Source organism: Trinickia sp. (assembly GCF_036503415.1).
Taxonomy (GTDB): Bacteria; Pseudomonadota; Gammaproteobacteria; order Burkholderiales; family Burkholderiaceae; genus Trinickia.
Window position 1 is genome coordinate 1 of record NZ_DASXWY010000071.1, and the last position, 52,562, is coordinate 52,562.

Below are 52,562 nucleotides of genomic sequence, written 5' to 3' on the forward strand. Positions count from 1 at the left end.
CATCAAGCCGCACAAGCACTTCACCGGCGAGATCTACGTATTGTCGAAAGACGAAGGTGGACGTCACACCCCGTTCTTCAACAACTACCGTCCGCAGTTCTACTTCCGCACCACCGACGTCACCGGCTCGATCGAACTGCCGAAAGACAAAGAGATGGTCATGCCAGGTGATAACGTCTCGATCACCGTTATGCTGATCAACCCGATTGCGATGGAAGAGGGATTGCGCTTTGCAATTCGCGAAGGCGGCCGTACCGTCGGCGCAGGTGTCGTTGCGAAGATCATCGAGTAAAATCGTCGGCTTCGCGCCAACGCGGTAGGCATTGGCGCGCAGTTGTACGAAGTAGTCGTGTCCGGGGTTGGGCACCAGCTTCCTGGCGGGAGCCCAACCCCTCGTTCTTTACCAATCCGGCGGTGCAAAGCCGCCTCGCTCTTTCCAAGGAATCGTCATGCAGCAGATCCAAAAGCAGAAAATCCGTATTCGCCTCAAGGCGTTCGACTATCGTTTGATCGATCAGTCGGCTGCCGAGATCGTCGAGACGGCGAAGCGGACCGGCGCGATCGTTCGTGGCCCCGTGCCGCTGCCCACCCGCATCCAGCGCTTCGACATCCTGCGCTCGCCGCACGTCAACAAGACGTCGCGCGATCAGTTGGAAATCCGCACGCATCAGCGTCTGATGGACATCGTCGATCCGACGGACAAGACCGTCGACGCGCTGATGAAGCTCGATTTGCCGGCCGGCGTGGACGTCGAAATCAAGCTGCAATAAGGTTTGCGCCGCCATCCTCGTTCGAGGATGGCGGTAAGTCTTTGATTGCTTGCGAAAAACGAAGGGCCTCGCTATAATGCAAGGCTTTTCACGCATTTGCGTAAAAAAGCTGGAACCGTTCAGGTCCCCTGTCGATCCCTGGCAGCCTTTGCTGGCGCGGGATTGCGGGTTGAAAGGCTCTGGCATTTTGTAAATTAGCCCCGGCCAATCGCAGTCGGGAATGGAGAAAACGATGAGCCTTGGACTCGTAGGTCGCAAGGTTGGCATGACCCGTATCTTCACGGCCGAAGGGGATTCGATTCCCGTGACCGTGCTGGACGTGTCCGACAACCGCGTGACGCAGATCAAGACCGTTGAAACGGATGGTTATATCGCCGTTCAAGTGGCTTTCGGTACGCGCCGTGCATCGCGCGTGACGAAGCCGCTGGCAGGTCACCTCGCCAAAGCCGGCGTCGAAGCCGGTGAAATCCTCAAGGAATTCAAAATCGATGCCGCCAAGGCTGCCGAGCTCAGCGCTGGCGCCGTGATCGGTGTCGATATCTTCGAAGTGGGCCAGAAGATCGACGTGCAAGGCGTGTCGATCGGTAAGGGCTACGCCGGTACCATCAAGCGCTACAACTTCGCCTCGGGCCGTGCCTCGCACGGTAACTCGCGTTCGCACAACGTGCCGGGTTCGATCGGTATGGCGCAGGATCCCGGCCGTGTGTTCCCTGGCAAGCGCATGACCGGTCACATGGGTGACGATACGGTCACGGTGCAAAATCTCGAAATCGCTCGCATCGATGCGGATCGCAAGCTGCTGCTCGTCAAGGGCGCCGTTCCCGGCGCGAAGGGTGGCAAGGTTTTCGTGACGCCGGCTGTGAAGGCGCGCGCCGTGAAAGGAGCGAAATAATGGAACTGAAGCTCCTGAATGCGAATGGACAGGAAGGCGCGACGGTCAACGCATCGGACGTCGTGTTCGGCCGTGACTACAACGAAGCCCTGATTCATCAGATCGTCGTCGCTTATCAAGCGAACGCTCGCAGCGGCAACCGCGCGCAGAAAGATCGCGAGCAGGTCAAGCACACGACGAAGAAGCCGTGGCGCCAAAAGGGTACGGGCCGCGCCCGTGCCGGTATGTCGTCGAGCCCGCTGTGGCGTGGCGGTGGTCGGATCTTCCCGAACTCGCCGGAAGAGAACTTCTCGCACAAGGTCAACAAGAAGATGCATCGCGCAGGTCTCTGCTCGATCTTCTCGCAGCTTGCCCGCGAAGGCCGTCTGTCGGTCGTCGAAGACCTCGCTCTCGAAGCGCCGAAGACGAAGCTGTTGGCCGAGAAGTTCAAGGCCATGGGGCTCGAATCCGTGCTCGTGATTACGGACACGGTCGACGAGAACCTGTACCTCGCGTCGCGCAACCTCACCCATGTGGCGGTTGTCGAGCCGCGTTACGCGGACCCGCTCTCGCTGATCTACTTCAAGAAAGTACTGATCACGAAGGCTGCGGTCGCCCAGATCGAGGAGTTGCTGTCATGAGCGAGAATCGCAAGAACGATCATCGTTTGATGCAGGTCCTGCTCGCGCCGGTGATCTCCGAAAAGGCGACGCTGGTGGCCGACAAGAACGAGCAAGTGGTGTTCGAAATCGCGCCGGACGCGACCAAGCAGGAAGTCAAGGCTGCTGTCGAGTTGCTGTTCAAGGTGGAAGTCGATTCGGTCAACGTCCTCAATGTGAAGGGCAAGGCGAAGCGCTTCGGCCGGTTCATGGGTCGCCGCAAGGACGTCAGGAAGGCTTATGTCTGCCTGAAGCCGGGCCAGGAAATCAACTTCGAAGCGGAGGCCAAGTAATCATGGCACTCGTGAAAGTTAAGCCGACCTCGCCCGGACGCCGTGCGATGGTCAAGGTGGTCAACAAGGATCTTCACAAGGGCAAGCCGTTCGCGGCGCTCGTCGATAAGAAGACCTCGACCGCCGGCCGTAACAACAACGGTCACATCACGACGCGTCACAAGGGTGGCGGTCACAAGCAACACTATCGCGTGATCGATTTCCGTCGCACGAAGGACGGGATTCCCGCGAAGGTCGAGCGTATCGAATACGACCCGAACCGTAGCGCGAACATCGCGCTCGTGCTGTACGCCGACGGCGAACGTCGCTACATCATCGCGTCGAAGGGCATGACGGTCGGTCAACAGCTGATGTCCGGCTCCGAAGCGCCGATTCGTGCAGGCAACACGCTGCCGATCCGCAACATCCCGGTCGGTACGACGATCCACTGCATCGAGATGATGCCGGGCAAGGGTGCGCAAATGGCGCGTTCGGCCGGTACCTCGGCGATGCTGCTGGCGCGTGAAGGCACCTACGCGCAGGTCCGTCTGCGTTCGGGTGAAATCCGCCGCGTGCACATCGAGTGTCGCGCGACGATTGGCGAAGTCGGCAACGAAGAGCACAGCCTGCGCCAAATCGGCAAGGCCGGTGCGAACCGCTGGCGCGGTATCCGCCCGACGGTGCGTGGCGTTGCGATGAACCCGGTCGATCACCCGCACGGTGGTGGTGAGGGTCGTACAGCGGCAGGCCGTCATCCGGTGAGCCCGTGGGGCCAGCAGACGAAGGGCTATCGCACCCGCAGCAACAAGCGCACGACGACGATGATCGTCCAGCGCCGTCACAAGCGTTAAGGAGCAGACAATGGCACGTTCTGTAAAAAAAGGTCCGTTCTGCGACGCCCATTTGCTGAAGAAAGTTGAGGCGGCTGCAGCTTCGCGCGACAAGAAGCCGATCAAGACCTGGTCGCGTCGCTCGACGATCCTTCCGGACTTCATCGGCTTGACGATCGCTGTCCACAACGGTCGTCAGCACGTTCCGGTGTACATCTCGGAAAACATGGTCGGCCACAAACTTGGCGAGTTCGCATTGACCCGTACGTTCAAGGGTCACGCGGCCGACAAGAAGGCCAAGAAATAAGGGGCAATCAAGATGGAAGTGAAAGCAATTCATCGCGGTGCCCGCATCTCGGCGCAGAAGACGCGCCTTGTGGCCGACCAGATCCGCGGTTTGCCGGTCGACAAGGCGCTGAACGTTCTGACGTTCTCGCCGAAGAAGGCGGCAGGCATCGTGAAAAAGGTCGTGCTGTCGGCGATCGCGAATGCGGAGCACAACGAAGGCGCCGATATCGACGAGCTCAAGATCAAGAGCATCTACGTCGACAAGGCTGCTTCGCTGAAGCGCTTCACCGCGCGCGCGAAGGGCCGCGGCAACCGCATCGAGAAGCAATCCTGTCACATCACTGTGACGGTCGGGAATTAAGGGGTCATACGATGGGACAGAAAATTCATCCGACTGGCTTCCGTCTGGCCGTCAGCCGCAATTGGGCGTCGCGTTGGTACGCGAACAACAACAATTTCGCGGCGATGCTCCAGGAAGACATCGGTGTTCGTGAGTATTTGAAGAAGAAGCTGAAGAACGCTTCGGTGGGCCGTGTGGTCATCGAGCGTCCGGCGAAGAACGCGCGCATCACGATTTACAGCTCGCGTCCTGGCGTCGTCATCGGCAAGAAGGGCGAGGATATCGAGTTGTTGAAGTCGGAGCTGCAACGCCGCATGGGCGTGCCGGTCCACGTCAACATCGAGGAAATCCGCAAGCCGGAAACCGATGCTCAGTTGATCGCGGATTCGATCACGCAGCAGCTCGAGCGCCGGATCATGTTCCGCCGCGCGATGAAGCGCGCGATGCAAAACGCCATGCGTCTCGGTGCCCAGGGCATCAAGATCATGAGCGCCGGCCGCCTGAACGGTATCGAAATCGCGCGTACCGAGTGGTATCGCGAGGGTCGCGTACCGCTCCATACGCTGCGTGCCGACATCGATTACGCAACCTCGGAAGCGAAGACGACGTACGGCATCATCGGCGTCAAGGTGTGGGTCTATAAGGGCGACACGCTCGGCCGCAACGATGCTCCGGTCGTCGAAGAGCCCGTCGAGGAAAAGCGTCCGCGCCGCAATGCGCGTCCGGGCGAGCGCCGTCCCCGCCGTGACGGCGAAGGTGGCGCGCCCTCGGGTGCCCGCCGCGGCGCACCGCGTCGTGGTGGCGCCGGTGGCGACGGCAAGACTGGAGAATAACGATGCTGCAACCGAAACGCAGGAAGTATCGCAAAGAGCAAAAGGGCCGTAACACCGGTGTCGCGACGCGCGGCAACGCCGTGTCGTTCGGTGAATTCGGCCTGAAGGCTATCGGTCGCGGCCGTTTGACCGCACGCCAAATCGAAGCGGCGCGTCGTGCCATGACGCGCCACATCAAGCGTGGCGGCCGCATTTGGATTCGCATTTTCCCGGACAAGCCGATCTCGCAAAAGCCGGCTGAAGTACGGATGGGTAACGGTAAAGGTAACCCTGAGTACTACGTCGCCGAGATCCAGCCGGGCAAGATGCTGTACGAAATGGATGGCGTAACCGAAGAGCTGGCGCGTGAAGCGTTCCGTCTGGCCGCAGCCAAGCTGCCGCTGAAGACGGCGTTCATCGTTCGCCAACTGGGCGCCTAAGGAGCAAGTGATGAAGGCTTCAGAACTTCACCAGAAAGACAAGGCCGCGCTCAACAAGGAGCTGTCGGACCTGTTGAAAGCGCAATTCGGCCTGCGCATGCAGCTCGCGACGCAGCAGCTCACGAATACGAGCCAGCTGAAGAAGGTTCGTCGCGATATCGCACGCGTGCGGACCGTCCTGACTGAGAAGGCGAACCAGAAATGAACGATAGCGTGAAAACCTCGCTCAAGCGGACGCTGATCGGCAAGGTCGTCAGCAACAAGATGGACAAGACGGTCACCGTGCTGGTCGAGCACCGCGTGAAGCACCCGATCTACGGCAAGTACGTCGTGCGCTCGAAGAAGTACCACGCACACGACGATGCGAACACGTACAACGAGGGCGACCTCGTTGAAATCCAGGAAACGCGTCCGATCTCGAAGACGAAAGCCTGGGCTGTGTCGCGTCTTGTCGAAGCTGCCCGCGTGATCTAAAGCAGCGAAGCAGTACCGCGCTTCGGCGCGGGCGGTCGGACCGGGTCGCGCAAGACATCGGGCCCGAACGCCAGGCCGGCGGGGAGGTGATTGTGAAGGCCTCGCCGCGGCTGCTGCGGAAGTCGTTGAAAGTGCAGCAAATTTAGCTTGCAAGGCCGGGATTGTTTGATATAATCTCGGTCTTCCCTCTTTTTGGGATCCGTTGCGGGCGAGGCGGGATCCAACCGGAAGGGAAGCGACGGGCGCCAGCCTGTTGCGAAGGATTCACTCGATTGCGATGGCGGTTTCCGATGCCGTCGCTGCTGTTCCAACCCAAACAGCCAAGCGGCCTAGTAGTAACAGCGGCGCGGCTGACGGGACCAAGACTGACCGGCTGAACCATGGTGGTGCAGGCGGATTAAGTTGGGAAAGGTAAACCATGATCCAGACCGAATCTCGGCTTGAAGTGGCCGACAACACGGGTGCGCGTGAAGTCATGTGCATCAAGGTGCTCGGCGGCTCGAAGCGTCGTTACGCCAACATCGGCGACATCATCAAGGTGAGCGTCAAAGAGGCAACGCCGCGCGGGCGCGTGAAGAAAGGCGAAATCTACAACGCCGTGGTCGTGCGTACGGCCAAGGGCGTGCGTCGCCAGGACGGCTCGCTGATCAAGTTCGACGGTAACGCCGCCGTGCTTTTGAATAACAAGCTCGAGCCTATCGGCACCCGTATCTTCGGGCCGGTCACGCGTGAGTTGCGTAGCGAACGGTTCATGAAGATCGTTTCGCTCGCGCCGGAAGTGCTGTAAGGAGTCGCGATGAACAAGATTCGCAAGGGTGACGAAGTCGTCGTCATTACCGGCAAGGACAAAGGCAAGCGCGGTGTCGTACTCGCCGTTGGCGGCGACAACGTGACGGTGGAAGGCATCAACCTCGTCAAGAAACACGTGAAGCCGAACCCGATGAAGGGCACGACGGGCGGTGTGGAAGCCAAGACGATGCCGCTGCATATTTCGAATGTCGCGCTCGTCGACGCGAACGGCAAGGCCTCGCGCGTTGGCATCAAGGTCGAGGACGGCAAGAAAGTCCGCTTCCTGAAGACGACCGGTACCGTGCTCGGTGCCTGACGCTGCGGAGTGATAAAAATGGCTCGTTTGCAAGAGTTTTACAAAGAGAAGGTTGTACCCGGCCTCATCGAGAAGTTCGGTTACAAGTCCGTCATGGAAGTGCCGCGCATCACCAAGATCACGCTGAACATGGGTCTGGGCGAAGCCGTCGCTGACAAGAAGATCATCGAGAACGCCGTCGGCGATCTGACGAAGATTGCTGGGCAAAAGCCTGTCGTGACGAAAGCGCGCAAGGCTATCGCTGGCTTCAAGATCCGTCAGGGCTATCCGATCGGCGCGATGGTCACGCTGCGCGGCCGCGCGATGTACGAATTCCTCGATCGTTTCGTCACGGTGGCGCTGCCGCGCGTGCGCGACTTCCGCGGTATCTCGGGTCGCGCGTTCGACGGTCGCGGCAACTACAACATCGGTGTGAAAGAGCAGATCATTTTCCCCGAGATCGACTACGACAAGATCGACGCGCTGCGTGGGCTGAACATCAGCATCACGACGACTGCGAAGACTGACGACGAAGCCAAGGCACTGCTCGCCAGCTTCAAGTTCCCGTTCAGAAATTGAGGTTACCGTGGCTAAACTGGCACTGATCGAACGTGAAAAGAAGCGCGCCCGCCTTGCGGCGAAGTTCGCACCGAAGCGCACCGCGCTGAAGGCGATCATCGACGACCAAAGCAAGTCGGAAGAAGAGCGCTATGCGGCTCGCCTCGAGCTGCAGCAACTGCCCCGCAACGCCAACCCGACGCGCAAACGCAATCGCTGCGCGATCACGGGTCGGCCGCGCGGCACGTTCCGCAAATTCGGACTGGCGCGTAACAAGATTCGTGAAATCGCGTTCCGCGGCGAGATCCCCGGCCTCACCAAGGCGAGCTGGTAATAGGAGAAACATAAATGAGCATGAGTGATCCTATCGCCGATATGCTGACTCGCATCCGCAATGCGCAGATGGTCGAGAAAGTCTCGGTGACGATGCCCTCGTCGAAAGTGAAGGTGGCGATTGCGCAGGTCCTGAAGGACGAAGGCTATATCGAAGACTTCGCTGTGAAGTCGGATGGTGTGAAGTCGAATCTGCATATCGGGCTGAAGTACTACGCGGGCCGTCCGGTGATCGAGCGCCTCGAGCGCGTCTCGAAGCCTGGTCTGCGCGTGTACCGCGGTCGCAACGACATTCCGCAGGTCATGAATGGCCTCGGTGTGGCGATCGTCTCGACGCCCAAGGGTGTGATGACGGACCGCAAGGCGCGCGCCAATGGCGTCGGCGGCGAAGTCATCTGCTACGTCGCTTAACGCCGAAAGAGGAGAAGAAACATGTCTCGAGTAGGTAAAAGCCCGGTCGCGCTCAGCGGCGCCGAAGTGAAGGTCGCCGATGGCTTCATCACGGTGAAGGGCCCGCTCGGCACGATTTCGCAAGCGTTGAACAAGCTCGTGAACATCGTCGTCGACGGCGCGTTCCTGAAGTTCGAGCCGGTCGGCGAAAGCCGTGAAGCCAATGCGATGTCGGGCACGATGCGTGCCATCGTCGCGAACATGGTGCACGGTGTCACCAAAGGTTTCGAGCGTAAGCTGACGCTCGTGGGCGTGGGCTATCGTGCGCAAGCGCAAGGCGACAAGCTGAACCTGTCGCTGGGCTTCTCGCACCCGGTGGTGCACCAGATGCCTCAAGGCGTGAAGGCGGAAACGCCCTCGCAAACGGAAATCGTGATCAAGGGGATCGACAAGCAGCAAGTCGGCCAAGTCGCTGCCGAAGTGCGCGGCTATCGCCCGCCTGAGCCCTACAAGGGCAAGGGTGTGCGCTACGCCGACGAGGTGGTGATCCTCAAAGAAACGAAGAAGAAGTAAGGGTGCGCAATCATGGATAAGACTCAATCTCGCCTGCGCCGCGCTCGTCAGACGCGTATCAAGATCGCCGAACTGCAGGTCGCACGCCTCGCCGTGCACCGCACGAACACGCATATCTACGCGCAAGTGTTTTCGCCCTGCGGCACCAAGGTGCTCGCCAGTGCGTCGACGCTCGAGGCCGAAGTGCGTGCTCAGCTGGCCGACCAGTCGGGCAAGGGTGGCAACGTTGCCGCTGCCACGCTGATCGGCAAGCGCATCGCGGAGAAAGCCAAGGCTGCCGGCATCGAATCCGTCGCCTTCGACCGCTCGGGTTTCCGCTACCACGGCCGCGTGAAGGCGCTGGCTGATGCGGCGCGCGAAGCCGGGCTCAAGTTCTAAGGGAAGAATTCGTCATGGCAAAGATGCAAGCGAAAGTTCAGGCTGACGAACGCGACGACGGCCTTCGCGAAAAGATGATTTCGGTCAATCGCGTGACCAAGGTCGTGAAGGGTGGCCGGATTCTCGGTTTCGCCGCACTGACCGTGGTTGGCGATGGCGATGGCCGCGTCGGCATGGGCAAGGGCAAAGCGAAGGAAGTGCCCGTTGCCGTGCAAAAGGCAATGGAGCAGGCTCGTCGCAACATGTTCAAGGTGCCGCTCAAGAACGGCACGCTGCAGCACGAAGTGCACGGCAAGCATGGCGCATCGAAGGTCCTCCTCGCTCCGGCGAAGGACGGTACCGGCGTGATCGCCGGCGGCCCGATGCGCGCCGTGTTCGACGTGATGGGTGTTCAGAACGTCGTGGCCAAGAGCCACGGTTCGACGAACCCTTACAACCTCGTTCGTGCGACGCTCGACGGTCTGCGCAAGCAGTCGACGCCGGGTGACATTGCGGCCAAGCGCGGCAAGTCGGTCGAAGATATTTTGGGCTAATGCCTGGGTGGTCACCATGTCTGAAAAAACTGTCAAGGTTCAGCTCGTCAAGAGCCTGATTGGGACCCGCGAAACGCACCGTGCCACGGTGCGCGGCCTGGGCCTGCGCCGACTCAACTCGGTTAGCGTTCTGCAAGATACGCCCGCCGTGCGCGGCATGATCAACAAGGTTTCGTACCTTGTTAAGGTCGTCGACTGAGCGCGGACCACGGACTCGAGGAGTTGAATATGGAATTGAATAACCTGAAGCCGGCCGAAGGCGCGAAGCACGCCAAGCGCCGTGTCGGCCGCGGTATCGGCTCGGGCCTCGGCAAGACTGCGGGTCGCGGCCACAAGGGTCAGAAATCGCGTTCGGGCGGCTTTCACAAAGTCGGCTTCGAAGGCGGTCAGATGCCGCTGCAGCGTCGTTTGCCGAAGCGCGGCTTCACCTCGCTGACGAAGGAATTCGTCGGTGAAGTGCGCCTCTCCGACCTGGAAAAGCTGCCCGTCGACGAAATCGATCTGCTCGCGCTCAAGCAAGCTGGTCTCGTCAACGAGCTGACGAAAAGCGCCAAGATCATCGCCACGGGCGAAATCAAGCGCAAGATCGTCGTGAAGGGTCTGGGTGCAACGAAGGGCGCTCGCGCGGCCATCGAAGCAGCCGGCGGCTCGTTTGCCGAGTAATTGGCTTTCGCTCGCGTGAGAAGCCGATTGCCGGTCATGGTATTTGCATCGGAGAAGGTACTTGGCTAACAGCCCGAGTCTTGCAAAAACCGGGAAAAGCGCAGCGAAGTTCGGCGACCTGCGCCGGCGAGCAGTTTTTCTGCTGCTGGCGCTCGTCGTTTATCGAATCGGCGCGCATATTCCGGTGCCGGGCATCGACCCGGATCAGTTGGCGAAGCTGTTCCAAAGCCAATCTGGCGGCATCCTGGGCATGTTCAACATGTTCTCGGGTGGCGCGCTGTCGCGGTTCACGGTGTTCGCGTTGGGGATCATGCCGTACATCTCCTCGTCGATCATCATGCAGCTGCTCGCGATCGTTTCGCCGCAGCTCGAAGCGCTGAAGAAGGAAGGGCAGGCCGGGCAGCGGAAGATCACGCAGTACACGCGGGTCTTCACGGTCTTGCTGGCGACGTTCCAGGCGTTCGGCATCGCCGTTGCGCTCGAAAACCAACCGGGCCTCGTGATCGATCCTGGCATGGTCTTTCGGCTGACGACGGTCGTGACGCTCGTGACGGGCACGATGTTCCTGATGTGGCTCGGTGAGCAGATTACCGAGCGCGGGCTCGGCAACGGCATCTCCATCATCATCTTCGGTGGGATCGCGGCCGGATTTCCGAATGCGATCGGCGGGCTCTTCGAGCTGGTGCGCACGGGTTCGATGAGCATCATTTCCGCGATCATCGTCGTGGCACTGATTGCGGGCGTGACCTATGTCGTCGTGTTCATCGAGCGCGGTCAGCGCAAGATTCTCGTGAACTACGCGAAGCGCCAGGTCGGCAACAAGATTTACGGCGGGCAGTCGTCGCACCTGCCGCTGAAGTTGAACATGTCGGGCGTGATTCCGCCGATCTTCGCATCGTCGATCATCCTGTTCCCGGCCACGATCCTGAACTGGTTCAGTTCGGGTTCGCGCGGCGACTGGTTCAGCCAGACGTTGCACAACGTAGCGGAGGCGCTGAAGCCTGGGCAGCCCGTCTACGTGTTGTTGTATGCGTTGGCGATCGTGTTTTTCTGCTTTTTCTATACCGCGCTGGTGTTCAACAGCAGGGAAACGGCCGACAACCTGAAGAAAAGCGGTGCTTTCGTTCCAGGGATTCGTCCTGGCGATCAGACCGCACGCTATATCGACCGCATCCTCACGCGGCTGACGCTGGCCGGTGCGATTTATATCGTGTTCGTCTGTCTGCTGCCTGAGTTTCTGGTGCTGCGCTGGAACGTGCCGTTTTATTTTGGCGGAACGTCGCTGCTGATCATTGTCGTCGTCACGATGGACTTCATGGCGCAGGTGCAGTCGTACGTTATGTCGCAACAGTATGAATCGCTGCTCAAGAAAGCCAATTTCAAGGGCAGCAACATCCCGATGCGTTGAAAGGACTTATGGCCAAAGACGATGTAATCCAGATGCAGGGCGAGGTGATCGAGAACCTGCCCAATGCGACCTTCCGCGTGAAGCTGGAAAACGGCCATGTCGTATTGGGACATATCTCGGGCAAGATGCGGATGCACTACATCCGTATCCTGCCGGGCGACAAGGTGACGGTTGAGTTGACGCCTTACGATCTGTCGCGTGCGCGGATCGTGTTCCGGGCGAAGTGATTTGAAAAAAGGGTAATATCATGAAAGTGATGGCATCGGTTAAGCGCATTTGCCGCAATTGCAAGATCATCAAGCGCAAAGGCGTTGTGCGCGTGATTTGCAGCTCTGATCCGCGCCACAAACAGCGTCAAGGCTAACGCCGACGCTTTTGCTTGCGCTTTTTGTTTGAGGAAAAACAATGGCTCGTATTGCAGGGGTGAACATCCCGAACCACCAGCATGCCGAAATCGGCCTCACGGCGATCTTCGGTGTCGGCCGCACGCGCTCGCGCCGGATTTGCGAGGCGGCGGGTGTCGACTACTCGAAGAAGGTCAAGGACCTGACGGACGCGGATCTCGAAAAGCTGCGTGACGAAGTCGGCAAGTTTGTCGTCGAGGGCGATCTGCGCCGCGAAGTGACGATGAACATCAAGCGCCTGATGGATCTCGGCTGCTACCGCGGCGTGCGTCATCGCAAGGGGCTGCCCCTGCGTGGCCAGCGTACGCGCACGAATGCCCGTACGCGCAAGGGTCCGCGCCGTGCAGCGCAATCGCTGAAGAAGTAAGCGGGACTGACAGTTACAGGAAAATGTAATGGCTAAGGCTTCGAACAACACCGCGGCGCAACGCGTTCGCAAGAAGGTCAAGAAGAACGTCGCCGAGGGCGTGGTTCACGTTCACGCGTCGTTCAACAACACCATCATCACGATCACCGATCGTCAGGGCAACGCGCTTGCCTGGGCGACCTCGGGTGGCCAAGGTTTCAAGGGCTCGCGCAAGTCCACGCCGTTCGCGGCGCAGGTTGCGGCGGAGTCGGCTGGCCGCGTGGCGATGGAATACGGCGTAAAGAACCTCGAAGTGCGGATCAAGGGTCCCGGCCCGGGTCGCGAGTCGGCAGTGCGTGCACTGCATGGTCTTGGCATCAAGATCACCGCGATCTCGGACGTGACGCCGGTTCCGCACAACGGCTGCCGTCCGCCGAAGCGCCGCCGTATCTAAGGCGAGCGAAAGTACGACGCCTGTTGGCGCTTCATCGCGCCAGCAGGCTGTTTGCATCTCGATATCCTAAGCCCACCGTTCGGACCGACGAGTCCGGACTAGCGCGGAAAGTTTCATGTCCGCGTGATCAAACCCAGAAGGAACGCAAAGTGGCACGCTATACCGGCCCCAAAGCCAAGCTGTCTCGCCGTGAAGGCACCGATCTCTTCCTGAAGAGCGCGCGTCGCTCGCTCGCCGACAAGTGCAAGCTGGACAGCAAGCCCGGCCAGCACGGTCGCACTTCCGGCGCACGTACGTCGGACTATGGCACCCAGCTGCGCGAAAAGCAAAAAGTGAAGCGCATGTACGGTGTGCTCGAGCGCCAATTCCGCCGCTACTTCGCGGAAGCGGATCGCCGCAAGGGCAACACGGGCGAAAACCTGTTGCAATTGCTCGAGTCGCGCCTCGATAACGTCGTCTATCGCATGGGCTTCGGCTCCACGCGCGCGGAAGCGCGCCAGCTCGTGAGCCACAAGGCCATCACGATCAATGGCCAGGTCGCGAACATCCCTTCGCTGCAAGTAAAGGCCGGTGACATCGTCGCGGTGCGCGAGCAGGCCAAGAAGCAGGCTCGCATTCTCGAAGCCGTTTCGCTCGCCGAGCAAGGCGGTCTGCCGAGCTGGGTCGCGGTCGATACCAAGAAGTACGAAGGTACGTTCAAGCAGATGCCCGAGCGCGCCGACATTGGTGGCGATATCAACGAAAGCCTGATCGTCGAATTGTATTCGCGCTAATCGGATTTACGGCCGGGGTACCCCGATTGCGTCAGGCAAGGGGGCGCCTCGGCTGTTCATTTTCAGGTTGTTACCGGTCAGCCTTATCGGTGTAACGAGCCGAGGGTATTGAAAAGGAAAACCTATGCAAACCAGTTTGTTGAAGCCCAAGATCATCGCCGTGGAATCGCTTGGCGAGAACCACGCGAAAGTGGTCATGGAACCGTTTGAACGCGGTTACGGCCACACGTTGGGCAACGCGCTTCGGCGCGTGCTGCTGTCGTCGATGATCGGCTACGCGCCGACCGAAGTGACGATCGCAGGCGTCGTACATGAGTATTCGACGCTCGATGGTGTGCAAGAGGACGTCGTCAATCTGCTGCTGAACTTGAAGGGTGTCGTATTCAAGCTGCACAACCGGGATGAAGTGACGGTCACGCTGCGCAAGGAAGGCGAAGGCCTCGTGACGGCGCGCGATATCGAATTGCCGCACGACTGCGAAGTGATCAATCCCGACCATGTGGTTGCCCACCTCTCGAAGGGCGGCAAGCTCGACGTGCAGATCAAGGTCGAAAAGGGCCGCGGCTATGTGCCCGGCAACGTGCGCCGGTATGGCGAGGAAACGGCGAAGATCATCGGCCGCATCGTGCTCGACGCATCGTTCTCTCCGGTTCGCCGTGTGAGCTATGCGGTCGAGAGCGCGCGTGTCGAGCAACGTACGGACCTCGACAAGCTCGTGATGAACATCGAAACCAACGGCGTGATTTCGCCCGAGGAAGCGATTCGTCAATCGGCTCGCATTCTGGTCGACCAGCTTGCCGTCTTCGCTGCGCTGGAAGGAACGGAAGCTGCGGCCGAAGCGCCGTCGCGTGCGCCGCAGATCGATCCGATCCTGCTGCGTCCGGTGGACGATCTCGAACTGACGGTGCGTTCCGCGAACTGCCTGAAGGCCGAGAACATCTACTACATCGGCGATCTGATTCAGCGTACCGAAAACGAGCTGCTCAAGACCCCGAACCTCGGTCGCAAGTCGCTCAACGAGATCAAGGAAGTGCTCGCGTCGCGCGGTCTCACGCTCGGCATGAAGCTCGAAAACTGGCCGCCGGCCGGTCTCGACAAGTAAGCTGACTGGCAACGACGCGGATTTTCCTTTAAAATCCGCGTCTTGCTTTTTCATACCGGCCCGTGTCCCAGGCTTTTTCTTCCTGAAAGCCGCGACGATAGAAGAGCTGGATCAAAACTTTGAATCAAGGAAACTGAGATGCGTCACCGTCATGGTCTGCGGAAACTGAACCGCACGAGCAGCCACCGTTTGGCAATGCTCCGTAACATGTCCAACTCGCTGATCGAGCACGAAGTCATCAAGACGACGCTGCCGAAAGCGAAAGAACTGCGCAAGGTCGTCGAGCCGCTCATCACGCTCGGCAAGAAGCCTTCGCTCGCCAACCGCCGCCTCGCGTTCAACCGCCTGCGCGACCGCGATTCGGTCGCGAAGCTGTTCGACGTGCTCGGTTCGCGCTTCGCGAACCGCCCCGGCGGCTATCTGCGCATCCTGAAGTTCGGCTTCCGCGTCGGCGACAATGCGCCGATGGCGCTCGTCGAGCTGCTCGACCGTCCGGAACCGGTGGAAGGCGAAGAAGTGCAAGACGCGGAATAAAGCGTCCATCAACGCCGCGAAGCTCTTGCGGCAGCGATAAAAGGGGTCAAGCGCAGCTTGGCCCTTTTTTTATCGTGCGCCCGGTGCGGCGGACGAGTGTGCGGCGCCGATCGGCGGGTGAAGAGCGGCCGATGGTACGATAATGCGAGCATGTATGCCGTTGTTGGAGAGACCGTGTCTGTCGAAATCGTTCTGATGCTGACCACGCTGCCGGACGCCGCATCGGCGCAGGCGCTGGCGGATGCCGTCCTCGATGCGCGGTTGGCTGCGTGCGTTGCCGAATCGGCTCCGCTGCATTCGCGTTATCGCTGGAAGGGGCAGAAGGAATCGGCTCAGGAAATCCAGTTGCTCTTCAAGACCAGCGTCGCGCGTGCGCTCGAGCTCGAGCAATTCATTGCGGAGCACCATCCCTATGAGACGCCCGAGATCGTATCGTGGCCGGCAAGCGCCTCGACGGCTTACGGGCAATGGGTGGTGGCCGAAACTCATCGTCCAATCCATGTTTAGATCGCCCGGCGCGCATGCAGGATCGCTCGCGCGCTTCTTCTTCCTGATCCCGCTCGTGCTGGCCGCTTGCTTGATGGCGAGCTTCGGCACGTCGGCGCGCGCCGATGATTTTCTCGATCCCTCGGCTGCGTTTCGTTTCAGCGCATCGGAGGTACCGGGCGCGGTCGACGTTCGTTTCCAGATTGCCGATGGCTACTACCTGTACCGGGAGCGCTTCGCGTTTGCGGTGAAGACTGGAACCGCGACGCTCGGTGAGCCGCAACTGCCCGCCGGCCATGTCAAATTCGACGAGACCTTCCAAAAGAACGTCGAAACCTATCGGCAAAGCGTCGTCGTTCATGTACCCGTGAAAGCGGCGAGCGGGCCCTTCGAATTGGCTGTGACCTCGCAAGGTTGTGCGGACGCGGGGATCTGCTATCCGCCCGATACGCATGTCTATCGGGTGAGCGGCGCCGCCTTGCAGTCGGGCGCACCGGGCGCGGGCACAACGGTCGCGGGCACAACGGTCGCGCCCGAGGGCACCGCTGGAAACGGCGGGTCGTCTTCCTGGTATGACCGGCTCACGAGCGCGGATTACGCGGGCTCGCTGCTGCAAGGCGGCGGCTTCGCGGCAACGGTCGGCCTCTACTTTCTCGCGGGTCTCGTGCTGAGTCTGCTGCCTTGCTCGTATCCCATGATCCCGATTCTCTCGGCGATCATCATCGGGGAAGGGCACCGCGTCACCCATGCGCGCGGATTCGCGCTGTCGCTGTCATATGTGATCGGCATGGCGCTCGTTTACACGGCGCTCGGTATTGCTGCGGCGCTCGTCGGGCAGAGCCTCGGAGCATGGTTGCAGAATCCGTGGGTCCTCGGCGCCTTTGCGCTGCTGCTGACATTGTTCGCGTTGTCGTTGATCGCGGGCCTCGATATCGCGTTGCCGCAGCGCTGGCATGACCGGATGTCCGAGGCATCGAACCGGCGACCGGGCGGCAAGCTCGCAGCCGTCGCCGCAATGGGCGCCTTGTCGGCCCTGGTCGTCGGTGCGTGCATGACGGCGCCCCTCTTTGCCGTGCTCGCATTCATCGCACACACGGGCAACGCGTTGCTCGGCGGGGCGGCACTTTTTTCGATGGGGATCGGGCTCGGTGTGCCGCTTTTGATCGTCGGCCTGGGGGCCGGCGCACTCCTGCCGCGCGCGGGCGGATGGATGGAGGGCATCAAGGTCTTCTTCGGCGTCGTGTTGCTGGCGGCCGCGCTGTGGATCGTCTGGCCCGTTTTGCCGGCGACGGCGCAGATGCTGCTTGGCGCGCTCTGGCTGCTGTTTGCCGCCGCGACGCTCGGTCTTTTTTCGCCGCATGCGAGCGCAGTCTCGATCTGGCGGCGTCTTGGACGCGGCATCGGAGCCGCATTTGCCATCTGGGCGGCCGCGCTCATCGTCGGGCTTGCCGCGGGATCCACCGATCCATTGCGCCCGCTCGCGGTGCTCGCCGCGCGTGTCGGTGCATCTGCGGCGGCGACCGAGCAGCCGTTGGACCGCTCGTTTCAACCCGTGCGAAGCTCGGCCGAGCTCGATCGATCGATCAAGGCGGCGGGACGCCCGGCGATGCTCGATTTCTACGCGGATTGGTGCGTCAGCTGCAAGGAAATGGAGCGCTTCACCTTCGCCGATCCGAGGGTCCGCGCGCGCCTCGCTCAGTTGCAACTGCTACGCGCCGACGTGACAGCCAACAGCGCCGACGATCAGGCGCTTCTGAAGCGCTTTTCGCTATTCGGGCCGCCGGGGATCATTTTCTTCGACGCGGGCGGCAAGGAAGTTTTGCGTGTCGTCGGCTATGAATCGGCCGACAAATTTCTGCGCAGCCTGGATCGGGCGTTGCCGTCGAGCGGATCGTCAGTCGCGCTGACGATCCGATAGCACAACTCATTTCGGTTAGCGCTGATCCCGCAGCAACCGAGCCGCGTCCAGTGCGAAGTAGGTCAGCACACCGTCGGCGCCTGCGCGCTTGAACGCGAGCAGCGACTCCATCATCACCTTGTCGTGATCGAGCCAGCCGTTTTGTGCAGCGGCTTTCAGCATCGCGTATTCACCGCTCACTTGATAGACATAGGTGGGGAAGCGAAACTCGTCTTTCACCCGCCGCACGATGTCCAGATAGGGCATGCCGGGTTTCACCATCACCATATCGGCGCCTTCCTCGATATCGAGGCGGACTTCGCGCAACGCTTCGTCCGAGTTCGCCGGGTCCATCTGGTACGTCATCTTGTTGCTCTTGCCGAGGTTGGTCGCAGAGCCGACTGCGTCGCGGAACGGCCCGTAGAAGGCCGATGCGTACTTCGCCGCGTAGGCCATGATCCGAGTGTGGATGCGACCCTCGCTTTCGAGCATCTCGCGCAGTGCGCCGATGCGGCCGTCCATCATGTCGGACGGTGCGAGGATGTCCACGCCGGCTTCCGCTTGGGTGCGGGCCTGTTCGACGAGGATTTCAACCGTCTCGTCATTGAGCACGTAACCCGCTTCGTCGAGCACACCGTCTTGGCCGTGGCTCGTATAGGGATCGAGCGCGACATCGGTCAGTACGCCGAGTTCGGGGAAGCGGGCCTTGATTTCCCGCACCGCGCGAGGAACCAATCCTTCGGGATTCGCCGCTTCGCGGCCGTCCGGCGTTTTCAGCGAAGGCTCGATGGCGGGAAAAAGCGACAGCACGGGCACGCCGAGTTCGACGCACCGGTGCGCCACGTCGAGCAACAGATCGACCGATAGGCGTTCGACGCCCGGCATTGACGGCACCGCCTGCCTCACCTTCGAACCTTCGACGATGAATACCGGGTAAATGAGATCGTTGGTCGTCAATACGGTCTCGCGCATGAGGCGGCGCGAGAAGTCGTCGCGTCGCATCCGGCGCGGACGATGATGCGGATAAAAGCTCATGGTGTTTGTCGAGAACCGCTTCGAAGTTCGTCTAAATTCCGGCAAAACCGGCCCCAATCGTTTTTCGGACAGTTTGCAGGGAGCGGGAACCTGCCCGGACGCTACTCTTTGCACGATGGTATATGATAGCGATCGAGTAACGCGCCTGGCGCGGAGCTCCCCGCTTCTCCTCCCTGAGCGGGTGCCTGTCGTTTTTCGATTAGGCTGTTTAACCCGCCGAGGTCCGGCGGGTTTTTTTCTGGTTTTGAGATAGTGCCCGCAAGGCGGGTTTACGAACCTCTTTCGGATGCCGCCAGCCAACCCTCGATGACGACATGAGCGTCTTCGAGCCCTGTCCGTTTGAGCGCCGAAAAAAGTTGCGCAGTGAGTTCACCGCGATAGCCCGCATCGCGATATTCGGCGAGCCCTTTTTGCGTGGCCCGCAGTGCATTGGTGCCCTCTTGGCGCGTCAATTTGTCGCACTTGGTGAGCAGCGTGTGAATCGGCTTGCCCGTCGGCGCGAACCACTCGATCATGCGGCGATCGAGCTCGGTCAGCGGACGCCGCGAATCCATCATGAGGATCATGCCGCGCAACTGGGCGCGGCTTTGCAGGTAGCTGGCGAGCAGCGCCTCCCAATGTGCCTTCGCGGCTCCGGGCACTTCGGCGTAGCCGTAGCCGGGCAGATCCACGAGATAGCCCACGGGTTCGTCGGCCGGCCCGACGCCGAAATAATTGATATGCTGCGTCCGGCCGGGCGTCTTGCTCGCGAAGGCAAGGCGCTTCTGGTTGCAAAGGACGTTGATGGCCGTCGACTTGCCGGCGTTGGAGCGGCCGGCGAACGCAACCTCCGGCGTGACTGTGCCGGGCAGGTCGCGCAGATGGTTGACGGTCGTGAAAAAGCGGGCTTGATGCAGCAAGAAGGCCATGGCGGAAGAGGTGGGCGGTCGAGCGAGACCGAAAAGTGGGGGCAAGCGCCCAGGGTGCAGCCGACTGGCGTCTTGGCGCATAGCGAGGTATTGTACAATACGACGGTTTGGCCGAAGACCGGACGAGGCCGCCAACACGCGCTTCGCACGGCCTTTCGAGCCCGTACGGGCATGACGCCGCAGGCGTTTTTTTGCGGCGGAAATGATGGGCGCCGTCGTTTTTCCGAAACCTCTCGAGGAACTGACCGGGCCGCTGGGCAACCGCTTGCAGCCCCAAGGGGAGATTGCTTGCTTGCGCCGCGAATGGGCTTCGGGACACTCAATTCTCAAAAGACGAAACCGGGTGTGCGAATGAATCGACTGTGCAAGTCTTTGGTGGTCCTTGAAGTCGTGGCGGCAGGTTTGATGGGTGTGGCGACAGGAGCAAGCGCGGCGGAAGCGCTCAAGCCCGATGCCAACAAGGGGCAGGCGATCGCAACGAGCGTGTGCGTAGCGTGCCATGGAGCGGACGGTAACAGTGCCAGCGCGGCGTTTCCGAAGCTGGCCGGGCAGCATGAGCAGTACCTCCTGAAGGAGTTGAGGGACTTCAAGGTCAAGCCGGGCGAAAAAGCCGCGGTGCGGCAAAACCCGGTGATGGCGGGCATCGTCGCATCGCTGTCGGACCAGGATATGGCGAACGTCGCCGCGTATTTCGCCTCGCAAGCGCCGAAGGGCGGCGCGGCGCGCGACGCCGCGACGGTCGCGTTGGGGCAGAAGATTTACCGGGGCGGCATTGCGGACAAGGGCGTGCCCGCTTGCGCGAGTTGCCATGGACCCACCGGGCAGGGCATTCCCGTGCAGTTCCCGCGCGTGTCGGGACAATGGGCCGATTACACGCATGCGCAGCTCACGGCGTTCGAGCAGGGAACGCGCAAGAACGATGTCATGCAGCCGATCGCCTCGCGGCTGACCGACACTGAAATGAAAGCGGTGGCGGACTACATGGCCGGCCTGCATTGACAGGTACGCGCCGCATTACATTTGACGCTCCGCTGTGCGACACGCGCGGCGAGACGCGGCAAGAACAAAAAAAGGGTGGGGGCGTCGTGTCGTCGGCGGCCCTACCCTTTTTTGCTGGCAGTTGGAGTTGGAATGAGCGTCACCACGTCGGGTTATGAATTGAAATCGGAACGGCGCACGCTGCGAAGCGCCGTGGAGCTCGTGAGCTCGATGCGTTTCGCGATCGCACTGCTTGTCGTGCTCGCGATCGCGAGCATCGTCGGCACGGTGCTGACGCAGGATGATCCTTACCCGAACTACGTCAATCAGTTCGGCCCGTTCTGGGCCGATATCTTCCGCGGGCTGAGCCTCTACACGGTCTATAGCGCGTGGTGGTTCATGCTCATTCTGGGCTTTCTGATCGTCTCCATTTCGCTTTGCGTGGTGCGCAACGCACCGAAGATGATTGCCGATGCGAAGAGTTGGAAAGACAGAGTGCGCGAGGGTAGCCTGCGCGCGTTTCATCACAAGGCGGAATACGCGTGCGGCGGTACGCGTGCCGAAGCGGCCGGGCGTCTGGGCGCGTTGCTCGACAGGATCGGCTACAAGTACGTCGTACGCGAGAGCGGCGAAGCCACACTGATTGCGGCGAAGCGAGGCGGGCTCGCGAAGATCGGCTACATCTTTGCGCACATCGCGATCGTGGTGATCTGTATCGGAGGATTGCTCGACAGCAACTTGCCGATCAAATTCCAGATGTGGCTCTTCGGCAAGACGCCGGTCACGAGCAACAGCACCATCAGCGAGATCGGGCCGGAGCATCGACTGTCGACCGGCAATCCCACGTTTCGCGGCTATGCGTGGGTGCCCGAGGGGCAACATGTATCGACCGCGATTCTGAACCAACCCAACGGTTCGCTGATTCAGGACCTGCCGTTCTCGATCCAGCTCGACAAGTTCATCGTCGATTACTACTCGACCGGCATGCCGAAGCTGTTCGCGAGCGACATCGTCATCACCGACCACAAGACCGGTGCACGCGTGCCCGCGCGTATCGAAGTCAACAAGCCGTTCGAGTACGACGGTGTCTCGATCTACCAGTCGAGCTTCCAGGACGGCGGCTCGCAGATGACGATGACGGCGTGGCCGATGGTCGGCGCAACCATCGCGACGGTCCCCGTGCACGGTGCAATCGGGGGCTCGGCCCCGCTTCCTGCGTCGATGCCCGACGCGGCCGGCCAGACGATCGAATTCTCGGACTTTCGGGCGATCAACGTCGAAAACGTCACCAACGGCTCCGGCAAGACGGACGTGCGCGGTGTCGCCGCTCAGCATCCGGTCGAGCGGTTTCTCGAGAACCGGCTGGGCTCAGGTGCAAAGAGCTCGAAGCCGGTCGACTTGCGCAACGTCGGCCCATCGGTGCAGTACAAGGTCCGGGGCAGCGATGGTCAGGCGCGTGAATTCAACAACTACATGCTGCCGGTGGACGTCGACGGCGAGCGGATGTTTCTTGCCGGGGTGCGCCTCGCCCCCGACGATCCGTTCCGCTATTTGCGCATTCCGGCCGATCAGGCGGGCACGGTCAAGGAATGGATGATGCTGCGCGCCGCGCTCGACAATCCTGCGTTGCGAGCCCAGGCAGCCGAACGGTTCGCGCGTCGCGCGGTGGTGGATCAGAACCCGGAACTGCGCCAGCACTTGCAGGAAAGCGCGCAGCGCGTCATGTCACTGTTTGCCGGGGCCGGCGCGGGCGGGGGCAAGACGCCGGCAGGTCAAGCCAACGCGGGCTTCCAGGCGGTCGCGACCTTCATCGATCAGTCCGTGCCGAAAGGCGAGCAGGAAAAGGCTGCATCGCTGTTGCTGCGCATGCTCGAGGGATCGATGTGGGAGCTTTGGCAACTGGCGCGCGAAGGTGCGGGCGAACCCGACGCGAGCCCGGATGCCGCCACGAGCCGCTTCGTGCAAAGCTCCATCAACGCCCTGTCGGACAGCTTCCTGTACGGGTCCCCGGTCTATTTGCAGCTCGATTCGTTCAAGCAGGTGCAGGCGTCGGTGTTCCAGTTGACGCGCGCGCCCGGCAAGAAAGTGGTATATCTTGGCAGCCTGTTGCTCGTGGCGGGCATCTTCTCGATGTTCTTTGTCCGCGAGCGACGGCTCTGGCTTTGGCTCAAGGAAACGTCCACGGGCGTGTCCGTGGTCATGGCGATGTCGACGGCGCGCAAGACGCTCGACTTCGACAAGGAATTCGCGCAAACGCGCGATACGGTGGGCGCCACGCTCGGCGTGGCCGCTCACGATATTGCAAGCGCACCGCCTCGCGGTGCCGACGATCTCACTCGGTAACATCATGGATCTGACCAACGCTTCCCGCTCCCGGCCCGCAAGGGCTCGCCCTGTCGGCAACGTCTTGGACGAGCGTTCGTTTTTGCGACGGCTCACCGCCACCGACTGGTTGTTCGCTGCCGTGCTCGTCGCCGGCGCGGGATTTGGGGTCTCGCGCTACCACGCGTTCATGAACTACTACGACAAGCTCGTCCTTGTCGGCGCGGTGCCGGCGCTCGTCGTATTGGGGTGGCGCTGGAAGCCCGCTCGGCTCTTGATGGCGGGCATCGCATTGTTCGCGCTGTCGTCGATCGCGCTCTATCACGGCGATCTCACACGTGCCGAGGGGGCGTTCCTTCTCAAATATTTTCTGTCGAGCCAGTCCGCCATTCTCTGGATGAGCGCGCTTTTCGTGCTCGCCACGCTGTTCTATTGGATCGGCCTGCTTTCGCGCTCGCCGTCCGGTGCGGCGATCGGCTCGAAGCTCACCTGGTTCGCAGTGCTGATGGGCTTTACCGGAATGATGGTGCGCTGGTACGAGTCTTATCTGATCGGCGCGGATGTCGGGCACATTCCTATTTCGAACCTCTATGAAGTGTTCGTGCTGTTCTGTCTGATCACCGCCCTCTTTTATCTGTATTACGAACAGCATTACGGCACGCGTGCGCTCGGCTCGTTCGTGCTGCTCGTCATCAGCGCCGCGGTCGGATTTCTGATGTGGTATTCGATCGCGCGCGACGCCCAGCAGATTCAGCCGCTCGTGCCCGCGCTGCAAAGCTGGTGGATGAAGATCCACGTGCCGGCGAATTTCATCGGTTATGGCAGCTTCGCGCTGTCCGCCATGGTCGGCGTGGCTTATCTCGCCAAGGAGCGCGGCGTGCTGGCCGATCGGCTCCCTGCGCTCGAGGTGCTCGACGACGTGATGTACAAGTCGATCGCGGTCGGCTTCGCGTTTTTCACGATCGCGACGATTCTCGGCGCACTATGGGCCGCCGAGGCCTGGGGCGGGTACTGGAGTTGGGATCCGAAGGAGACGTGGGCACTCATCGTCTGGCTCAATTACGCCGCCTGGCTCCATATGCGTCTGATGAAAGGGCTGCGCGGTTCGGTTGCCGCCTGGTGGGCGTTGACGGGCCTCATCGTGACGACGTTCGCATTTCTTGGCGTCAATATGTTCCTGTCGGGGCTGCACAGTTACGGCAAACTGTAGGTGTTTAAGCGCGTGTGCCGCTGGGTTCGAAAAAACCGCCGAGTGGCTCACCGGCGGTTTTTTTACGTCCGGCGCGATGCTCCAGCGGGCGCTTCGCGCTCATGCGGCGCAAATCGTCCGTTTATTTCGATGCATCCGGATGCGCCCGCGAACGGTATATAGAAGCGACGGGCCGATCGGACGGACCGATGCTTTCATGGAGCAGTCATCGTGTGGATCAAACGACAGCAACGCATTCTCGTCGCCGGTCAGGATATTTCACCGAGCGAGATCACGCCGCGCGCCGTGTTCGAGAATCGGCGCCGGATCCTGCGGGCCGCGACCGGCATGGCGGCGGCAGGTGTGGCAGGGGCGGGCGGTCTGCTCGGCATGAGTGCCGAGGCGCTTGCCGCCTATACTTCGCCCGACGCCCACGCCCGAAAGCTCGCGGCCGTCACGAACGCAAAGTTCGTCGTCCCGGACAAAGCGACGTCCTTCAAGGACATTACGACCTATAACAATTTCTATGAGTTCGGCACCGACAAGGGCGATCCCTCGCGTAATGCCGGTACGCTGCGACCCCATCCGTGGCGTGTCAGCGTCGAGGGCGAGGTCAAGAACGCCAAGGTGTACGACATCGACGAGCTGCTCAAGCTCGCACCGCTCGAAGAGCGCGTGTACCGCCTCAGGTGTGTGGAAGGGTGGTCGATGGTGATTCCGTGGATCGGCTATCCCCTCGCCGAACTCGTGAAACGGGCGCAGCCTACGGGCAATGCGAAGTACGTGCAATTCATCACGCTTTCGGATGCCTCGCAGATGCCGGGCCTGGCTGATCCGATTCTCGAGTGGCCCTATTCGGAGGGGCTGCGCATGGACGAGGCGATGAACCCGCTCACGCTCCTGACGGTGGGCGTTTACGGGCAAGTGCTGCCGAATCAGAACGGCGCGCCGATACGCGTTGTCGTGCCCTGGAAATATGGATTCAAGAGCGCGAAATCGATCGTCAAGATTCGTTTCGTCGAGAAGCAGCCGCCGACCAGTTGGAACACCTACGCGCCGAAAGAATACGGCTTCTACTCGAACGTGAATCCGACCGTCGATCACCCGCGCTGGAGCCAGGCTACGGAGCGGCGCATCGGCGAGGACGGTTTCTTCACGCCGAAGCGCAAGACGCTGATGTTCAACGGCTACGGCAGTCTCGTCGCGTCGATGTACCAGGGCATGGACCTGCGCAAATATTTCTGATGCTCATCGGGTTGTTGATTCAGCGAACGTAAATGCCACCATCATGACGACCGAGACTCCGACCTTGAACCGCCGCGCCGACGCAACGGCTACGCGCGAACCGCGCCGCGCCGCGGTATCGCCGCGCAAGGGCGAGCCTTGGATCGCGCCCGCGAAAGTGGCAGTGTTCATCGCTGCCTGGTATCCGCTCTTACGGCTCGTGTTCCTGGGATTCACCGACGGGCTCGGAGCCGATCCGATCCGGTTCATCACCTGGTCGACCGGGTTATGGACACTCGTCTTTCTTTGCATCACGCTCGCTGTGACACCGCTGCGCAAGTTATCGGGCATCAATGCGCTGCAGCGATTTCGCCGCATGCTGGGGCTCTATGCGTTCTTTTACGCGACCCTGCACTTCATCACCTATATCTGGTTCGACAAGTGGTTCGATCTTGCCGAGGTGGCGAAGGATATCGGCAAGCGGCCGTTCATCACCGTCGGGTTCGCCGCGTTCGTGCTGTTGATCGTATTGGCAGCGACCTCGCCGCGCGCCGCCGTGCGCAAGCTGGGGCGGCGCTGGCAGACACTGCATCGCGCCGTGTACGTCATCGGCGCACTCGCGATCCTGCACTTTTGGTGGATGAAGGCAGGCAAGCACGATCTGGCGCTGCCGAAGCTCTACGGTGCGATCATGCTCGCGCTGCTGGGCTGGCGGTTGCTCGCGTGGATGCGAGCGCAGTGGGTGGCGCGACACGGTGCGCGTTGAGCGGGCCGCGCGCGTTTCGCGCCCATGCAGTGCGCGTGCCCGTCTTTGCGCGTTCAGCCTTTAACGCGGAAGCACCGTCTCGGAGCTGAAAAGCGCCTGGACGGTCTCGCGTGCGCGAACCAGATACGCATGGCCGGCATCCACCATCACTTCTGCCGCGCGTGGCCGCGTGTTGTAGTTCGAACTCATCACGAAACCATATGCCCCGGCCGAGCGGATCGCGAGCAAATCGCCCGGCGCAACAGCCAGTGCACGGTCGCGCCCGAGCCAGTCGCCGCTTTCGCATACGGGGCCGACGACATCGTAGACGCATGGCGCGTCGCTGCGCAGAACGACGGGCTCGATCGCGTGAAACGCCTGGTACATCGCGGGGCGCGCCAGATCGTTCATCGCGGCATCGACGATCGCGAAGTTCTTTTCGGCGCCTGATTTCAGAAATTCGACCCGCGTGAGCAATACCCCCGCGTTGCCTGTCACCGAGCGGCCGGGCTCGAAGAACACCTCCCGATGCCCGTGTCCGCGCGCATCGATACGATCGAGCAGCGTGCGCACGAAAACGGTCGTATCGGGTGGTGTTTCATCGTCGTACCGGATGCCGAGGCCGCCCCCGACGTCGATATGACGAATCGCAATGCCATCGGCTTCGATCGCGTCGACGAGCTCCAGCAGCTTGTCGAGCGCGTCCAGGTAGGGCGCGATTTCGGTGATCTGCGAACCGATGTGGCAATCGATGCCGATCACTTCGAGGTTCGGCATGGCCGCGGCGCGTCGGTAGGTGGCGACGGCATCGTCGAACGCCACACCGAACTTGTTCGCCTTGAGCCCCGTCGAGATGTACGGATGCGTCTTCGGATCGACATCGGGATTCACGCGCAGCGATACCGGTGCCTTCATGCCGAGTTCGCCCGCCACCGCATCCAGACGATCGAGTTCCGGGATCGATTCGACGTTGAAGCACTTCACGCCGGCCGCGAGCGCCTCGCGGATTTCTCCGACACTTTTGCCGACACCCGAAAAAACGACGTTTGCGGCATCGCCGCCGGCGGCGAGGACGCGGGCCAACTCGCCGCCCGAGACGATGTCGAAGCCTGCGCCGAGCCGCGCGAAGACATTCAGTACGGCCAGATTGCTGTTGGCCTTGACCGCCACATGAATCGCGGCACGACGGCCGACGCAGGCGCGGGCATAGGCTTCGTAAGCCGAGGTCAGCGCGGCGCGCGAATAGACGTAAAGCGGCGTGCCGAACTGCTCGGCGAGCGAGACGGCGCTGACGCCTTCGGCGTGCAACACGCCATCGACGTAATGGAAGGCGGAATCTGACATGCGACGAGTGGGATCGGTGTGTTACTGGTTGGCGCCAGGGGCAGCATCCGAGGCGGCGCTTGCGGGCGACGGAGCGCGCACGCCGGAAGCCGCGCCGCCGAGTTGGTCGGCCGGTGCGAGCATCAACGGTTTCGATGCCGAATCGTCCGGCGCTTGCTGCGCGTCGGGCTCGGGCAACGCGGCGGGCGTGCGTTCGGAGGACGGCTCGGTATGCTCGACGGGTTTGGGCGGCAGCGGGGGGACGCTCGGCAAATAAAGCGGCCCGCGCTGCCCGCATCCCGCTATCGACACGCTTGTCGCAACGGCCAAAGCCGCTACAATCGCGCTCATCCTGAAGACGACTCGCATGACTGTCTTTGAATTGGCCTGTGAATAGGTTTAAGCGCCGGAGTTTAGCATGAGCGACAGTGACTACCTGAGCCGCGCGGAGGCCGTGCTGGCCGCCGTCGAAGCGGCACTCGACGATATCGATGCCGACATCGAGGCTGAGCGTAACGGCAACGTCCTCACGCTCGAATTCGAGAACGGATCGAAGATCATCGTCAACCTGCAGCCGCCGATGCAGGAAGTCTGGATCGCGGCCAAGGCCGGCGGTTTTCACTTCAGGTATATCGACGGCGAGTGGCGCGATACGCGCAACGGCACGGAGTTCTATGCCGCGCTTTCCGACTACGCGACGCAGCAGGCCGGTGAGCCGGTCAGATTCGCCGCCCGCTGAGCGCGACGAATCGCGGTCCCGCCGCTCGCGCGAACGGATAGGCGGCTAAGGGCGGTGAGTCGTGGCGGCCTTGTCTTGTCGTCGCCCGTATCAGTGGCCGTCCAGCAGATTCATGACACGCTGCCCTTCGTCGGCGGCACCCGCGGCGGGCGCCGCGCCCGGCGGAGCATCCGATGCCGCGGCGGTTTCAGATCCGGCCTCTCCCTCCTGCGCGGCTTGCGGCACACCGACTGACGCGACGAAACCCTGACCCGGTTCGAATCCGTCGATGTAGAGCTCGCCGCCGAGCGTCACCACATCCGAGGGCATCGGCATCTCGTACGGCGGCACACCCTTGAGCGCTTCGCGCATGTAATCCATCCAGATCGGCAGGGCGACGCCGCCGCCGGTCTCGCGGTCGCCCAAGCTGCGCGGATTGTCATAGCCGACCCATGCGATGGCCGCGAGCATGTGCTGGTAGCCGGCGAACCAGGCGTCGCGCGATTCGTTGGTGGTACCTGTCTTGCCGCCCAGATCCTTGCGTCCGAGCTGGTTCGACTTGGCCCCTGTGCCGCGCTGCGCCACGCTTTGCAGCAGGCTGTTCATGATGTAGGCATTGGCTTCGTTGATGGCGCGCGGCGCGTTCTGCTCGGCGACGATCGGTTGCGCGCGGGCGAGCACGATGCCTTGCGGATCGGTGACTTCGGCAATCAGATAGGGATTGACGCGATAGCCGCCGTTGGCGAAGACCGAGTACGCGCCGGCCATCTGCAGCGGCGTCACGAGTCCCGCCCCGAGGGCCATCGGCAGGTAGGCGGGGTGCCGCTCGGCATCGAACCCGAAACGGGTGATGTAGTCTTGTGCGTAATGCGTGCCGATGTGCGCGAGGATGCGGATCGACACGAGATTGCGCGACTTTTGCAGCGCCGTGCGCATCGTCATCGGGCCGTCGAATCCGCCGCCGTAGTTCTTGGGCTCCCAAGGCGTGCCGCCCGTTTGCGCCGCGCTGAAAAAGAGCGGCGCGTCGTTGATCATCGTTGCCGGCCCGAGCCCCTTGTCGAGCGACGCCGAGTAGATGAACGGCTTGAAGCTCGAGCCAGGCTGGCGCCATGCCTGTGTGACGTGATTGAACTTATTCTTGTTGAAGTCGAAGCCGCCGACGAGCGAGCGTATCGCGCCGTCCGCGGGCGCGATCGAAATGAACGCGCCTTCCACTTGCGGCAGCTGGACGATCGCCCACTGTCCGTCGTCGCGTTTCATGACCCGCACGATCGCGCCGGGGCGAATGCGGGCGGCCTGCGAGCTCTTCGTGCCGAGCGCGGGGGCGGCAAAGCGCAGTCCTTCGCCCGTGATGGTGACGGTGCTCGCATTGGCGAGCATGGCGTGGACTTCGCGAGGCGTGGCCGAGACGACCACCGCTGCCGTCACATCGCCGTTGTCGGGGTAACTCGCGAGTGCATCGGCGATGGCCTGCTCGCGTGCACTGCCCGCAGCCGGCAGGTCGATGAAGCCGTCCGGGCCGCGATAGCCGCGCCGGGCGTCGTAGCTCATCAAGCCGCGGCGCAATGCGCGGTATGCGTTGGCCTGATCGGCCGAATCGATCGTCGTCACGACATTGAGCCCGCGCGTATACGCTTCGTCGCGATATTGCGCATACATGGCCTGCCGAACCATCTCCGCGACGTACTCGGCATGCACGCTGAATTGCTGCACGGTCGTTTTCGCGACGACGAGCGGCTCGTTGACGGCTGCATCGTATTGAGCTTGCGTGATGTCGCCGAGCTCGAGCATGCGTTGCAAGATGTATTGCTGACGGACTTTGGCGCGGGCCGGATTGACGACCGGGTTGTACGCCGACGGCGCTTTCGGCAGCCCGGCCAGCATGGCGGCCTCAGCGAGTGTGACCTGACGCAGGTCCTTGCCGAAGTAGATCCGCGCGGCCGAGGCGAAACCGTATGCGCGCTGGCCGAGGTAGATCTGATTCATATAGACCTCGAGGATCTGATCTTTTGTCAGTTCCTGCTCGATCTTGTAAGCCAGCATCATCTCGTAGATCTTGCGCGTGAACGTCTTCTCGCTCGACAGGAAGAAGTTGCGCGCCACTTGCATGGTGATCGTGCTCGCGCCTTGCGTCGCATGCCCGTTGCTGAGCGCGGCGAGGCTCGCGCGTGCGATGCCCGCGAGATCGACACCGCCATGATCGTAAAAGCGGGAGTCTTCGATGGCGAGTATCGCCTGCTTCATGTAGCGGGGAACCTCGGCTATATGGACGACGTCGCGCCGCTCTTCGCCGAATTCGCCGATCAGTACGTGGTCCGCCGTATAGATCCGCAGTGGGATTTTCGGACGGTAATCGGTGAGCGCCGCGATCGACGGCAAGCGCTGACTCGCGACGAGCCAGCCATAGCCCAGCACGAGGCCGACACACAGCACGCCGGCGGCAGCCAGGCCAGCGAGTACGGCGAGCGTCTTCATCGCAATACGGGCCCAACGCCGGGTGGGCGGGCGCGGCGGTTCGGGCGCAGGCGGCGGAGGATCGAGGGGCTGCATAAAAGAGCTGTCCAGAGGAACCCATCATTATAGCCACCGGTCGGGACGGGCTTTCGATTGGCTTAACGGCATAGGCGGCAGGCACAGGCGGAAGCGATAGGCCTTGGCCTGGCCGTTCGGTCGAATGTTCAGACGATACGTGGGCCGGCACCATTTCTCCATCTCAACCGAGGCGAGCGCTGCACGCGCGCACCGCCTCGCTGCCGCAAGGAGAAACGATGCTGATCGAAACGCGATGGATGCCCGCGATGCGCCGGTTCGCCGCCGGCATCGATCTGAGCGAACACGAATTGAGGCTCGTCGTGGTCAGCCGGTGTGTTCGGCCGTTGGCCGCGTCGCGCGTCGAATGGCTTGGGGCGGAGCCGCTTCCGAGCTCGGCAATGGCGAGCGGACATATCGCCGATGTTCGCGCCATCGCCGCGGCGCTTGCGGCACTTCTGGGCCGGTGGCCCGCCGCGCGCACGGTCCGTGCGCTGCCGGCGGCGATGGCCGTGCCGGGCAGCCTCACATGGATTGCCTCGATGCCGTTGCCGCAGTTGCGCGCGGGGCTCCCCGGCGCGCGAGGTACTGGAGTTGCCGATCCCCTCGAAAGCGCGGCGCGCGCGCACGCGGAGCGCATTGCGGGCATCGAGCGCGAGGCGTTGGCTGTCGATTGGCGCGTGGAGCGCAGTGCCGCTTCCGATTGCGTACAGGTGGAAGCCGGCGCCGGGAGCGCCTCGCATCTGACGATCGCTGCGACGGCCCGCGCTCACCTCGAAGCGCGCATCGAAGCGGCCGCGGGTGCGGGTATCGCACTGGTTGCGGTCGATAGCGAGCCGGCCGCGGCTTTGCGCGCGCTCGTTCGAACCGCGGCGCCCGCGCTGCGGGGCATGGAGTCCTTCGCCGCGCTCTGGGCCGGCGACGACGGCGTCTACGGCTGGCGCATTCGCGGCAGCACCATCGAGGCGCATGGGTGTTGTCCGGCGTCGCAACGCCGGGGCTTGCCTGACATGTTGCGCGAACTCGCAGGGCCTCACGCGCTCGCGTGTGCCGTGGCGGGCGGCGACCTCGATGCGCTTGCGAGCGACAGTCTTGCGCTTGCCGATATTGGCGATCTGCTGGGGTGTCTCGCGTTGCCATTCGCATGCGCTCCGTTTCTGACGCCGGGCTCGTCGCTTTCACGCGCGCACGAGCCCGGGTTCGCCGTTGCTTATGGGCTCGCGTTGGGCGGGGTCGAGCAATGATCGCCCGGGTCCTCGTCGATCGCTCCGGACGAGCGGTCGGACTGCATGTGGGGGGCTTCAATCTGCTGCCGCACCGGCAGCGCGACGCGCGCAGGCTCCGCGGGCGCGTTTTGCGCGAATGCGCGGCAGCCGGTCTCGCGGGTGTGGCAGCCGCGCTGATCTGGAGTGCGACAGGCTCGTTTGCGCAGGAGCGCGCCGAGCGTTCGCGTCATCGGCTCGAAGCCGATCTCGCCGAATTGGCGGCGCCGGTCGCGGAATATCGGCGGCTCGAGCGCGTACAGGCGAGCATGCGTGCGCGCAGCGAGCGCTCGCGCATGCTCGCGCGCCCGCGCGAAGCGCTGTGGGGCGTCGCCGATGTACTGCGTCGCGAGCCTGTGGCCGGTATCGTCCTCGAGCGACTGCATTTGAGCAGCCGCGGCATCGAGATCGTGGCGAGTGCGGTGGACACCGCAATGCCCGCGCTTCTACTCGAGCGGCTAGGGCGTGTCCCGGGCATCCGCGCGGCCGAGCTCGCGGACCTGCGCCTCGGCTCAGGCAGCGGCGCGGGTCAAGGGGCGGTCGCGTTCCTCGTGCGGCTGGCGGTGAACGGCGCCGACGTTCAGGCGCAGGCTTCCGAGCCGCGCGCCTTCGAACGGGGGCGACGATGAGTCTGTTCGAACGCATGAGGATTTCGCCGTCGGGGCTGCTGCGCACATTCGGCCGCCCAGTGGGGATGCCGCGCCCTTCGGAACTGGGCGAGTGGTGCCGCACGCTCGTTTCGATGCCCGAACGGTGGGGCGGATCGCATCGGCTACTGATGGCCGTCGCTGTTGCGAGCGTTGCGTTTGCGCTGGTGCAGGGCTGCAGAGCGTTGCGCCACGATCGGAGCGACGCGACCGACAGTGCTGCGCTCGCCGCATTGGCGCATCGCCTCGACGATGCGCGCTCGAAAGCCTCGGCGTTGCCTGAGTTGCGGCAGGCCGTGCAGGGTTTGCCCGCGCCGGCAGTGCCCTCGGACGGAATGCGGCCGACGGCCTGGCAGTCCATTGCCGCGCTGGCTGAGCGCAGCGGCATGACGCTGCAATCGGTGGAACCGGGCGACCGCGCGGCAGCCGGCGAGGAAGCAGGGCATGTCGTCAGGTTGGCGGCAAAATCCAGCTTCGCTTCCTTCGTCGCGTTCCTGAGCGCGCTTTCGACGTTGCCGGTACTGGTGGTGCCGGCTGAGTTCAAACTGGAACACGGCGCACAGGGGCTTCTCCTCCAGGCTGAGCTCGAGGTCCACGACTCCCTGCCGAGCGTACCGGCGTCGCACGCAGGCGAGATCGGGGGCCCGTCCGGCGATCCGTTCCGGGCGCCGCCGGCAGCCGTGCCCAGCCCGGCATCCGAGCTGCGACTGACTGGCCTCATGATCGAAGGCGCCCGTTCGCTCGCACTCATCGAGGTGGAGGGCCAAGGCGCCGTCTATCTGCCCGGTCAGATGCTCGGCAATGAACGTCTGATGCGGATCGGGTCGGCCAGCATCACGCTGGCTCACCAAACGGGTACGCGCGTGTTGGCGATCGGAGCGGGGTCATGACGTCGCGCTGCGCACGCCTTGCAATGGTGGCCTTTATCTTGCTGACCGGTGCTCCGGCCCTTGCGCGCTTACCGGTGCTGCCGCCGCTTCCGCCCGGCATGCCAACCCAAGGCGCATGGCCTGCCGAAGGCGGGCTGGATGCCGATCACGGCACGCTGTCGGACAGCGGCGCCCGCGGTACGGCTGCCGAGCACGATGAGGACATCGGCGCAGCGAAGCTTGCGGACCATGGCGACGCGCGCGACGCGGACAGCGGCGATGCGCCCGAGGCTAACGGTACTTCGTCACGTAACGCCGACGAGGCCGCGGACAGACGGGCCCCGGAGCGCGCCTCCGGCGATGGGTCGAATCGACTCGAGGGGCCGCCGGTGCCGCTCGGTCCGCCCCAGCGAATGAGTGATGGTATGCAGCGCCGTGGCGGGCGCGAAGACGGGGATGGTCAACCCATCACGCTGCATTTTCGCGACGCGCGGCTCGCCGACGTATTCGACGCGTTCGCCCGGTTCACGGGCCTGAACATCGTGGCGAGCGGCCGTGTACAGGGCAACGTATCGCTTTTTCTCGACGCCGTGCCGTGGCGCAGCGCCTTCGATACGCTACTGGACGCCAATGGGCTGGCCATGATCCGGCGCGACAATGTGATATGGGTGGCCCCGGTAGCCGAGCTGGCCGCTCGCGAGCGATTGCGCTTCGAGGCCCATGCCCGCGCGGCGGATCTGGAGCCGCTGGCGAGCCGCACGTTCGCGCTGCGTTATCCTCGGGCCGAGGACGTGCAGCGGCTTCTGACAGCTTCGGGGAGCCAGCGGGTGCTCTCGAAGCGCGGCGCGGCGATGGCCGATGCCCGAACCAATCTGCTTTTCGTCACGGATCTGGAGGCTCGGCTGGCACAGGTCGCGGAGCTCGTCGCGGCGATCGACAAGCCGAGCCGGCAAGTGCTGATCGAAGCGCGTATCGTGGAGGGCGTGCGGGGTTTCTCGCGCGATCTCGGCGCGCGCCTTTCCGTGCGCGGCCCAGGCAGGGCAGCGAGCGACGATGTCATTGGGTTCTCGGGCGATCGCAACGGGCTCGTGCACGACTTGTCCGCGCAAGCGCTGGCGGGCTTCGATGCCGCCACGGCTGGGCTCACGCTTTTCGCGGCGCGCGCCACGCGTCTCGTAACGGCCGAGTTGAGTGCGCTCGAGGCCGAGGGGCGGGGCGAAATCGTGTCGAGCCCGCGTATCGTCACGGCGGATCGCATGAAGGCGGTCGTCGAACAAGGCAAGGAGCTGCCCTACCAGGCGAAGGTGCGCAACGGCGTGTCCGGCATCCAGTTTCGCCGTGCGACGCTCAAACTCGAGGTCGAGCCGCAGATTACGCCGAATGGCCGCGTGATCCTGGACCTCGATATCGCGAAGGACAGCGTCGGGGAGGCGACGGCCGCGGGGCTCGCGATCGACACGAAACATGTGCGAACGCGTGTCGAAGTCGAGGATGGCGGCACCGTATCGATCGGCGGAATCTACGAGAATCGCGATCGCGACGATGTGACGCGCGTGCCGCTGTTGGGCAAAATACCGGTTTTGGGCGCGTTTTTTCGCCATCGGACGCAGCGCGAGCATGCCAGCGAACTGGTCGTTTTCATTACGCCGCGCATCGTTTCGATCGATTGACGCGCCGGGGCGGCCGGCTGCGCCCCGGTGGGCGACTCGACAAGCCGGCGCCTTTGCCAGTAAGCTGCGCCACGAACCACATCCGAATTGATCAGAGGGTACTGTTGCAAGAGCAGGGCGCAAACACCAGCATTTTCTTCGTCGGGCTCATGGGGGCGGGTAAGACCACTGTGGGCCGTGCGGTCGCGCGCCGGCTCGATCGGCCGTTTTTCGACTCCGATCACGAAATCGAAGCGCGCACCGGGGCGCGAATCCCGGTGATTTTCGAGCTCGAGGGCGAGGCCGGCTTTCGAGACCGCGAGGCTCACGTCATAGCGGAGCTGACCGGGCGCGAGGCGATCGTCCTCGCGACGGGCGGCGGGGCGGTCCTGCGTCCGGAAAATCGCGCACTTTTGCACAGCCGCGGTATCGTCGTCTATCTTCGGGCCAATCCGCACGATCTCTGGCTGCGGACTCGCAAAGACAAAAACCGGCCGCTGTTGCAGACGGAGGATCCTAAGGCGAAGCTCGAAGCGCTTTATGCGGTGCGAGACCCGCTTTACCGGGAGTGCGCGCATTTCGTGGTGGAGACAGGGCGCCCGTCGGTCAACGGATTGGTCAATATGGTCCTCATGCAACTCGAAATGGCCGGCATCACCCGGCAGGCAAATACATGATTACCGTTAACGTCGATTTGGGCGAACGTAGCTACCCCATTCACATCGGGGCCGATCTGATCGGCCGCACTGAACTGTTCGCGCCGCATATTGCCGGCGCATCGGTCATGATCGTCACGAACACGACGGTGGAGCCGCTCTTCGGCGCGCAGCTGCGCGCCGCGCTCGCCCCGCTCGGCAAAGAAGTGTCGACGGTCGTGCTGCCGGACGGCGAGTCCTACAAGCATTGGGAAACGCTCAATCGCATCTTCGATGGGCTGCTCGAAGCCCGTGCGGACCGTAAGACGACGCTGATCGCGCTCGGCGGCGGCGTCGTCGGCGATATGACCGGTTTCGCGGCCGCCTGCTATATGCGAGGGGTGCCGTTCATCCAGGTGCCAACGACCCTGCTTTCGCAAGTCGATTCCTCCGTCGGCGGCAAGACCGGCATCAATCATCCGCTGGGCAAGAACATGATCGGCGCGTTCTACCAGCCGCTTGCCGTCATTGCCGATATCGGCACGCTGCGCACGCTGCCGGAGCGTGAACTCGCGGCCGGCATGGCGGAAGTCATCAAGACGGCGGCGATTGCCGATGCCGGTTTTTTCGACTGGATCGAGGCCAATATCGACGCGCTCAACCGCTGCGACGAAGACGCGCTCGCCCGTGCGGTCAAACGCTGCTGCGAGATCAAGGCGTCCGTCGTCGCGGCCGACGAGCGAGAGGGCGGGTTGCGCGCGATCCTGAACTTCGGCCATACGTTCGGTCATGCCATCGAAGCGGGTCTCGGCTATGGGCAGTGGTTACATGGCGAGGCCGTTGGCTGCGGGATGGTGATGGCGGCGGACTTGTCGGTACGCATTGGCCGGCTCGATGAAGCCGCACGCCGGCGCCTCGTCGCCGTCGTGGCGGCGGCACGGCTGCCGGTGCGTGGGCCGCAGCTGGGTGACGATCGCTATATCGAATCGATGAAAGTCGACAAGAAGGCTGAGGCGGGACAAATCAAATTCGTATTGCTGGAACGCATCGGCGGGCCTTTCATGACTGGCGTGCCGGAAAACGTATTGCGCGAGACGCTCGCGGCCAACGTCTGAAGCGAGCGCGGACGTCCGGCGCAGCGCGCCGATTCGAAAGGGGGACATGTGGAGCAGAACCCGACGCATGACCGATCGCCTGGCGCAGCGCCGGGCGAGCGCGGCTCACAAGCGGTTTCATCCGTTTGGGGCGCACCCACGGTCGAAATGCTCGAAGCGCATCTGGCGCCTTATGCCGCCCATTCGGCCCGCTCGCGGGGCCGCCGCTACGCGGAATCGGCGCCGCTCGCGCGCACCGAATTCCAGCGCGACCGGGACCGCATCGTTCACTCGACGGCGTTTCGCCGTCTCGAATACAAGACCCAGGTCTTCGTCAATCACGAAGGCGATCTGTTCCGCACACGGCTGACGCACAGTCTCGAAGTGGCACAGATCGCGCGCTCCGTGGCGCGCAACCTGCGCGTCAACGAGGATCTCGTCGAAGCGATTTCGCTCGCTCACGATCTCGGTCACACGCCGTTCGGCCATGCCGGGCAGGATACGCTCAACGATTGCATGCGTGCGCACGGCGGCTTCGAGCACAATCTGCAAAGCCTGGCGGTCGTCGACGAACTCGAGGAGCATTACGGCGGCTTCAACGGCCTGAACCTTTGCTTCGAGACCCGGGAAGGCATTCTCAAGCATTGCTCGCGCGAAAACGCATTGAACCTCGGCGAGCTCGGAGAGCGTTTTCTGACGGGCAAGCGGCCGTCGCTCGAGGCTCAGATCGCCAATATTGCCGACGAGATCGCGTACAACAATCACGATGTCGACGACGGGCTGCGTTCCGGTCTGCTCACGATCGGCCAACTCGCGGAAGTCGAGCTTTGGCATCGGCATTACGAAGAGGCCAGGCACGCGCATCCCGAACTCGAAGGGCGCCGCCTCGTGCACGAAACGGTGCGCCGCATTATCAACACGCTGATCGTCGACTTGATCGAGACGACGCGCGCCAACCTTGCCGAGCAGCGCCCCGATTCGCTCGACGCCGTGCGCGCGGCCCCATCGCTCGTGGCGCACAGCAGCGCCATTGCGGCTCAAGCGGTCGAGCTCAAGCGCTTTCTGTTCAAGAACCTGTACCGGCACTATCGCGTCATGCGCATGGCGAACAAGGCGCGTCGTGTCATCACCGGCCTTTTCGATGCGTTCACCGAAGATCCGCGCCTCTTGCCGCCCGATTACGTTGCCGAAGATCCAGCCCTCCAGCCGCGGCTGATCGCGCATTACATCGCCGGCATGACGGATCGCTATGCGCTCAAGGAGTACCAACGTCTGTTTGTCATAAACGATAACTAAACTGCTCGCCCGGTTGGAGCTGAAATCGATTTCATCTCCGACCGGCGCGTGTTGCGTCCACTACGGAGAGGAGAAGAAATGAAGGGATACAAAACGCTGGTCCGTTCTGCGGCAATCGGGGTTGCGCTCTTCGCGGGCGTGAGTCAGGGCGTTTTCGCGGCAACGGAGATTCAGTTCTGGCACGCGATGGAGGCCGCGCTCGGCGAACGGGTGAATCAGATCGCCGCGGATTTCAATGCTTCCCAGAGCGACTACAAGATCGTGCCCGCATACAAGGGTTCGTACGATCAGACGCTGGCGGCCGGCATCGCGGCTTATCGCAGCGGCAATGCGCCGGCGATCCTCCAGGTCTATGAAGTCGGCACGGCCACGATGATGCAGGCGAAAAAGGCGATCGTCCCGGTGACCGAGGTCTTCAAGCAGGCTGGCGTACCGCTCGATCAATCGGCGTTCGTGCCGACGATCGCGAGCTACTACAGCGATGCGAAGACAGGCGAGCTCGTTTCGATGCCCTTCAACAGCTCGACGCCGGTGCTGTACTACAACAAGGATGCGTTCAAGAAGGCCGGGCTCGATGCGAGCCAACCGCCGAAGACGTGGGACGAAGTGGCCGCGGACGCGGCCAAGCTCAAGGCTTCGGGCATGTCGTGCGGGTTCACGACGGGATGGCAGGGATGGGTCCAGCTCGAAAACTACAGCGCGTGGCATGGACTGCCGTTCGCGACCCGCAATAACGGTTTCGACGGTACGGACGCCAAGCTCGAGTTCAACGGCCCGCAGCAGATCGCGCACATCGCATTTCTGCAGAAGATGGCCAAGGACGGCACCTTCACGTATGCGGGCCGCAAGGACGAAGCGATGTCGAAGTTCTACAGCGGCGATTGCGGGATTTTGACGAGTTCCTCGGGCTCGTTGGCGTCGATTCGCAAGTACGCGAAGTTTCAATTCGGCACGGGCATGATGCCGTACGACGCGGGAGTCAAGGGTGCGCCGCAAAACGCGATCATCGGCGGGGCAAGCCTCTGGGTGCTGTCCGGCAAGGACGCGAACACGTATAAGGGCGTTGCCAAATTCCTCGCTTATCTGACGTCGCCCGCGGTCGCCGCAAAATGGCATCAGGACACCGGCTACCTGCCGGTGACGAAGGCGGCTTACGAGGAAACGCAGCAGCAAGGCTTTTACGCGAAGAACCCCGGTGCGGACACGGCGATCAAGCAAATGCTGAACAAGCCGCCGCTGCCGTACACGAAGGGTTTGCGTCTGGGCAACATGCCGCAAATCCGCACGATCGTCGACGAGGAACTCGAGCAGGTCTGGGCGCAAAAGAAGACGCCGAAAGAGGCGCTCGATTCGGCCGTTTCGCGCGGCGACGAGTTGTTGCGCCGCTTCGAAAAGTCCGGTACCTGACGCACGGGTTCGCGCATCGCCGCGCTGCCGGGAGCCGCGTTACTCGCGGTCGGTGGCAGCGCGGGCAGTGCGGACCGAACGTCTTTCCCAGCTGGATGCGCTTGGCCGCCGGCCCGCATGGGCGGCGGCGCCGCGCCTTAATCGAGCGACGCGCCATGTACGAACGTTCCCGCTTTCCCACGAGCCCACTGCCCTATCTGCTGATCGCGCCGCAGTTGGCCATCACCGCAATCTTCTTTCTCTGGCCGGCCGGCGAGGCGCTGTGGCAGTCCACGCAAATGCAGGATGCGTTCGGCACATCGAGCGAGTTCGTCGGTCTCGGCAACTTCCAGCACCTGTTTGCCGATCCGCTTTATCTCGGTTCATTCAAGACGACGATCGTCTTCAGCACCCTCGTCACGGTGATCGGTCTCGTCGTCTCGCTCTTGCTCGCGGCGTGCGCCGACCGCGTCACCCGCGGTGCACGGACCTACCGCACGCTGCTGATCTGGCCGTATGCCGTCGCGCCGGCCATCGCGGCCGTGCTATGGGCGTTCCTGTTCAACCCCAGCATCGGCCTCGTCACCTTCGCGCTGGCGAAGGCCGGCATCGTCTGGAATCACGCGATCAACGGTGGGCAGGCGATGTTTCTCGTCGTGCTGGCATCGGTCTGGAAGCAGGTCAGCTATAACTTCCTGTTCTTTTACGCGGGCCTTCAGGCGATACCGCGTTCACTGATCGAAGCGGCTGCGATCGACGGCGCGGGTCCGGTGCGACGATTCTTCGGCATCGCCTTGCCGCTTTTGTCGCCGACCACGTTTTTTCTTTTCGTCGTCAATCTCGTCTACGCATTCTTCGACACGTTCCCGGTAATCGACGCCGCGACGGGCGGGGGCCCCGCGCAGTCGACGAAAACACTGATCTACAAGATTTTCATCGAAGGCTTCCAGGGGCTCGATATGGGCAGCTCCGGCGCGCAGTCGGTGGTGCTGATGGTGATCGTCGTAGGGCTGACCGTCGTTCAGTTCCGTTTCATCGAACGCAAGGTTCAATACTCATGATCGAAAATCGCAGAGGCTTCGATCTTTTTTGCCATGCCGTCCTGATCCTGGGCGTGGCGCTGATCGCGTTCCCGGTCTATGTCGCGTTTTGCGCGGCGTCGATGAACGAGCAGCAAGTTTTTTCCGTGCCGCTTTCGCTCTTGCCGAGCACGCACTTCATCGAGAACATCGTCCATGTCTGGAGCCATGGGGCCGGCGATGCCGCGAGCCCGTTCGGCCGCATGCTGCTCAACTCGCTCATCATGGCACTGGCGATCTCGCTCGGGAAAATCGCCGTGTCGATCATCTCCGCGTACGCGATCGTCTTTTTCCGTTTCCCGTTTCGCAATACGGCGTTCTGGCTCATCTTCGTGACGCTCATGCTGCCGGTCGAGGTGCGGATTTTTCCGACCGTGCATGTGGCTTCGTCGCTTCACCTCATCAATAGCTACGCGGGGTTGACCCTGCCGTTGATCGCCTCCGCCACCGCGACGTTTCTGTTTCGGCAGTTCTTCATGACACTGCCGGATGAACTGATGGATGCGGCGCGCATCGATGGCGCTGGCCCGTTGCGCTTTTTTCGCGACGTGGTGTTGCCGCTGTCGAAAACGAACATCGCGGCGCTTTTCGTCATCACGTTCATCTACGGCTGGAATCAGTATCTTTGGCCGATTCTCGTCTCGAGCGAGCCATCGATGACGACGGCCGTGGTCGGCATCAAAACCATGATAGGGCAGGGCGACACGGCGACCGAATGGCATCTCGTCATGGCGGCGACGCTGCTTGCGATGTTGCCGCCGCTCGTGGTCGTGATCGCGATGCAGCGGTGGTTCGTGCGGGGGCTCGTCGATGCGGAGAAATAGTGCGATGCCGATGACGGCAGGGATAACGGATTGTCACATCAGCGAGGGACCATGGCTGCGTTGAATTTGAGAGGCGTTCGCAAGACCTACGACGGAAAGCAGTTCGTGCTGCACGGCATCGACGTGGACGTGTCCGACGGCGAATTCGTCGTGCTCGTGGGGCCGTCCGGCTGCGGGAAGTCGACGCTGTTGCGCATGGTCGCGGGGCTCGAGCGCGTGTCCGAAGGGCAGATCGCCATTGGCGAGCGCGTCGTCAACGACCTCGAGCCGAAGGATCGCGATATTGCGATGGTGTTCCAGAACTACGCGCTTTATCCGCATATGAGCGTACGCGAGAACATGGCGTACGGCCTGACGATCCGCGGGCTCGCGCGGGCTGACATCGATGCCCGCGTCGCCGCGGCGGCGAAGATACTCGAGTTGGACCCTCTTCTGGGTCGCAAGCCGCGCGAGCTTTCGGGCGGGCAGCGGCAACGTGTCGCCATGGGGCGCGCGATCGTGCGCGAGCCGTCGGTGTTTCTTTTCGACGAGCCGCTCTCGAATCTCGATGCGAAGCTCAGGGTACAGATGCGGCTGGAGATCCAGCGGCTGCACGCCCGCCTCGCCACGACGAGCCTTTACGTCACGCATGATCAGGTCGAGGCCATGACGCTCGCTCAGCGTGTCATCGTCATGAACCGCGGATATGCCGAACAGATCGGCGCGCCGACGGAAGTCTATGAGCGTCCGGCGACCATTTTCGTGGCCGGCTTTATCGGCTCGCCGGCGATGAATCTGCTCTCGGGCCGGCTCTCGGACGACGGGCGGGCCTTCGAGGTGGCCGGCGGCGGACCTCTGCTCGCGCTTGCGGCGCATCCGGCCATCGGCAGCGCCATTGCGTGCGGGCGCGAGTGGGTGCTCGGCATCCGTCCGGAGCATATGGCGCCGCGTGCCACTCAAACGTGCGCGAGTCTTGCGGTGGACTCCTGCGAGTTGCTCGGCGCGGACAACCTCGCGCATGGCCGCTGGGGCAGCCACGATGTCACGGTGCGGCTGCCCCATGCAGACCGTCCCCTATCGGGCGAAATCTTGCCGGTGGGGCTTCCGTCCGAACACCTGCATTTTTTCGATCCCGAAACCGGCAAACGCGCCGGTTGACGGCATGATGTTGGCCTCGGAAGACGAAATACGAAGATGACGACTGTACTGAACGGTTGGCCTTACCCGCGCGTCGTCGCGCATCGCGGTGGCGGGACCCTCGCACCCGAGAACACGCTTGCGGGTATCGACACGGGTGCTGCGCTTGGGCACAGGATGATCGAGTTCGACGCGAAACTCTCGGCAGACGACGTGGTCTTTCTGCTGCACGACGACACGGTGGACCGGACCTCCAATGGCCATGGCGCCGCCGCGCGCATGAGCTACGCTCGGATCGCCGCGCTCGATGCGGGCAGCTGGCGCGATGCGCGCTTCGCGGGCGAATCGATGCCGACGCTGGCGCAGGTGGCGGAGCGCTGCGCGCGCCACGGGCTGATGGCAAACATAGAGATCAAACCCTGCCCGGGACGCGAGATCGAAACGGGGCGGCGCGTCGCGGCCGAGGCGGCGAGGCTGTGGGCCGAGTCCTCGCCTCCGCCGCTCTTGTCGTCGTTTTCGATGGAAGCACTGACGGCCGCCCGCGATGCCGTAGCCGTGCTGCCGCGCGGGTTGCTCGTGGGTGCCGTGCCTGCCGAGTGGCGCTCGCTCGCCGCGGCGCTCGGTTGCGTATCGCTACACGCGGATCACCGCAAGCTCGATGCGGCACTCGTCGCCGAGATCAAGTCCGCGGGGCTCTTCATCCTGGCCTACACGGTGAACGATCCGGCTCGCGCGCGAGTGCTAGGCGAGTGGGGAGTCGATACGATCTGCACCGACCGGATCGATTCGATCGGGGCGGATTTCTTCGACCGCAACTGAAGGAAGCGGTCCGGCGCGCGAGTCCCCGGCGGGTGTCTCGCGCGTGTCCTGCCTCAGCGCGAGCGTGCCATCAACCAGCCCGTGATCAGAGCAAGGCCACCGACCACGGCGACCGTCTCCCACGGGTTCTCGCGTACGTAATCGTTGGCACCGGAAATGGCGGTCGCAGCGCGGGCGCGAATGTTATTTCGCGCGCCATCGAGCCGCGAGCGGGCCGCATCCAGACGTTTTTTCATTTGTTCGCGCAGTTGCGCGACGTCGGCCTGCGTGCCGTCGGCGAGTGTCGCTTCGAGTTCGGAGAGTAGTTCTCGCATTTCCGAGCCGATATCTTCGGCTGCGTTTCGACTATGTCGGGCGATACGGCGTGCATGACGGCTGGCGCTCGTCCATGATGTATCGAGCGCGTCTCGCGTATTCGGTAGTGCGTTCATGGTCGCTCCGTGAGCATGATTGACGGGGTGGACGTACCCGCGTTCCTGTTTCGAATGGCGGGAAAGCCCTTGTTCCGCAACTTCGATGCCAAGCCGCCTCGGACCGGGCAACGCCCTTGTACGCGGTCGCGCGGCTGTCAGGGCAGGCGGCAAAGGTGCGACGAAAATCGGGTAGAAACGTCAGCGCAGTGCAATACCGGCGGTGGAAATTACAACGCCACCGGTCCGGTGGCGTTGCGAGCGAAGGGTCGAATTGGACTATGCTAAAAGGCGTAGCCGATCTTCGCGAAGGTGACGATCGGGTTGAGCTTGATCTTTGCTTGCGTATGGGCAGTCAAACCAAATGGCCCGACGTTGGTCGTAGTGAGGTCGGCGGTGACGCTGACCGGAATGTACGACACGGACACCCCTGCAAACCAATGCTTGTTGAACGAGTAATTGAAACCGGCGTTGAAAACGGGCGCCCAGGAACGATCCGTCGAGACGGAGGTCGGACCTCCGTGCAAGACTGCGGATTGGAACGTGCTGTTGGTGATTTGCGCGTCGGTGAACCAGACGCGCGTCACGCCGATGCCGAGGTACGGGCGGAACTTGTCATCGGGCTTCCTGAAGTTCCATTTGACGAGCAGGGCGGGACTCCACTGGCGCGCGCTGCCAAGCTTGCCGAACTGGGAGAAGGAGCCAGCCCCTTCGATGTTGAACTTGGGAGGGACGCCGATTTCGAGCTCGGCTGCGAGGTGATCCGTGATGAAGTAGCCTACGCTCAGGCCAAGCGTGTCGGATTGGTCGATCGAGGCGCCGGTCCCCGCCACCGGTGTGTTCACGGGGGCGCCGCCGATGCTGACGACCTGCAGTGGATCGCTCGAAGATTGAGGTGAAAAATGGAACCAACCCGTTGCAGCGTAGAACGTCCCGGCCGATTGTGCGTGTGCAGCCGTTGCGCATACGAGTGCCGCAACCGCCCCCGTGATGGCCTGTTGTAATTTCATATGTCTTCCTCCATAAAAGGCCCGCCTATTATGAGTAGAAGGTTTCACACAAACCAAGCGCGCGCGCTAGAGCATTCTCCCTAAGCGTTGCGTGCTCGCGGCACCAGTCGCATTCGGCCGTTGCGAACGCTTGCGCGGCGCTTCGCCTTCGGGTACTCACCAACGAACTCACGGAATCCAGCATGGCACGGCTTGCACGTCTTTACGTCCCTGAACAGCCGCAGCACGTCATACTGCGCGGCCTCGATCAGCAGCCCGCCTTCGTCGACGAACAGGACTACGAGTTGTTCGTCGATTGCCTGAAAGCCGCGTCGCGCGATCATCGCCTCGCGGTTCACGCTTATGTGCTGATGCCGGGCGCGGTTCAACTGCTCGTCACGCCGAGCGACGAATCGAGCTTGCCCAAGGCGATGCAGGCGGTCGGCAGGCGCTACGTCGCACACTTCAATCGCCGCTACTCGCGGCGCGGCACATTGTGGGAAGGGCGCTATCGGGCGACGGTCATCGAGGGCGAGCGGTACTTTCTGCTCGCCAGCCGGGTGATCGAGCTTTGCCCCGTGCGCGAGCATCTCGTCACGGCGGCCGAAGATTACCGATGGTCCAGCTATCGGCATCACATCGGACTCACCGTCGATAGCCTCGTCACCGATCACCCGCTTTACTGGTCGCTCGGCAATACGCCGTTCGAGCGACAGCGCGCGTACAAGGATCTGTGCGAACAGCCGCTCGACGAGCGCGAGGCGAACGAGCTTCAACAGGCCACTTTGAAAGGGTGGGTGCTCGGCGGAGACACCTATCGGGAGTGGGCCGCGCGCGCCGCGAACCGCCGCGTTTCGCCTTTGCCGCGCGGCCGGCCCAGGAAGGTCCGCGAAGTCACTCCGCATAAGGCGCAGCAGTAGCGCTGGTTGCCGCCCCATCCTTGGCGCCAGGGGGATCGGCCGCCCGCGGTTGAGCGGGGGCGGGCTGGGGCGAAGCCGCAAGTAAGCGAGAACGGCAGGAGAGATGCCGTTTTCTTTTGCACTGATTTGATATGGAACCAATAAAAAGGCACCAACCGAGTGCGCTGCACAAATTAGTGCCATATCAAGCGATTTTTGTTGCTATTCCTTTGATTCGTCGCGTATATTCCGATTTCCGGCGGTTCAGGGCAGCATGCCCGTCGGCGGCGCCCAGTGCGCGTGCCGCCAGAACCGAGAGAAGCCCTTATGCGAACGGCCAAGCCCGGCCCCCAATAGACGGTGTCCCCATGAACGATCAGCAACCGATTCTTTCGGTCCCCGCCGCGCAGGGTCTGTACGATCCGCGCAACGAACACGATGCCTGCGGCGTCGGTTTTGTCGCCCATATCAAGGGTCGGAAGAGCCACGAGATCATTCAGCAAGGGCTCAAGATCCTCGAGAATCTCGATCATCGGGGCGCGGTCGGTGCCGACGCGCTGATGGGCGACGGCGCCGGCATTCTGATCCAGGTGCCGGACGCCTTTTATCGCGAGGAAATGGCTCGCCAGGGCGTGACGTTGCCGCCGGCGGGCGAGTATGGCGTTGGCATGATCTTTTTGCCCAAGGAGCACGCCTCGCGGCTCGCTTGCGAGCAGGAGCTCGAGCGCACGGTCAAGGCCGAAGGGCAGGTGGTGCTCGGCTGGCGCGACGTGCCGGTCGATCACGCAATGCCGATCTCGCCGACCGTCAAGGCGACGGAGCCCGTCATCCGCCAGATCTTCATCGGGCGTGGCCGCGACATCATGGTCACCGATGCGCTCGAACGTAAGCTCTACATCATTCGGAAAACGGCGAGCCACCGTATCCAGGCGCTCAAGCTCAAGCACGGCAAGGAATACTTCGTGCCGTCGATGTCGGCGCGCACGGTCGTCTACAAGGGCTTGCTGCTCGCGGGCCAGGTCGGCGTCTACTACCGCGACCTTCAGGACGAGCGGGTCGTCTCGGCGCTTGCGCTCGTGCACCAGCGTTTCTCCACGAACACGTTCCCGGCGTGGGAGCTTGCCCACCCGTACCGGATGATCGCGCACAACGGCGAGATCAACACGGTCAAGGGCAACGTCAACTGGCTCAATGCGCGCACCGGCGCGATTGCGAGCGCCGTGCTCGGCGACGACCTGCCGAAGCTCTGGCCGCTGATCTATCCGGGCCAGTCCGACACGGCGTCTTTCGACAACTGTCTCGAACTGCTCGTGATGGCGGGCTATCCGCTCGTGCACGCCATGATGATGATGATTCCGGAAGCGTGGGAACAGCACACGCTGATGGACGAGAACCGGCGCGCATTCTACGAGTACCACGCGGCGATGATGGAGCCGTGGGACGGCCCGGCGGCGATCGCATTCACCGATGGGCGGCAGATCGGCGCGACGCTCGACCGTAACGGATTGCGTCCGGCGCGCTACATCATCACGGAGGACGACCTCGTCATCATGGCGTCGGAGTCGGGCGTGTTGCCGATTCCCGAATCGAAGATCGTCAAGAAGTGGCGCCTTCAGCCGGGCAAGATGTTCCTCATCGACATGGAACATGGCCGCATCATCGGCGACAAGGAACTCAAGGACAACCTCGCCAACGCCAAGCCCTACAAGAGCTGGATCGACGCGGTGCGCATCAAGCTCGACGAGATCGAGCCGAAGCCCGAGGATGTGGCGACGGAACGCCGCGAGGCCGCGGCCCTGCTCGATCGCCAGCAGGCGTTCGGCTATACGCAGGAAGACGTCAAGTTCCTGATGGCGCCCATGGCGCAGCAGGGCGAGGAGGCGATCGGCTCGATGGGCAACGACTCGCCGCTCGCCGTGATGTCGAACAAGAACAAGACGCTCTACCACTATTTCAAGCAGCTTTTCGCGCAGGTCACGAACCCGCCGATCGATCCGATCCGCGAGAACATGGTCATGTCGCTGGTATCGTTCGTCGGACCGAAGCCGAACCTGCTCGACACGAACAACATCAACCCGCCGATGCGCCTCGAAGTGTCGCAGCCCGTGCTCGACTTCAAGGACATCGCGAAAATCCGCGCGATCGATCAGTACACGGGCGGCAAATTCAGCTCGTACGAGCTCAACATCTGCTATCCGGTGGCCTGGGGCAAGGAAGGCATCGAGGCGCGGCTCGCCTCGCTTTGCGCCGAGGCGGTCGACGCTGTCAAGTCGGGCTACAACATGCTGATCGTGTCCGATCGGCGCGTGGACCATGACAACGTCGCGATTCCGGCGCTGCTCGCGACGGCGGCCATTCACACGCATCTGGTGACGCAGGGGCTGCGTACGAGCACGGGTCTCGTCGTCGAGACCGGTTCGGCTCGTGAAGTGCATCACTTCGCGCTGCTCGCCGGCTACGGTGCCGAAGCGGTCCATCCGTACCTTGCGATGGAAACGCTCTCGCAGATGGCGCAAGGCATGAAGGGCGATCTCTCGCCCGAGAAGGCCGTCTACAACTTCACGAAAGCGATCGGCAAGGGCCTGCAAAAGGTCATGTCGAAGATGGGCATCTCGACCTACATGTCGTACACGGGTGCGCAGATTTTCGAGGCGGTCGGCCTGGCGAGCGATATCGTCGAGAAATACTTCAAGGGCACGGCTTCGAAGGTGGGCGGCATCGGGCTTTTCGACGTGGCGGAGGAAGCCATTCGCCTGCATCGCGACGCATTCGGCGACAACCCGGTGCTCGCGGGCATGCTCGACGCGGGCGGCGAGTATGCCTATCGCGTGCGCGGCGAAGATCACATGTGGACCCCCGATGCGATCGCGAAGCTGCAGCATTCGACGCGCAGCAACTCGTATCAGACCTACAAGGAATATGCACATCTGATCAACGATCAGACGCGCCGTCACATGACGTTCCGCGGGCTGTTCGAGTTCAAGGTCGACCCGTCGAAGGCCATTCCGATCGACGAAGTCGAATCGGCCAAGGACATCGTCAAGCGCTTCGCCACGGGTGCGATGTCGCTCGGCTCGATCAGCACGGAAGCGCATGCGACGCTTGCGGTCGCGATGAACCGCATCGGCGGCAAGTCGAACACGGGCGAGGGCGGCGAGGACGAGAACCGCTATCGCAACGAGTTGCGCGGCATTCCGATCAAGAACGGCGATACGCTTGCCTCGGTGATCGGACCGGAAGTCGTGCGCGACATTCCGCTCAAGGATGGCGACTCGTTGCGCTCGAAGATCAAGCAGGTCGCGTCGGGCCGTTTCGGCGTGACGGCGGAGTATCTCGCATCGGCCGACCAGATCCAGATCAAGATGGCGCAGGGCGCCAAGCCCGGCGAAGGCGGCCAGCTCCCCGGCCACAAGGTCTCCGAGTACATCGGCAAACTGCGTTACTCGGTGCCCGGCGTGGGTCTCATTTCGCCGCCGCCGCACCATGACATCTATTCGATCGAGGATCTGGCTCAGCTCATTCACGACCTGAAGAACGCGAACCCGTCGGCGAGCATCTCGGTCAAGCTCGTATCGGAAGTGGGTGTCGGTACGGTCGCCGCGGGTGTGGCCAAGGCGAAAGCCGATCACGTCGTCATCGCCGGCCATGACGGCGGCACGGGCGCATCGCCGCTTTCGTCGGTCAAGCACGCCGGCACGCCGTGGGAACTCGGGCTGGCCGAGACCCAGCAGACGCTCGTGCTGAACCGGCTGCGCGGGCGCATTCGCGTGCAGGCCGACGGCCAGATGAAGACGGGCCGCGACGTCGTGATCGGCGCGCTGCTCGGCGCCGACGAATTCGGCTTCGCGACGGCGCCGCTCGTCGTCGAGGGCTGCATCATGATGCGCAAGTGCCATCTGAATACCTGCCCGGTCGGCGTCGCGACGCAAGATCCGGTGCTGCGCGCGAAGTTCCAGGGCCAGCCCGAGCATGTCGTCAACTACTTCTTCTTCGTGGCTGAAGAGGTGCGCGAAATCATGGCGCAGCTCGGCATTCGCACGTTCGACGACCTGATCGGCCGTGCCGACCTGCTCGACATGAAAAAGGGCATCGAGCACTGGAAGGCGAAGGGGCTCGATTTCTCGAACGTGTTCTATCAGCCGCGCGTGGCGGCGGAGATTGCGCGCCGCCATGTCGACGAGCAGGATCATGGCCTTGCGAAGGCGCTCGATCACACGCTGATCGAGAAGGCCCGTGCCGCGATCGACAAGGGCGAGCACGTCTCGTTCATTCAGCCGGTGCGCAACGTCAATCGCAGCGTCGGTGCGATGCTCTCGGGCACGATCGCGAAGAAGCACGGTCACGACGGACTGCCCGACGATACGATCCACATCCAGCTCAAAGGCACGGCCGGTCAAAGCTTCGGTGCATTCCTCGCGCGCGGCGTCACGCTCGATCTCGTCGGCGACGGCAACGACTATGTCGGCAAGGGCCTCTCCGGCGGTCGCATCATCATTCGCCCGACGAACGATTTCCGCGGCAAGTCCGAGGAAAACATCATCTGCGGCAACACCGTGATGTACGGTGCGATCGAGGGCGAGGCCTATCTGCGCGGCGTCGCGGGCGAGCGTTTTTGCGTGCGTAACTCGGGGGCGAGCGCCGTCGTCGAGGGCACCGGCGATCACGGCTGCGAATACATGACGGGCGGAACCGTCGTCGTGCTGGGCGAAACCGGCCGCAACTTCGCGGCAGGCATGTCGGGCGGCGTGGCGTTCGTCTACGATCCCGACGGCACGTTCCCCGCCAAGTGCAACAAGTCGATGGTCGCGCTGGAGCCGGTGCTGCAGCAGGCCGAGCAGGAGCGCACCGTCGATCGCGCGCTCTGGCATACGGGCGTCACCGACGAAGCATTGCTCAAGGGGCTCGTCGAGCGCCACTTCCAGTTCACCGGCTCGCCGCGCGCGAAGTCGCTGCTCGAGGAATGGGATACCTCGCGCCGCCACTTCGTGAAGGTCTTCCCGACCGAGTACAAGCGCGCACTGGGCGAACTGGGTGCGAAGAAGGCCGCCAAGGAAGCGCTTGCGGCATGAGGCTCGGAGGCTTGGGCCTCGCGTGTTGCGAGGCCCGCCGAACGATGAATTGAGTACGACGACCAAGATTAGAGAAGAGACCCCATGGGCAAGGCAACCGGTTTTCTCGAGTATCAGCGCCTCCACGAAGCGTATGAAGCGCCGCTCGCGCGTTTGAAGCATTACAAGGAGTTCGTGCTCGCGCTCAGCGACGAGGACGCGAAGATTCAGGGCGCACGGTGTATGGACTGCGGCATTCCGTTTTGCAACAACGGCTGCCCCGTGAACAACATCATTCCCGACTTCAACGATCTCGTTTATCGCCAGGACTGGCGGCAGGCGATCGAAGTCCTGCATTCGACCAACAACTTCCCCGAGTTCACGGGACGCATCTGCCCGGCACCGTGCGAAGCGGCCTGCACGCTCGGCATCAATGCGGATCCTGTCGGGATCAAGTCGATCGAGCACGCGATCATCGACAAGGCCTGGGCCGAGGGTTGGGTCGAGCCGCAGCCGCCGAAGAAGAAGACCGGCAAGAAGGTTGCCGTGGTCGGCTCCGGGCCGGCCGGCCTGGCGGCTGCGCAGCAGCTCGCCCGCGCGGGGCACGACGTGACGGTGTTCGAAAAGAACGATCGCATCGGCGGGTTGTTGCGCTATGGCATTCCGGACTTCAAGCTCGAAAAGTGGCTGATCGATCGCCGCATGCGCCAGATGGAAGCCGAGGGCGTGACGTTCCGCGCCAATGTCTTCATCGGCAAGGACCCGTTGCCGTCTCACATCGGCAATACGGCCAAGGAGACGATTACGCCCGATGAGCTGAAAGAGCGCTTCGACGCCATCGTCGTGGCCGGCGGCTCCGAAACGCCGCGCGATTTGCCGGTACCGGGGCGCGAACTTGCCGGCGTTCATTTCGCGATGGAGTTTCTGCCGCAGCAGAACAAGGTCAACGCCGGCGACAAGGTGGCGGACCAGATCAGCGCGAAAGGCAAACACGTCATCGTGATCGGCGGCGGCGATACGGGTTCCGACTGCGTCGGCACCTCGAACCGTCACGGCGCGAAGAGCGTGACCCAGTTCGAGCTGCTGCCGCAGCCGCCCGAAACCGAAAACAAGCCGCTCGTCTGGCCGTACTGGCCGGTCAAGCTGCGGTCTTCGTCGTCGCACGAAGAGGGCTGCGAGCGCGACTGGTCCGTCGCGACGAAGCGGCTCGAAGGCAAGAACGGCAAGGTCGAGAAGCTTATCGCGGCGCGTGTCGAATGGAAGGACGGCAAGATGCAGGAAGTGCCGGGTTCGGAGTTCGAACTGAAGGCCGATCTCGTGCTGCTGGCCATGGGTTTCACGCAGCCCGTCGCACCTGTGCTCGAAGCGCTCGGCGTCGAGAAGGATGCGCGCGGCAATGTGCGCGCGGCGACGGAAGGCGAGCGAGCCTACTACACGTCGGCGGACAAAGTGTTTGCCGCAGGCGATATGCGCCGCGGGCAGTCGCTCGTCGTCTGGGCGATTCGCGAGGGCCGGCAATGCGCACGCTCGGTCGACGCCTACCTGATGGGCAGCTCCGAGCTGCCCCGCTGACGGGCGGCGCGCATTCGCCGCGCGTGGAAGCGATGCCGGTTGCACCGCAGGACGCGGATGCGGATTGGCATCGCACTTTCATTGCGCTCGTGCCCGATGCGCCCACGCGCAGTGAGTGGGAAGCATTCGGCATCGGCGAAGATATGATCGGTCGCCGCGTTGCGGCGGATCAGCTTCATTTGACGCTGGCCTTTCTCGGGTCCATCCCGCGCGAGCGCGGGCTTGCGCTTGCGGCGGGGCTGGCCTCGACCGTGACCGCGCTTCCCGCGCTGAAGATCGAGCGTTTCGCATATTGGCCGAATCCTGCCCATCCCCGCCTTGCGGT

60 protein-coding genes and 1 pseudogene are annotated in these 52,562 nt (G+C 62.8%); 54 read left to right on the forward strand and 7 right to left on the reverse strand.

What is annotated here, in order from left to right:
• From tuf to dsbD, 32 genes and pseudogenes are all read left to right on the forward strand, one after another.
• A pseudogene (gene tuf, locus VGL01_RS09810) lies at positions 1-292 on the forward strand (elongation factor Tu); the annotation flags it as partial.
• 166 nt (positions 293-458) lie between these two features.
• Complete coding sequence (gene rpsJ / locus VGL01_RS09815) at positions 459-770, forward strand: 30S ribosomal protein S10 (RefSeq protein WP_331568851.1); 312 nt, start codon at positions 459-461, stop codon at positions 768-770.
• A 232-nt stretch (positions 771-1,002) separates the two neighbouring features.
• Complete coding sequence (gene rplC, locus VGL01_RS09820; RefSeq protein ID WP_331568774.1) at positions 1,003-1,662, forward strand: 50S ribosomal protein L3; 660 nt, start codon at positions 1,003-1,005, stop codon at positions 1,660-1,662.
• Positions 1,662-2,282, forward strand: a complete 621-nt coding sequence (gene rplD / locus VGL01_RS09825) for a 50S ribosomal protein L4 (RefSeq protein WP_331568776.1) — start codon at positions 1,662-1,664, stop codon at positions 2,280-2,282. The genes rplC and rplD overlap by 1 nt, the downstream gene beginning before the upstream one ends.
• Positions 2,279-2,593: a 50S ribosomal protein L23 gene (rplW, locus tag VGL01_RS09830; RefSeq protein ID WP_173256835.1), complete on the forward strand. Its 315-nt coding sequence runs from the start codon at positions 2,279-2,281 to the stop codon at positions 2,591-2,593. Before rplD ends, rplW begins: the two co-directional genes overlap by 4 nt.
• A 2-nt stretch (positions 2,594-2,595) precedes the next feature.
• Positions 2,596-3,423, forward strand: a complete 828-nt coding sequence (gene rplB / locus VGL01_RS09835) for a 50S ribosomal protein L2 (protein ID WP_331568778.1) — start codon at positions 2,596-2,598, stop codon at positions 3,421-3,423.
• A 10-nt stretch (positions 3,424-3,433) separates the two neighbouring features.
• Positions 3,434-3,709: a 30S ribosomal protein S19 gene (gene rpsS, locus VGL01_RS09840; protein ID WP_004199273.1), complete on the forward strand. Its 276-nt coding sequence runs from the start codon at positions 3,434-3,436 to the stop codon at positions 3,707-3,709.
• Positions 3,710-3,721: 12 nt separating this feature from the next.
• Complete coding sequence (gene rplV / locus VGL01_RS09845) at positions 3,722-4,051, forward strand: 50S ribosomal protein L22 (RefSeq protein WP_004199272.1); 330 nt, start codon at positions 3,722-3,724, stop codon at positions 4,049-4,051.
• Between the two features lie 11 nt (positions 4,052-4,062).
• Entirely contained in the window at positions 4,063-4,863 is an 801-nt protein-coding gene (gene rpsC, locus VGL01_RS09850; protein WP_173256837.1) for a 30S ribosomal protein S3, read from the forward strand.
• Positions 4,864-4,865: 2 nt separating this feature from the next.
• Entirely contained in the window at positions 4,866-5,282 is a 417-nt protein-coding gene (gene rplP, locus VGL01_RS09855) for a 50S ribosomal protein L16 (protein WP_115537029.1), read from the forward strand.
• 10 nt (positions 5,283-5,292) lie between these two features.
• Positions 5,293-5,487 (forward strand): 50S ribosomal protein L29, encoded by a 195-nt coding sequence (gene rpmC, locus VGL01_RS09860; RefSeq protein WP_075159014.1) that lies wholly within the window; start codon positions 5,293-5,295, stop codon positions 5,485-5,487.
• Complete coding sequence (gene rpsQ, locus VGL01_RS09865; protein WP_173256839.1) at positions 5,484-5,756, forward strand: 30S ribosomal protein S17; 273 nt, start codon at positions 5,484-5,486, stop codon at positions 5,754-5,756. Before rpmC ends, rpsQ begins: the two co-directional genes overlap by 4 nt.
• Before the next feature lie 418 nt (positions 5,757-6,174).
• Positions 6,175-6,543 (forward strand): 50S ribosomal protein L14, encoded by a 369-nt coding sequence (gene rplN, locus VGL01_RS09870; protein ID WP_026229630.1) that lies wholly within the window; start codon positions 6,175-6,177, stop codon positions 6,541-6,543.
• Positions 6,544-6,552: 9 nt separating this feature from the next.
• A complete protein-coding gene (gene rplX / locus VGL01_RS09875; protein WP_331568780.1) occupies positions 6,553-6,861 on the forward strand; it encodes a 50S ribosomal protein L24 in 309 nt (102 codons plus the stop codon).
• An 18-nt stretch (positions 6,862-6,879) separates the two neighbouring features.
• On the forward strand, positions 6,880-7,419 hold the full coding sequence (gene rplE / locus VGL01_RS09880) for a 50S ribosomal protein L5 (RefSeq protein WP_173256841.1): 540 nt from the start codon (positions 6,880-6,882) through the stop codon (positions 7,417-7,419).
• A 7-nt stretch (positions 7,420-7,426) separates the two neighbouring features.
• On the forward strand, positions 7,427-7,732 hold the full coding sequence (rpsN, locus tag VGL01_RS09885) for a 30S ribosomal protein S14 (protein WP_173256842.1): 306 nt from the start codon (positions 7,427-7,429) through the stop codon (positions 7,730-7,732).
• A gap of 14 nt (positions 7,733-7,746) precedes the next feature.
• Positions 7,747-8,142: a 30S ribosomal protein S8 gene (gene rpsH, locus VGL01_RS09890; RefSeq protein ID WP_173256843.1), complete on the forward strand. Its 396-nt coding sequence runs from the start codon at positions 7,747-7,749 to the stop codon at positions 8,140-8,142.
• 21 nt (positions 8,143-8,163) lie between these two features.
• Positions 8,164-8,694 carry a 50S ribosomal protein L6 gene (gene rplF, locus VGL01_RS09895; protein ID WP_331568782.1) on the forward strand — a complete coding sequence of 177 codons (531 nt, stop codon included), beginning with the start codon at positions 8,164-8,166 and terminating at the stop codon, positions 8,692-8,694.
• Positions 8,695-8,706: 12 nt separating this feature from the next.
• Positions 8,707-9,072, forward strand: coding sequence for a 50S ribosomal protein L18 (gene rplR / locus VGL01_RS09900; protein WP_008923336.1), 366 nt, complete (start codon positions 8,707-8,709; stop codon positions 9,070-9,072).
• A gap of 14 nt (positions 9,073-9,086) precedes the next feature.
• Positions 9,087-9,605 carry a 30S ribosomal protein S5 gene (rpsE, locus tag VGL01_RS09905; RefSeq protein WP_331568784.1) on the forward strand — a complete coding sequence of 173 codons (519 nt, stop codon included), beginning with the start codon at positions 9,087-9,089 and terminating at the stop codon, positions 9,603-9,605.
• Positions 9,606-9,621: 16 nt separating this feature from the next.
• On the forward strand, positions 9,622-9,804 hold the full coding sequence (gene rpmD, locus VGL01_RS09910) for a 50S ribosomal protein L30 (RefSeq protein WP_217283238.1): 183 nt from the start codon (positions 9,622-9,624) through the stop codon (positions 9,802-9,804).
• Positions 9,805-9,833: 29 nt separating this feature from the next.
• Positions 9,834-10,268 carry a 50S ribosomal protein L15 gene (gene rplO / locus VGL01_RS09915; RefSeq protein WP_331568786.1) on the forward strand — a complete coding sequence of 145 codons (435 nt, stop codon included), beginning with the start codon at positions 9,834-9,836 and terminating at the stop codon, positions 10,266-10,268.
• A gap of 61 nt (positions 10,269-10,329) precedes the next feature.
• Positions 10,330-11,676 (forward strand): preprotein translocase subunit SecY, encoded by a 1,347-nt coding sequence (gene secY, locus VGL01_RS09920; RefSeq protein WP_331568788.1) that lies wholly within the window; start codon positions 10,330-10,332, stop codon positions 11,674-11,676.
• Between the two features lie 8 nt (positions 11,677-11,684).
• A complete protein-coding gene (gene infA / locus VGL01_RS09925; RefSeq protein WP_004521905.1) occupies positions 11,685-11,903 on the forward strand; it encodes a translation initiation factor IF-1 in 219 nt (72 codons plus the stop codon).
• 20 nt (positions 11,904-11,923) lie between these two features.
• Positions 11,924-12,040: a 50S ribosomal protein L36 gene (gene rpmJ, locus VGL01_RS09930; protein WP_004199844.1), complete on the forward strand. Its 117-nt coding sequence runs from the start codon at positions 11,924-11,926 to the stop codon at positions 12,038-12,040.
• A gap of 41 nt (positions 12,041-12,081) precedes the next feature.
• A complete protein-coding gene (rpsM, locus tag VGL01_RS09935) occupies positions 12,082-12,447 on the forward strand; it encodes a 30S ribosomal protein S13 (protein ID WP_173256849.1) in 366 nt (121 codons plus the stop codon).
• A 28-nt stretch (positions 12,448-12,475) separates the two neighbouring features.
• Positions 12,476-12,880: a 30S ribosomal protein S11 gene (rpsK, locus tag VGL01_RS09940; RefSeq protein WP_017777173.1), complete on the forward strand. Its 405-nt coding sequence runs from the start codon at positions 12,476-12,478 to the stop codon at positions 12,878-12,880.
• A 149-nt stretch (positions 12,881-13,029) separates the two neighbouring features.
• Positions 13,030-13,653 carry a 30S ribosomal protein S4 gene (gene rpsD / locus VGL01_RS09945; protein ID WP_331568790.1) on the forward strand — a complete coding sequence of 208 codons (624 nt, stop codon included), beginning with the start codon at positions 13,030-13,032 and terminating at the stop codon, positions 13,651-13,653.
• Positions 13,654-13,777: 124 nt separating this feature from the next.
• On the forward strand, positions 13,778-14,755 hold the full coding sequence (locus VGL01_RS09950; RefSeq protein WP_173256851.1) for a DNA-directed RNA polymerase subunit alpha: 978 nt from the start codon (positions 13,778-13,780) through the stop codon (positions 14,753-14,755).
• 138 nt (positions 14,756-14,893) lie between these two features.
• Positions 14,894-15,289, forward strand: coding sequence for a 50S ribosomal protein L17 (gene rplQ / locus VGL01_RS09955; protein ID WP_331568792.1), 396 nt, complete (start codon positions 14,894-14,896; stop codon positions 15,287-15,289).
• A gap of 150 nt (positions 15,290-15,439) precedes the next feature.
• The gene (cutA, locus tag VGL01_RS09960) at positions 15,440-15,796 is read left to right on the forward strand and encodes a divalent-cation tolerance protein CutA (protein WP_331568794.1); all 357 of its coding nucleotides are present in this window, start codon (positions 15,440-15,442) and stop codon (positions 15,794-15,796) included.
• Entirely contained in the window at positions 15,789-17,693 is a 1,905-nt protein-coding gene (gene dsbD / locus VGL01_RS09965; protein ID WP_331568796.1) for a protein-disulfide reductase DsbD, read from the forward strand. The genes cutA and dsbD overlap by 8 nt, the downstream gene beginning before the upstream one ends.
• A gap of 15 nt (positions 17,694-17,708) precedes the next feature.
• On the opposite strand, the gene hemB is transcribed toward dsbD, so the two are convergent.
• Together hemB and yihA are read right to left on the reverse strand one after the other, a co-directional pair.
• Positions 17,709-18,707 (reverse strand): porphobilinogen synthase, encoded by a 999-nt coding sequence (gene hemB / locus VGL01_RS09970; RefSeq protein ID WP_331568798.1) that lies wholly within the window; start codon positions 18,705-18,707, stop codon positions 17,709-17,711.
• Positions 18,708-18,976: 269 nt separating this feature from the next.
• Positions 18,977-19,615: a ribosome biogenesis GTP-binding protein YihA/YsxC gene (gene yihA, locus VGL01_RS09975; protein ID WP_331568800.1), complete on the reverse strand. Its 639-nt coding sequence runs from the start codon at positions 19,613-19,615 to the stop codon at positions 18,977-18,979.
• A gap of 351 nt (positions 19,616-19,966) precedes the next feature.
• On the opposite strand from yihA, the gene VGL01_RS09980 reads away from it, so the two are divergent.
• The 5 genes from VGL01_RS09980 to msrQ all read left to right on the forward strand — a co-directional run bounded on the left by VGL01_RS09980 (position 19,967) and on the right by msrQ (position 26,094).
• Positions 19,967-20,614, forward strand: a complete 648-nt coding sequence (locus VGL01_RS09980) for a c-type cytochrome (RefSeq protein WP_331568802.1) — start codon at positions 19,967-19,969, stop codon at positions 20,612-20,614.
• Positions 20,615-20,746: 132 nt separating this feature from the next.
• Positions 20,747-22,936, forward strand: a complete 2,190-nt coding sequence (locus VGL01_RS09985) for a cytochrome c biogenesis protein ResB (RefSeq protein ID WP_331568804.1) — start codon at positions 20,747-20,749, stop codon at positions 22,934-22,936.
• Between the two features lie 4 nt (positions 22,937-22,940).
• Positions 22,941-24,125, forward strand: coding sequence for a c-type cytochrome biogenesis protein CcsB (gene ccsB, locus VGL01_RS09990; RefSeq protein WP_331568806.1), 1,185 nt, complete (start codon positions 22,941-22,943; stop codon positions 24,123-24,125).
• Between the two features lie 210 nt (positions 24,126-24,335).
• On the forward strand, positions 24,336-25,349 hold the full coding sequence (msrP, locus tag VGL01_RS09995; protein WP_331568808.1) for a protein-methionine-sulfoxide reductase catalytic subunit MsrP: 1,014 nt from the start codon (positions 24,336-24,338) through the stop codon (positions 25,347-25,349).
• A gap of 43 nt (positions 25,350-25,392) precedes the next feature.
• Positions 25,393-26,094, forward strand: a complete 702-nt coding sequence (msrQ, locus tag VGL01_RS10000) for a protein-methionine-sulfoxide reductase heme-binding subunit MsrQ (protein ID WP_331568810.1) — start codon at positions 25,393-25,395, stop codon at positions 26,092-26,094.
• A gap of 60 nt (positions 26,095-26,154) precedes the next feature.
• Here msrQ and lysA read toward each other — a convergent pair whose 3' ends face one another.
• Positions 26,155-27,417 carry a diaminopimelate decarboxylase gene (gene lysA, locus VGL01_RS10005; protein ID WP_331568812.1) on the reverse strand — a complete coding sequence of 421 codons (1,263 nt, stop codon included), beginning with the start codon at positions 27,415-27,417 and terminating at the stop codon, positions 26,155-26,157.
• 21 nt (positions 27,418-27,438) lie between these two features.
• Positions 27,439-27,765, reverse strand: coding sequence for an LPS translocon maturation chaperone LptM (gene lptM / locus VGL01_RS10010; RefSeq protein ID WP_331568814.1), 327 nt, complete (start codon positions 27,763-27,765; stop codon positions 27,439-27,441).
• Between the two features lie 49 nt (positions 27,766-27,814).
• Here lptM and cyaY point away from each other — a divergent pair, with 49 nt between their 5' ends.
• Complete coding sequence (gene cyaY, locus VGL01_RS10015; RefSeq protein WP_173256864.1) at positions 27,815-28,135, forward strand: iron donor protein CyaY; 321 nt, start codon at positions 27,815-27,817, stop codon at positions 28,133-28,135.
• Between the two features lie 90 nt (positions 28,136-28,225).
• Here the strand turns inward: cyaY and VGL01_RS10020 are convergent, their stop codons facing one another.
• The gene (locus VGL01_RS10020) at positions 28,226-30,664 is read right to left on the reverse strand and encodes a penicillin-binding protein 1A (protein WP_331568816.1); all 2,439 of its coding nucleotides are present in this window, start codon (positions 30,662-30,664) and stop codon (positions 28,226-28,228) included.
• 218 nt (positions 30,665-30,882) lie between these two features.
• On the opposite strand from VGL01_RS10020, the gene VGL01_RS10025 reads away from it, so the two are divergent.
• The 12 genes from VGL01_RS10025 (at position 30,883) to ugpQ (ending at position 43,319) form a co-directional block, all read left to right on the forward strand.
• Positions 30,883-31,887: a pilus assembly protein PilM gene (locus VGL01_RS10025; protein ID WP_331568818.1), complete on the forward strand. Its 1,005-nt coding sequence runs from the start codon at positions 30,883-30,885 to the stop codon at positions 31,885-31,887.
• Complete coding sequence (locus VGL01_RS10030; protein WP_331568821.1) at positions 31,884-32,534, forward strand: hypothetical protein; 651 nt, start codon at positions 31,884-31,886, stop codon at positions 32,532-32,534. Before VGL01_RS10025 ends, VGL01_RS10030 begins: the two co-directional genes overlap by 4 nt.
• Positions 32,531-33,442 (forward strand): hypothetical protein, encoded by a 912-nt coding sequence (locus tag VGL01_RS10035; protein ID WP_331568823.1) that lies wholly within the window; start codon positions 32,531-32,533, stop codon positions 33,440-33,442. Before VGL01_RS10030 ends, VGL01_RS10035 begins: the two co-directional genes overlap by 4 nt.
• Positions 33,439-35,091 (forward strand): type IV pilus secretin PilQ, encoded by a 1,653-nt coding sequence (locus VGL01_RS10040; protein ID WP_331568825.1) that lies wholly within the window; start codon positions 33,439-33,441, stop codon positions 35,089-35,091. Before VGL01_RS10035 ends, VGL01_RS10040 begins: the two co-directional genes overlap by 4 nt.
• A 149-nt stretch (positions 35,092-35,240) precedes the next feature.
• A complete protein-coding gene (locus tag VGL01_RS10045) occupies positions 35,241-35,747 on the forward strand; it encodes a shikimate kinase (protein ID WP_414720215.1) in 507 nt (168 codons plus the stop codon).
• On the forward strand, positions 35,744-36,820 hold the full coding sequence (gene aroB, locus VGL01_RS10050; protein ID WP_331568826.1) for a 3-dehydroquinate synthase: 1,077 nt from the start codon (positions 35,744-35,746) through the stop codon (positions 36,818-36,820). The genes VGL01_RS10045 and aroB overlap by 4 nt, the downstream gene beginning before the upstream one ends.
• A 48-nt stretch (positions 36,821-36,868) precedes the next feature.
• A complete protein-coding gene (locus VGL01_RS10055) occupies positions 36,869-38,095 on the forward strand; it encodes a deoxyguanosinetriphosphate triphosphohydrolase (protein WP_331568827.1) in 1,227 nt (408 codons plus the stop codon).
• 78 nt (positions 38,096-38,173) lie between these two features.
• Entirely contained in the window at positions 38,174-39,502 is a 1,329-nt protein-coding gene (ugpB, locus tag VGL01_RS10060; protein WP_331568829.1) for a sn-glycerol-3-phosphate ABC transporter substrate-binding protein UgpB, read from the forward strand.
• Positions 39,503-39,657: 155 nt separating this feature from the next.
• A complete protein-coding gene (gene ugpA, locus VGL01_RS10065; protein ID WP_331568831.1) occupies positions 39,658-40,542 on the forward strand; it encodes a sn-glycerol-3-phosphate ABC transporter permease UgpA in 885 nt (294 codons plus the stop codon).
• Complete coding sequence (gene ugpE / locus VGL01_RS10070; RefSeq protein WP_331568833.1) at positions 40,539-41,384, forward strand: sn-glycerol-3-phosphate ABC transporter permease UgpE; 846 nt, start codon at positions 40,539-40,541, stop codon at positions 41,382-41,384. Before ugpA ends, ugpE begins: the two co-directional genes overlap by 4 nt.
• A gap of 51 nt (positions 41,385-41,435) precedes the next feature.
• The gene (locus VGL01_RS10075) at positions 41,436-42,521 is read left to right on the forward strand and encodes a sn-glycerol-3-phosphate import ATP-binding protein UgpC (RefSeq protein ID WP_331568835.1); all 1,086 of its coding nucleotides are present in this window, start codon (positions 41,436-41,438) and stop codon (positions 42,519-42,521) included.
• A 36-nt stretch (positions 42,522-42,557) separates the two neighbouring features.
• Positions 42,558-43,319 (forward strand): glycerophosphodiester phosphodiesterase, encoded by a 762-nt coding sequence (gene ugpQ, locus VGL01_RS10080; RefSeq protein WP_331568837.1) that lies wholly within the window; start codon positions 42,558-42,560, stop codon positions 43,317-43,319.
• A 53-nt stretch (positions 43,320-43,372) separates the two neighbouring features.
• On the opposite strand, the gene VGL01_RS10085 is transcribed toward ugpQ, so the two are convergent.
• Positions 43,373-43,750 carry a DUF883 family protein gene (locus VGL01_RS10085; RefSeq protein WP_331568839.1) on the reverse strand — a complete coding sequence of 126 codons (378 nt, stop codon included), beginning with the start codon at positions 43,748-43,750 and terminating at the stop codon, positions 43,373-43,375.
• Positions 43,751-44,013: 263 nt separating this feature from the next.
• Positions 44,014-44,739 (reverse strand): OmpW/AlkL family protein, encoded by a 726-nt coding sequence (locus VGL01_RS10090; protein ID WP_331568841.1) that lies wholly within the window; start codon positions 44,737-44,739, stop codon positions 44,014-44,016.
• Positions 44,740-44,921: 182 nt separating this feature from the next.
• Here VGL01_RS10090 and VGL01_RS10095 point away from each other — a divergent pair, with 182 nt between their 5' ends.
• The 4 genes from VGL01_RS10095 to VGL01_RS10110 form a co-directional block, all read left to right on the forward strand.
• Positions 44,922-45,638, forward strand: a complete 717-nt coding sequence (locus VGL01_RS10095) for a transposase (protein WP_331568843.1) — start codon at positions 44,922-44,924, stop codon at positions 45,636-45,638.
• Positions 45,639-45,985: 347 nt separating this feature from the next.
• A complete protein-coding gene (locus VGL01_RS10100; RefSeq protein WP_331568845.1) occupies positions 45,986-50,686 on the forward strand; it encodes a glutamate synthase-related protein in 4,701 nt (1,566 codons plus the stop codon).
• 84 nt (positions 50,687-50,770) lie between these two features.
• Positions 50,771-52,237, forward strand: a complete 1,467-nt coding sequence (locus VGL01_RS10105) for a glutamate synthase subunit beta (protein WP_331568847.1) — start codon at positions 50,771-50,773, stop codon at positions 52,235-52,237.
• A gap of 32 nt (positions 52,238-52,269) precedes the next feature.
• Positions 52,270-52,562, forward strand: a 293-nt coding sequence (locus tag VGL01_RS10110; RefSeq protein ID WP_331568849.1) for a 2'-5' RNA ligase family protein, incomplete at its 3' end; no start/stop codon positions are given.

Bases quoted from the DNA above. Each gene is read 5' to 3' on its own strand.
- rplQ (WP_331568792.1), top strand. From the start codon at position 14,894: ATGCGTCACCGTCATGGTCTGCGGAAACTGAACCGCACGAGCAGCCAC.
- VGL01_RS10045 (WP_414720215.1), top strand. From the start codon at position 35,241: ATGGGGGCGGGTAAGACCACTGTGGGCCGTGCGGTCGCGCGCCGGCTC.
- VGL01_RS10075 (WP_331568835.1), top strand. From the start codon at position 41,436: ATGGCTGCGTTGAATTTGAGAGGCGTTCGCAAGACCTACGACGGAAAG.
- VGL01_RS10020 (WP_331568816.1), bottom strand. From the start codon at position 30,664: ATGCAGCCCCTCGATCCTCCGCCGCCTGCGCCCGAACCGCCGCGCCCG.
- rpsS (WP_004199273.1), top strand. From the start codon at position 3,434: ATGGCACGTTCTGTAAAAAAAGGTCCGTTCTGCGACGCCCATTTGCTG.
- rpsM (WP_173256849.1), top strand. From the start codon at position 12,082: ATGGCTCGTATTGCAGGGGTGAACATCCCGAACCACCAGCATGCCGAA.
- rplD (WP_331568776.1), top strand. From the start codon at position 1,662: ATGGAACTGAAGCTCCTGAATGCGAATGGACAGGAAGGCGCGACGGTC.
- VGL01_RS10100 (WP_331568845.1), top strand. From the start codon at position 45,986: ATGAACGATCAGCAACCGATTCTTTCGGTCCCCGCCGCGCAGGGTCTG.
- rpsC (WP_173256837.1), top strand. From the start codon at position 4,063: ATGGGACAGAAAATTCATCCGACTGGCTTCCGTCTGGCCGTCAGCCGC.
- cyaY (WP_173256864.1), top strand. From the start codon at position 27,815: ATGAGCGACAGTGACTACCTGAGCCGCGCGGAGGCCGTGCTGGCCGCC.
- hemB (WP_331568798.1), bottom strand. From the start codon at position 18,707: ATGAGCTTTTATCCGCATCATCGTCCGCGCCGGATGCGACGCGACGAC.
- rpmJ (WP_004199844.1), top strand. From the start codon at position 11,924: ATGAAAGTGATGGCATCGGTTAAGCGCATTTGCCGCAATTGCAAGATC.
- rplV (WP_004199272.1), top strand. From the start codon at position 3,722: ATGGAAGTGAAAGCAATTCATCGCGGTGCCCGCATCTCGGCGCAGAAG.
- ugpA (WP_331568831.1), top strand. From the start codon at position 39,658: ATGTACGAACGTTCCCGCTTTCCCACGAGCCCACTGCCCTATCTGCTG.
- VGL01_RS09985 (WP_331568804.1), top strand. From the start codon at position 20,747: ATGAGCGTCACCACGTCGGGTTATGAATTGAAATCGGAACGGCGCACG.
- rpsH (WP_173256843.1), top strand. From the start codon at position 7,747: ATGAGCATGAGTGATCCTATCGCCGATATGCTGACTCGCATCCGCAAT.
- VGL01_RS10035 (WP_331568823.1), top strand. From the start codon at position 32,531: ATGAGTCTGTTCGAACGCATGAGGATTTCGCCGTCGGGGCTGCTGCGC.
- ugpE (WP_331568833.1), top strand. From the start codon at position 40,539: ATGATCGAAAATCGCAGAGGCTTCGATCTTTTTTGCCATGCCGTCCTG.
- rpmC (WP_075159014.1), top strand. From the start codon at position 5,293: ATGAAGGCTTCAGAACTTCACCAGAAAGACAAGGCCGCGCTCAACAAG.
- ccsB (WP_331568806.1), top strand. From the start codon at position 22,941: ATGGATCTGACCAACGCTTCCCGCTCCCGGCCCGCAAGGGCTCGCCCT.
- yihA (WP_331568800.1), bottom strand. From the start codon at position 19,615: ATGGCCTTCTTGCTGCATCAAGCCCGCTTTTTCACGACCGTCAACCAT.
- VGL01_RS10095 (WP_331568843.1), top strand. From the start codon at position 44,922: ATGGCACGGCTTGCACGTCTTTACGTCCCTGAACAGCCGCAGCACGTC.
- VGL01_RS09980 (WP_331568802.1), top strand. From the start codon at position 19,967: ATGAATCGACTGTGCAAGTCTTTGGTGGTCCTTGAAGTCGTGGCGGCA.
- rplN (WP_026229630.1), top strand. From the start codon at position 6,175: ATGATCCAGACCGAATCTCGGCTTGAAGTGGCCGACAACACGGGTGCG.
- VGL01_RS10025 (WP_331568818.1), top strand. From the start codon at position 30,883: ATGCTGATCGAAACGCGATGGATGCCCGCGATGCGCCGGTTCGCCGCC.
- rplR (WP_008923336.1), top strand. From the start codon at position 8,707: ATGGATAAGACTCAATCTCGCCTGCGCCGCGCTCGTCAGACGCGTATC.
- msrQ (WP_331568810.1), top strand. From the start codon at position 25,393: ATGACGACCGAGACTCCGACCTTGAACCGCCGCGCCGACGCAACGGCT.
- infA (WP_004521905.1), top strand. From the start codon at position 11,685: ATGGCCAAAGACGATGTAATCCAGATGCAGGGCGAGGTGATCGAGAAC.
- aroB (WP_331568826.1), top strand. From the start codon at position 35,744: ATGATTACCGTTAACGTCGATTTGGGCGAACGTAGCTACCCCATTCAC.
- rpsK (WP_017777173.1), top strand. From the start codon at position 12,476: ATGGCTAAGGCTTCGAACAACACCGCGGCGCAACGCGTTCGCAAGAAG.
- VGL01_RS10040 (WP_331568825.1), top strand. From the start codon at position 33,439: ATGACGTCGCGCTGCGCACGCCTTGCAATGGTGGCCTTTATCTTGCTG.
- rpsQ (WP_173256839.1), top strand. From the start codon at position 5,484: ATGAACGATAGCGTGAAAACCTCGCTCAAGCGGACGCTGATCGGCAAG.
- rplF (WP_331568782.1), top strand. From the start codon at position 8,164: ATGTCTCGAGTAGGTAAAAGCCCGGTCGCGCTCAGCGGCGCCGAAGTG.
- rplC (WP_331568774.1), top strand. From the start codon at position 1,003: ATGAGCCTTGGACTCGTAGGTCGCAAGGTTGGCATGACCCGTATCTTC.
- VGL01_RS10090 (WP_331568841.1), bottom strand. From the start codon at position 44,739: ATGAAATTACAACAGGCCATCACGGGGGCGGTTGCGGCACTCGTATGC.
- rpmD (WP_217283238.1), top strand. From the start codon at position 9,622: ATGTCTGAAAAAACTGTCAAGGTTCAGCTCGTCAAGAGCCTGATTGGG.
- VGL01_RS10085 (WP_331568839.1), bottom strand. From the start codon at position 43,750: ATGAACGCACTACCGAATACGCGAGACGCGCTCGATACATCATGGACG.
- VGL01_RS09950 (WP_173256851.1), top strand. From the start codon at position 13,778: ATGCAAACCAGTTTGTTGAAGCCCAAGATCATCGCCGTGGAATCGCTT.
- rplP (WP_115537029.1), top strand. From the start codon at position 4,866: ATGCTGCAACCGAAACGCAGGAAGTATCGCAAAGAGCAAAAGGGCCGT.
- lptM (WP_331568814.1), bottom strand. From the start codon at position 27,765: ATGCGAGTCGTCTTCAGGATGAGCGCGATTGTAGCGGCTTTGGCCGTT.
- rplE (WP_173256841.1), top strand. From the start codon at position 6,880: ATGGCTCGTTTGCAAGAGTTTTACAAAGAGAAGGTTGTACCCGGCCTC.
- rplW (WP_173256835.1), top strand. From the start codon at position 2,279: ATGAGCGAGAATCGCAAGAACGATCATCGTTTGATGCAGGTCCTGCTC.
- dsbD (WP_331568796.1), top strand. From the start codon at position 15,789: ATGTTTAGATCGCCCGGCGCGCATGCAGGATCGCTCGCGCGCTTCTTC.
- rplB (WP_331568778.1), top strand. From the start codon at position 2,596: ATGGCACTCGTGAAAGTTAAGCCGACCTCGCCCGGACGCCGTGCGATG.
- ugpB (WP_331568829.1), top strand. From the start codon at position 38,174: ATGAAGGGATACAAAACGCTGGTCCGTTCTGCGGCAATCGGGGTTGCG.
- rpsE (WP_331568784.1), top strand. From the start codon at position 9,087: ATGGCAAAGATGCAAGCGAAAGTTCAGGCTGACGAACGCGACGACGGC.
- cutA (WP_331568794.1), top strand. From the start codon at position 15,440: ATGTATGCCGTTGTTGGAGAGACCGTGTCTGTCGAAATCGTTCTGATG.
- rplO (WP_331568786.1), top strand. From the start codon at position 9,834: ATGGAATTGAATAACCTGAAGCCGGCCGAAGGCGCGAAGCACGCCAAG.
- VGL01_RS10030 (WP_331568821.1), top strand. From the start codon at position 31,884: ATGATCGCCCGGGTCCTCGTCGATCGCTCCGGACGAGCGGTCGGACTG.
- lysA (WP_331568812.1), bottom strand. From the start codon at position 27,417: ATGTCAGATTCCGCCTTCCATTACGTCGATGGCGTGTTGCACGCCGAA.
- ugpQ (WP_331568837.1), top strand. From the start codon at position 42,558: ATGACGACTGTACTGAACGGTTGGCCTTACCCGCGCGTCGTCGCGCAT.
- rplX (WP_331568780.1), top strand. From the start codon at position 6,553: ATGAACAAGATTCGCAAGGGTGACGAAGTCGTCGTCATTACCGGCAAG.
- VGL01_RS10105 (WP_331568847.1), top strand. From the start codon at position 50,771: ATGGGCAAGGCAACCGGTTTTCTCGAGTATCAGCGCCTCCACGAAGCG.